This is a genomic window from Marinobacter sediminicola, assembly GCF_031157525.1.
Lineage (GTDB): Bacteria > Pseudomonadota > Gammaproteobacteria > Pseudomonadales > Oleiphilaceae > Marinobacter > Marinobacter sediminicola.
This window is the reverse complement of the sequence record NZ_JAVIXR010000003.1, coordinates 1-57,671: the sequence shown is the minus strand read 5'-3', so window position 1 is coordinate 57,671 and position 57,671 is coordinate 1. Positions and strand designations below refer to the sequence as shown.

46 protein-coding genes and 2 pseudogenes (1 of these 48 running past the window's edge) are annotated in these 57,671 nt (G+C 54.5%); 20 read left to right on the top strand and 28 right to left on the bottom strand.

Annotated features, from left to right (window positions below; all coding sequences use genetic code 11):
- The 4 genes in view from RG807_RS05235 to RG807_RS05220 are tightly spaced (at most 1 nt apart) and all read right to left on the bottom strand, a layout consistent with a single transcriptional unit that may run on beyond the window.
- On the bottom strand, positions 1 to 675 hold the beginning of the coding sequence (locus tag RG807_RS05235; protein WP_309043952.1) for a heavy metal translocating P-type ATPase. Its footprint begins 1,566 nt before the window's first position; 675 of the gene's 2,241 nt are visible here — the first part of the coding sequence; the start codon lies at positions 673 to 675; its stop codon lies off the left edge, out of view.
- A gap of 1 nt (position 676) precedes the next feature.
- Positions 677 to 1,336, bottom strand: a complete 660-nt coding sequence (locus RG807_RS05230; protein WP_309043951.1) for a c-type cytochrome — start codon at positions 1,334 to 1,336, stop codon at positions 677 to 679.
- Positions 1,333 to 1,962, bottom strand: a complete 630-nt coding sequence (locus RG807_RS05225; protein ID WP_309043950.1) for a cbb3-type cytochrome c oxidase subunit II — start codon at positions 1,960 to 1,962, stop codon at positions 1,333 to 1,335. The genes RG807_RS05230 and RG807_RS05225 overlap by 4 nt, the downstream gene beginning before the upstream one ends.
- Positions 1,959 to 3,575: a cbb3-type cytochrome c oxidase subunit I gene (locus RG807_RS05220; protein WP_309043949.1), complete on the bottom strand. Its 1,617-nt coding sequence runs from the start codon at positions 3,573 to 3,575 to the stop codon at positions 1,959 to 1,961. Before RG807_RS05220 ends, RG807_RS05225 begins: the two co-directional genes overlap by 4 nt.
- A gap of 339 nt (positions 3,576 to 3,914) precedes the next feature.
- On the opposite strand from RG807_RS05220, the gene RG807_RS05215 reads away from it, so the two are divergent.
- Positions 3,915 to 6,293 (top strand): DUF6351 family protein, encoded by a 2,379-nt coding sequence (locus tag RG807_RS05215; protein WP_309043948.1) that lies wholly within the window; start codon positions 3,915 to 3,917, stop codon positions 6,291 to 6,293.
- Between the two features lie 16 nt (positions 6,294 to 6,309).
- Here the strand turns inward: RG807_RS05215 and RG807_RS05210 are convergent, their stop codons facing one another.
- From RG807_RS05210 to RG807_RS05200, 3 genes are read right to left on the bottom strand one after another with little or no spacing between them, the layout of a single operon-like run.
- Positions 6,310 to 8,529, bottom strand: a complete 2,220-nt coding sequence (locus RG807_RS05210) for a two-component system response regulator (protein ID WP_309043947.1) — start codon at positions 8,527 to 8,529, stop codon at positions 6,310 to 6,312.
- Positions 8,480 to 9,391 carry a GGDEF domain-containing protein gene (locus RG807_RS05205; RefSeq protein WP_309043946.1) on the bottom strand — a complete coding sequence of 304 codons (912 nt, stop codon included), beginning with the start codon at positions 9,389 to 9,391 and terminating at the stop codon, positions 8,480 to 8,482. The genes RG807_RS05210 and RG807_RS05205 overlap by 50 nt, the downstream gene beginning before the upstream one ends.
- A 4-nt stretch (positions 9,392 to 9,395) precedes the next feature.
- Positions 9,396 to 12,632 (bottom strand): CHASE domain-containing protein, encoded by a 3,237-nt coding sequence (locus tag RG807_RS05200; RefSeq protein WP_309043945.1) that lies wholly within the window; start codon positions 12,630 to 12,632, stop codon positions 9,396 to 9,398.
- Positions 12,633 to 12,763: 131 nt separating this feature from the next.
- On the opposite strand from RG807_RS05200, the gene RG807_RS05195 reads away from it, so the two are divergent.
- Entirely contained in the window at positions 12,764 to 13,000 is a 237-nt protein-coding gene (locus RG807_RS05195; RefSeq protein WP_309043944.1) for a hypothetical protein, read from the top strand.
- Between the two features lie 9 nt (positions 13,001 to 13,009).
- Here RG807_RS05195 and RG807_RS05190 read toward each other — a convergent pair whose 3' ends face one another.
- Positions 13,010 to 14,197 (bottom strand): CynX/NimT family MFS transporter, encoded by a 1,188-nt coding sequence (locus RG807_RS05190; protein WP_309043943.1) that lies wholly within the window; start codon positions 14,195 to 14,197, stop codon positions 13,010 to 13,012.
- Entirely contained in the window at positions 14,190 to 15,251 is a 1,062-nt protein-coding gene (gene cypR / locus RG807_RS05185) for a transcriptional regulator CypR (protein WP_309043942.1), read from the bottom strand. The genes RG807_RS05190 and cypR overlap by 8 nt, the downstream gene beginning before the upstream one ends.
- Before the next feature lie 153 nt (positions 15,252 to 15,404).
- Between cypR and RG807_RS05180 the strand changes: the two genes are divergently transcribed.
- The 3 genes from RG807_RS05180 to RG807_RS05170 are packed head-to-tail and all read left to right on the top strand — an operon-like array spanning position 15,405 to position 18,455.
- Positions 15,405 to 15,725 (top strand): 2Fe-2S iron-sulfur cluster-binding protein, encoded by a 321-nt coding sequence (locus RG807_RS05180; RefSeq protein WP_309043941.1) that lies wholly within the window; start codon positions 15,405 to 15,407, stop codon positions 15,723 to 15,725.
- A gap of 59 nt (positions 15,726 to 15,784) precedes the next feature.
- Entirely contained in the window at positions 15,785 to 17,176 is a 1,392-nt protein-coding gene (locus RG807_RS05175) for a cytochrome P450 (RefSeq protein ID WP_309043940.1), read from the top strand.
- 4 nt (positions 17,177 to 17,180) lie between these two features.
- Positions 17,181 to 18,455, top strand: coding sequence for an NAD(P)/FAD-dependent oxidoreductase (locus tag RG807_RS05170; RefSeq protein ID WP_309043939.1), 1,275 nt, complete (start codon positions 17,181 to 17,183; stop codon positions 18,453 to 18,455).
- 207 nt (positions 18,456 to 18,662) lie between these two features.
- On the opposite strand, the gene RG807_RS05165 is transcribed toward RG807_RS05170, so the two are convergent.
- Entirely contained in the window at positions 18,663 to 19,832 is a 1,170-nt protein-coding gene (locus RG807_RS05165; protein ID WP_309043938.1) for an acyl-CoA dehydrogenase, read from the bottom strand.
- A 137-nt stretch (positions 19,833 to 19,969) separates the two neighbouring features.
- Positions 19,970 to 21,100: a DcaP family trimeric outer membrane transporter gene (locus RG807_RS05160; RefSeq protein ID WP_309043937.1), complete on the bottom strand. Its 1,131-nt coding sequence runs from the start codon at positions 21,098 to 21,100 to the stop codon at positions 19,970 to 19,972.
- Between the two features lie 297 nt (positions 21,101 to 21,397).
- Here RG807_RS05160 and RG807_RS05155 point away from each other — a divergent pair, with 297 nt between their 5' ends.
- Together RG807_RS05155 and RG807_RS05150 are read left to right on the top strand one after the other, a co-directional pair.
- On the top strand, positions 21,398 to 24,295 hold the full coding sequence (locus RG807_RS05155; protein WP_309043936.1) for a ricin-type beta-trefoil lectin domain protein: 2,898 nt from the start codon (positions 21,398 to 21,400) through the stop codon (positions 24,293 to 24,295).
- Between the two features lie 152 nt (positions 24,296 to 24,447).
- Positions 24,448 to 25,527, top strand: coding sequence for an AraC family transcriptional regulator (locus RG807_RS05150; protein ID WP_309043935.1), 1,080 nt, complete (start codon positions 24,448 to 24,450; stop codon positions 25,525 to 25,527).
- A gap of 22 nt (positions 25,528 to 25,549) precedes the next feature.
- Here RG807_RS05150 and RG807_RS05145 read toward each other — a convergent pair whose 3' ends face one another.
- Together RG807_RS05145 and RG807_RS05140 are read right to left on the bottom strand one after the other, a co-directional pair.
- Positions 25,550 to 27,016, bottom strand: coding sequence for a fibronectin type III domain-containing protein (locus RG807_RS05145; protein ID WP_309043934.1), 1,467 nt, complete (start codon positions 27,014 to 27,016; stop codon positions 25,550 to 25,552).
- A gap of 196 nt (positions 27,017 to 27,212) precedes the next feature.
- A complete protein-coding gene (locus RG807_RS05140) occupies positions 27,213 to 27,740 on the bottom strand; it encodes an HPP family protein (RefSeq protein ID WP_309043933.1) in 528 nt (175 codons plus the stop codon).
- A 276-nt stretch (positions 27,741 to 28,016) separates the two neighbouring features.
- On the opposite strand from RG807_RS05140, the gene RG807_RS05135 reads away from it, so the two are divergent.
- The 3 genes from RG807_RS05135 (at position 28,017) to RG807_RS05125 (ending at position 34,071) form a co-directional block, all read left to right on the top strand.
- On the top strand, positions 28,017 to 30,422 hold the full coding sequence (locus tag RG807_RS05135; RefSeq protein ID WP_309043932.1) for a neutral/alkaline non-lysosomal ceramidase N-terminal domain-containing protein: 2,406 nt from the start codon (positions 28,017 to 28,019) through the stop codon (positions 30,420 to 30,422).
- A gap of 100 nt (positions 30,423 to 30,522) precedes the next feature.
- Positions 30,523 to 31,569: a polyamine ABC transporter substrate-binding protein gene (locus tag RG807_RS05130; RefSeq protein WP_309043931.1), complete on the top strand. Its 1,047-nt coding sequence runs from the start codon at positions 30,523 to 30,525 to the stop codon at positions 31,567 to 31,569.
- A gap of 15 nt (positions 31,570 to 31,584) precedes the next feature.
- Entirely contained in the window at positions 31,585 to 34,071 is a 2,487-nt protein-coding gene (locus tag RG807_RS05125; RefSeq protein ID WP_309043930.1) for a bifunctional diguanylate cyclase/phosphodiesterase, read from the top strand.
- A 36-nt stretch (positions 34,072 to 34,107) separates the two neighbouring features.
- On the opposite strand, the gene RG807_RS05120 is transcribed toward RG807_RS05125, so the two are convergent.
- The 4 genes and pseudogenes from RG807_RS05120 to RG807_RS17720 all read right to left on the bottom strand — a co-directional run.
- A complete protein-coding gene (locus RG807_RS05120; RefSeq protein WP_309043929.1) occupies positions 34,108 to 36,933 on the bottom strand; it encodes a M66 family metalloprotease in 2,826 nt (941 codons plus the stop codon).
- A gap of 159 nt (positions 36,934 to 37,092) precedes the next feature.
- Complete coding sequence (gene codA / locus RG807_RS05115; protein ID WP_309043928.1) at positions 37,093 to 38,349, bottom strand: cytosine deaminase; 1,257 nt, start codon at positions 38,347 to 38,349, stop codon at positions 37,093 to 37,095.
- Positions 38,350 to 38,479: 130 nt separating this feature from the next.
- Complete coding sequence (locus RG807_RS05110; protein WP_353962120.1) at positions 38,480 to 38,833, bottom strand: hypothetical protein; 354 nt, start codon at positions 38,831 to 38,833, stop codon at positions 38,480 to 38,482.
- Between the two features lie 24 nt (positions 38,834 to 38,857).
- Positions 38,858 to 38,971: pseudogene (locus RG807_RS17720) on the bottom strand (CarD family transcriptional regulator); the annotation flags it as partial.
- 203 nt (positions 38,972 to 39,174) lie between these two features.
- Between RG807_RS17720 and RG807_RS05105 the strand changes: the two are divergent.
- From RG807_RS05105 to RG807_RS05060, 10 genes are all read left to right on the top strand, one after another.
- Complete coding sequence (locus RG807_RS05105) at positions 39,175 to 39,867, top strand: MotA/TolQ/ExbB proton channel family protein (protein WP_309043927.1); 693 nt, start codon at positions 39,175 to 39,177, stop codon at positions 39,865 to 39,867.
- Positions 39,857 to 40,255, top strand: coding sequence for an ExbD/TolR family protein (locus tag RG807_RS05100; RefSeq protein WP_309043926.1), 399 nt, complete (start codon positions 39,857 to 39,859; stop codon positions 40,253 to 40,255). Before RG807_RS05105 ends, RG807_RS05100 begins: the two co-directional genes overlap by 11 nt.
- Complete coding sequence (locus RG807_RS05095) at positions 40,252 to 40,677, top strand: ExbD/TolR family protein (protein ID WP_309043925.1); 426 nt, start codon at positions 40,252 to 40,254, stop codon at positions 40,675 to 40,677. Before RG807_RS05100 ends, RG807_RS05095 begins: the two co-directional genes overlap by 4 nt.
- Positions 40,674 to 41,465: an energy transducer TonB gene (locus RG807_RS05090; protein ID WP_309043924.1), complete on the top strand. Its 792-nt coding sequence runs from the start codon at positions 40,674 to 40,676 to the stop codon at positions 41,463 to 41,465. Before RG807_RS05095 ends, RG807_RS05090 begins: the two co-directional genes overlap by 4 nt.
- Positions 41,466 to 41,618: 153 nt before the next feature.
- Positions 41,619 to 43,643 (top strand): TonB-dependent receptor plug domain-containing protein, encoded by a 2,025-nt coding sequence (locus RG807_RS05085; protein ID WP_309043923.1) that lies wholly within the window; start codon positions 41,619 to 41,621, stop codon positions 43,641 to 43,643.
- Between the two features lie 25 nt (positions 43,644 to 43,668).
- Entirely contained in the window at positions 43,669 to 44,832 is a 1,164-nt protein-coding gene (locus RG807_RS05080; RefSeq protein ID WP_309043922.1) for an HmuY family protein, read from the top strand.
- Between the two features lie 5 nt (positions 44,833 to 44,837).
- Entirely contained in the window at positions 44,838 to 45,929 is a 1,092-nt protein-coding gene (locus RG807_RS05075) for a hemin-degrading factor (RefSeq protein ID WP_298450725.1), read from the top strand.
- Complete coding sequence (locus RG807_RS05070; RefSeq protein WP_298450722.1) at positions 45,920 to 46,801, top strand: heme/hemin ABC transporter substrate-binding protein; 882 nt, start codon at positions 45,920 to 45,922, stop codon at positions 46,799 to 46,801. The genes RG807_RS05075 and RG807_RS05070 overlap by 10 nt, the downstream gene beginning before the upstream one ends.
- Positions 46,791 to 47,831, top strand: coding sequence for a FecCD family ABC transporter permease (locus tag RG807_RS05065; RefSeq protein WP_298450718.1), 1,041 nt, complete (start codon positions 46,791 to 46,793; stop codon positions 47,829 to 47,831). Before RG807_RS05070 ends, RG807_RS05065 begins: the two co-directional genes overlap by 11 nt.
- 12 nt (positions 47,832 to 47,843) lie before the next feature.
- Entirely contained in the window at positions 47,844 to 48,614 is a 771-nt protein-coding gene (locus tag RG807_RS05060) for a heme ABC transporter ATP-binding protein (protein WP_309043921.1), read from the top strand.
- 43 nt (positions 48,615 to 48,657) lie between these two features.
- Here the strand turns inward: RG807_RS05060 and RG807_RS05055 are convergent, their stop codons facing one another.
- From RG807_RS05055 to RG807_RS05005, 11 genes and pseudogenes are all read right to left on the bottom strand, one after another.
- Positions 48,658 to 49,419, bottom strand: coding sequence for a M15 family metallopeptidase (locus RG807_RS05055; protein ID WP_309043920.1), 762 nt, complete (start codon positions 49,417 to 49,419; stop codon positions 48,658 to 48,660).
- A gap of 4 nt (positions 49,420 to 49,423) precedes the next feature.
- Entirely contained in the window at positions 49,424 to 50,701 is a 1,278-nt protein-coding gene (locus RG807_RS05050; protein WP_309043919.1) for a TRAP transporter large permease, read from the bottom strand.
- On the bottom strand, positions 50,698 to 51,189 hold the full coding sequence (locus tag RG807_RS05045; protein ID WP_309043918.1) for a TRAP transporter small permease: 492 nt from the start codon (positions 51,187 to 51,189) through the stop codon (positions 50,698 to 50,700). The genes RG807_RS05050 and RG807_RS05045 overlap by 4 nt, the downstream gene beginning before the upstream one ends.
- A 74-nt stretch (positions 51,190 to 51,263) precedes the next feature.
- The gene (gene dctP, locus RG807_RS05040) at positions 51,264 to 52,289 is read right to left on the bottom strand and encodes a TRAP transporter substrate-binding protein DctP (protein ID WP_435404655.1); all 1,026 of its coding nucleotides are present in this window, start codon (positions 52,287 to 52,289) and stop codon (positions 51,264 to 51,266) included.
- A 126-nt stretch (positions 52,290 to 52,415) separates the two neighbouring features.
- A complete protein-coding gene (locus RG807_RS05035; RefSeq protein WP_200201323.1) occupies positions 52,416 to 53,342 on the bottom strand; it encodes a LysR family transcriptional regulator in 927 nt (308 codons plus the stop codon).
- A 203-nt stretch (positions 53,343 to 53,545) separates the two neighbouring features.
- Complete coding sequence (locus RG807_RS05030; protein WP_309043917.1) at positions 53,546 to 54,313, bottom strand: iron ABC transporter ATP-binding protein; 768 nt, start codon at positions 54,311 to 54,313, stop codon at positions 53,546 to 53,548.
- A complete protein-coding gene (locus tag RG807_RS05025; RefSeq protein ID WP_309043916.1) occupies positions 54,310 to 55,269 on the bottom strand; it encodes an iron chelate uptake ABC transporter family permease subunit in 960 nt (319 codons plus the stop codon). Before RG807_RS05025 ends, RG807_RS05030 begins: the two co-directional genes overlap by 4 nt.
- On the bottom strand, positions 55,260 to 56,249 hold the full coding sequence (locus RG807_RS05020; RefSeq protein ID WP_309043915.1) for an ABC transporter permease: 990 nt from the start codon (positions 56,247 to 56,249) through the stop codon (positions 55,260 to 55,262). The genes RG807_RS05025 and RG807_RS05020 overlap by 10 nt, the downstream gene beginning before the upstream one ends.
- 11 nt (positions 56,250 to 56,260) lie before the next feature.
- Entirely contained in the window at positions 56,261 to 57,193 is a 933-nt protein-coding gene (locus RG807_RS05015; RefSeq protein ID WP_309043913.1) for a siderophore ABC transporter substrate-binding protein, read from the bottom strand.
- A 138-nt stretch (positions 57,194 to 57,331) separates the two neighbouring features.
- Positions 57,332 to 57,535: a hypothetical protein gene (locus RG807_RS05010; RefSeq protein ID WP_309043912.1), complete on the bottom strand. Its 204-nt coding sequence runs from the start codon at positions 57,533 to 57,535 to the stop codon at positions 57,332 to 57,334.
- Between the two features lies 1 nt (position 57,536).
- Positions 57,537 to 57,671 (bottom strand): annotated as a pseudogene (locus tag RG807_RS05005) (electron transfer flavoprotein subunit alpha/FixB family protein); the annotation flags it as partial.

Below are 57,671 nucleotides of genomic sequence, written 5' to 3'. Positions count from 1 at the left end.
GATCTCCGAGGCGCGCCGGCGCACGCTGGTATCCAGCAATCTTGCGATCAGCTGGAAGGTGATCAGCATAACCGCGGCGTCGAAGTACACATGGTAGCTGCCAGAGATAAGCTGCCATGTGGAGATTATGCAGGCCGCGAAGACTGCGAGAAAAATAAGGCTATCGAGGCCCGGTGCGCCTGCAATCAGCGTGCGCCAGCCCACCCGATAGAAGTGAGAGCCAGAATAGAGCACGACCGGAGCGGCGAACAAACCGCTGGCGACGGCCAGTGGCCATAAGACTTCCGCCTCTACCGCACCAAAGGGTGCCAGATAGATTAACAGGGCCGGCATCATGCTCCACATGCCAAAGACCACGGCAACCGCCAGCCGCCTTTGTAGATGCTTGCGCACCGATTCCGCCTGGAGCTTGCTGCGGTCCGGGTCAACCGAGCTGTGCAATCTGTAACCCAAGCGAGCAACAGCTTGCTGAAGATTCGCCAGTGAGGGCTTTTCTTTGTCCCAGCAAATCATTGCTACGTCTGCCGCGAAATTAACAGCGGCGTCACTCACCCCCGGTTGCTTTTTCAGCAGGGCTTCAACTGCGATTGCACAGCTGCCACAGCGCATCCCTTCAATCATCAGGATGTCCTGATTATGATGTTCCTGTGCGGTGCTCCCGTTGTTGGCGGCCATCTCAGGGTTCCCCGAAAACCTCCTTCAGTTCCTCGGCAGACCAGTCTCCGCGGTCACCAAAACGGTCTGTGTGTTCGCTGACAGCGGAGGGGGCGATCTCGCTGGCGCTATTGCCCCATTCATTGCGGGCATAGCTCAGGACAGCAGCCAGTTCCGCATTGGAGAGAGTGCCACCGAATTTGGGCATGACGCCTTGGTAGCTATTGCCGGCAACCTCAATTTTGCCCTGCAGACCATCGTGAACGATCGCCACCGGAATAGCCGCATCCGCCACCAGCCACTCGCTATCAGCCAGTGGAGGGAAGGCACCCGGCACACCCTGCCCGTTTGCCTGATGGCAGGCGCTGCATTGTGCGCTGTAAATGGCCTTTCCGTCAGGCTTTGCAGCCGCTGTGTTACTGCCAGAATCTGAATTCCCTGACGCTTCAGCGCCTCTGGTAGCTGCAGAATTGTCGGCAGGATTTGGCTCCTGCTGCACCGTTGCCACCGCTGAGCGGCTGTCACCACCCAGCATCGGCTTGCCAATCTGCCAGGCGTAATAGCCCACGCCCCACACAATCAGTATGGCGATCCAGGCCAATACAATCTTTGGCGTGGCGCGTGTGCCTTCTTCCGGTTCGGGCGCTTCACGAAATTGAGCGCGATGGTCATGCTGGTTCATGGCGCACGGTTCTCCTTGGGCTCATCGGAATTTGGCGGTTTCTTCGGCAAAGTCGGTGCCGGGTACGTGTGGTCAAGGGCGAGCATGTACTCCGCCAAGGCCAGCGCATCTTCAGTGGCGACAATTTTCCCGGTTTCCGGGCCGTAGGGCGGTGGTATATTCACCACCTTGTCGCCTTCTGCCGGTTCCTCCACATGGCGGAAAAGGAAGGGGTAGGAAGGCATGATGCTGCCTTTGATAATGGCCCTCGGGTTGTACAGGTGCATCAACTGCCAGTCGATGCTGGGCTGGCGAGCGCCAATGTTGAACAGATCCGGGCCGGTACGCATGGTGCCCAGCAGGTGAGGTTCATCGTAGGCGTAGTCGCCGGGCACCGATGGACGACCCCATCCCCGGTCTTTGTCTCCCGGTGCGAAGCTTGGGTCTCGGGGCTGCTGGCTGTGGCAGTAGACACAGCCGTTTGCGATATAGACCTGCCGCCCACGCTGTTGTTGTTCCGTGTAAGGCTTGAGATCTGGCGGAACCTGTTCTGCAGACATTTGCAGGTAGGGCATAACCACCAGGGTAAGCGTGGCCAGCAATAGAATCAGAGCTGCGCCGACCATGATTGCAAGAGCACGTTTCATTGAGCGTTCTCCTTGGTGGCTGGGCGGAAGAGGGTCGGTTGCTCAGTGGCAGCACCGCGGCGCATCAGCATGGCGATGAAGTGGAAGGCGAACACCAGGTGCCCCAGTGTCATCAGAGCACCACCAACGGTACGGGCCTGAAGTGCGGGCAGTGTCATTTTCACTATGTCCATGAACGGCATGGCGGCATCAAGCAATGCAACGCCTTGCTTCCAACCTGCGATGGTCAGCGACACCACGTAAATCAGAATGCCAATGCTCACCAGCCAGAAGTGCAGGCTGATCAGCTTGCGCCATGGCCATTCCCAGTTCGTCAGGCGAGGCATAATGAAATACACGGCGCCAAACAGGATAAAGCTCAGGAAGGCGTACATGCCCAAATGCGCATGGGCCACGGTGTAGTGGGTGAAGTGCGTTATCACGTTGATGCTGCGAAGAGCTTCCATAGAGCCTTGAAGCGAAGCCACGGTGTACATGAGTGCACCAATCCATACAAAGCGCAGGGTTGGGGAGTCTTTCAGGCGACTGAAGTTGCCCATCATGGTGCCGTGATGGTTGATGGCAACGGTAATCACCGGGATCGACATCATCACGCTGTGAACAATTGAAAGCGTGACCAGCCAGGTCGGAATGGGGCCGCCAATCAGGTGGTGGATACCTACCTGGCTATAGAACAAGGCCAGTGACCAAAAGCCGATGAGCGATAACTGATAGGAGATAATTGGCCGGCCAAGAATTTTAGGAATCATGTAGTAGGCAATGCCGATGCCGATGGGTGTTACCCAGAGCCCAAGCACGTTATGAGCGAACCACCAGTTTACTGTAGCGCCTGAGGCCCCCGGAAAGGCAAAAGGCAGGTTGGCAATGAGGAACAGAAAGGGAAACCACACCAACGCAGCCATCAGGTACCAGCTTGTAACATATAGGTGTTCCACTTTCCGGTTGGCGGCGGTGAGTAGCAAAGGTACGGCACACAGGGCACCGCCCACTACAAACAGAATGTCGATTTGCCAGGGAAACTCCAGCCACTCCTCGCCATCAGAAAGCCCCAGCGTGATGGCGCTCAAGCCCAGAACCAGGCCGATATTCCAGATAAAGCCGCCAATAACGGCGTACTTACCGCCCACTAACGGGGTTTTGAACAATCTTGGAATCAGAAAAAGCGCTACGCCAATGCCCGCCATAGACGCCCAGCCATAAGTAACGGCGTTCAGGTGTACGGGGCGAATTCGGCCAAAGGTAAGAAACTCACTGGCCGTCAAAAATTCCGGGAGGTGCATTTTGATGGAGGATGCCAGGCCAAAAAATGAGCCCAGAAGCAACCAGAAAACCGATGAACTCAGCCAGGTGAGGACCGCTGTTCTTGAGGATTGATCAGCTGTCCAGCGTGCTTCTATGGCTGCGGTCTGCTCACTGGTGTTGCCGGTAAACGTCGGGTCTGAAGGCCGCGCAGGGTCTTCGCTGTGGCCTTCTTCACCTGGGGAGAAGATAGTGCGTGCCGCAGCCTGACCATGGCTGAACTGATTGTTGGCGATAGACCAGATCAGTAGCAGTAAACCAACCGTGGAAAGCACGAAGGTAATGATCAGGAGAATGGCGATGGTGGGCGTCATAGTTTTTCCTGTTGATGCATTACAAATACACCTTAATCAAAGCCGACAACCGAAAGCAAGTAAAGGCGGGCTTTAAAAACAGTATTTGTATTCGTTTGGAAGATAACGAGGGGTCGCACTACATTAACGCGACAGGCCTGATCGGACGATAGTTGTCATTGTTCTAAATCAAGTCTGGGTGGCTGTGTGAAGATTTACGCTATACCGGTGGTGCACTGTACCTTCGGTGAAAGGTGGACTAGTCTTGAAAAGAAAAAAACATAGCTTTTTCGTGTAGTACCAGCTTCCAGCTTCGATAAAACGCTCGGTAACAATAATAACGCCAAGAGGGTATTTTCGATGCTTACTCGCCTGATAGTGCAATCTTTAGCGATTGCCGGAATATCTGTGTTTCTGCTCAGTGGTTGTTTTGGTGGCTCCAGTAATAGTTCCTCAAGCCCGCCAGATCTTGATCTTGTCAGTCTTTCCAGCGCTCCAGACCAGATCAGTGGCGATACGGTACTGATTGGCCTGGAGGGAGACGTAGCAGCCGTTTCCAGAGAAATGAACAGCCTGAAATTCTGGCTTAATGGTGCGATGGTCACTCCGGAAGTAAGGACAGGGCGGAATGGCCCGGAGATTCTGGTAGCGGGCCTCGTTGAAGGTGAAAACCGGCTGGAGTTGCACCATAGCGAATCCGGGCCAGTGAGCGATCTGATTCTGACGGTTTATCCGGTGAGCGGCCCAATCTTTTCTGGTCCACAGCAATATCCGTTTGTATGTACCGTTACAACCGAGCTGGGGAAGCAGCCTTTGGTAGATACCGCGGGCGATGCCGGCTTCCCGGTTATGGATAGCGATGCGAACAAGATAGGTTTGAGCAAGGATTGTTCGATCGATTCCTATGTGGAGTTTGTCTATCGCACAACCGATGGTGATTGGGTGCCGCTTCCAGGTGAAGGCCCCCGGCCGGCGGACATGGCCACCACTGAACTGACCGACGGTCGCACTGTTGATTTCGTTGTTCGGCAGGAGCGAGGTACCATTAATCGGTTCATATACAGCTTTGCCACACTTGCCAATCTCGGGGATGAGCCGGATGACACATCGGCTGCAAACTGGAACGGCCGATTGCTGTTCCACTTTCAGGGCGGCGTTGCCATAGGGCATTCACAGGGCCGTGTTAGCAACAGCCGAGCGTTGCGCCCAGATGCCCTTGCGAAGGGTTATGCCATTATTTATTCCACCGGTACCAAAGCAGACACCCACTACAACCTTCAGGTGGGTGGCGAAACGGCATTGATGGTGAAGGAACACTTCATCAAGCGCTTTGGTGTGCCTGAGTACACCGTGTCCGTCGGCGGATCTGGTGGCGCTATCCAACAGTACGTCTATTCTCAGAATCATCCCGACTTGCTGGATGCAGGTATGCCCCAGTACTCCTATCCCGACATGGTCACCCAGACCATTCACATCGGTGACTGTGAGTTGCTGGAGTACTACATGGACGTAACCGATAAGGGCAATGCCAAGTGGCAGATCACCAAAAACCGCTCCTGGCTGGTGGGGTTAAATGCCACCGACGACTACCCGGATCCATTTGCGGGTGCAAAGCAAACGTTTGGGTTTAGTACGGCGCCCGGAATGACTGAGTGCATCCCGGCTTGGCGTGGGCTTACGCCTTTGGTGATGAACCCTGCGTTTGGGTATGCGGATAATCAGGAACTTATGGAGCCAGCCGGCGTGATGGGTACTGTGGAATGGTCTCATTATGACGACCTGCGAAATATCTACGGCGTTGATGAGAACGGCGACCCACGTACTCTGTACGACAACGTTGGCGTACAGTACGGCCTCGGAGCATTGGTTGATGGCAAAATCACCAAAACCGAGTTTCTCAAGCTGAACGCGCAGGTTGGCGGATGGAAACATCCTTCCGAAATGGTGCAGGAGGGCTTTCCGTTTATTGGTACGGAAGCAGACGTCTTTGCTGATCCAACCAAGTTCGACCCCTGGAGCTCCCGCAACATGAACCTGAGTGCCGATGGTACGGCGCCAGCACCTCGCACTGAGGGTGATTTGTTAGCGATTCAGGCGGCCTATGACGTTGGGATGGTCTTCGACGGCCAGCTCAATATTCCGGTTATAGATTGGAGGCACTACTTGGAGGAAGTGCTGGATATGCACAACAGTCACCAGTCCTTCTCAGTGCGCCAGCGCATCATCAACAAGATGGAAGACTCAGGTAACCAGGTAATCTGGTTTACCGACGGCAGACCAACCGACACTTCGGATGGAAACAGACCGAGGCCGGATAAAAGCTCAGACCCAACGATGGATGCGCTGGGAGTGCTGCACGACTGGCTGATGAATATGCGTGAGAATCCCGAGCTGAGTATCGCCGACAACAAGCCGGCGGCAGCGGTAGATAGCTGCTTTAAAGCGGACGGTACTCTTATCGCCAAGGGAGACAGCGTATGGAACGGCATTCTTGATGACCAGCCTGATGGCGCTTGTACTGCCGAATTCGAAACCTACACTACTTCTCGGATAGTGGCGGGTGGCCCTATCGAGGGTAGTATTTTCAAGTGCGCGCTAAAGTCGGTTGAAACAGCATTGAACGACGACACCTACGGAACCGTTTCATTCACGGAACCCGAGATTACGAGGCTGAATGAAATCTTCCCTGATGGTGTTTGCGACTACAGCCAGCCAGATCAAGGACGCCCCGCAGGCTAAATGAAACCCGGAAGAGTCAGCTCAACGGTGGCTCTTCCGGGTCCATAAACGTTTCAATAGGCTGTGGAACGCCGAAGAAGTAACCCTGTAGGCAAACGTGAGGGTGCAGAGTTGCGAGAAAATCTGCATGAATTTGGGTTTCGACACCCTCCGCAACGACGCGAGCGCCCATGGTGTCGCCAATCCTCACAACCATTGCAACGATGTTGGCGTTCATGGGCTCATTGGGAGCTAAAAGCACGAAGCTGCGATCAATTTTGACCTCGGATATAGGCAGGCGTTGCAAGCGGGATAGCGACGAATAGCCGGTTCCAAAATCATCGAGTGAGAAGGTGCACCCCAGGCTGCGCAATGCCTGCATCTTTTGGATAACGGCTTCCAGATTGTCAGCTGAAACACTTTCTGTAAGTTCCAGGGTAAGTAGCTCAGCCGGAAACCCGGACGCGGCTAACAGGTTTTCCACAGCCGCTACAAAATCATCTTCTGCGAAGTGCTTGATCGATATGTTGATGGCGCAGCGAAGCTCGGGATGAGTTCTGTGAACTTCTACCATTCTTTCCATGGATTTGCGCAGAATCCAGCGCTCGACCTTCACAATTTGCCGGGTGTTTTCCGCAAGAGGAATGAACTCGCCCGGGCCCAGTAGACCGCGTTCGGGGTGATCCCAGCGAACCAGAATCTCAAGCCCGTAAAGAACCCTCTCTGGAGACAGTTGGGGCTGCGCGTACAGCACCAGTTCATCGCGCTCTAGCGCCCGTTTCAGCTCCGATTCGATCTGTAGCTGGTGGCGAATTTGATCGCTCATGGAATCTTCAAAAATCGCGAATGGCCGATTTACCGCTTTGGCACTGCGGTGAGCGGTTTCGGCATGTTGCAGCGCGGAAGAGGGTGAGTTTGAGCTTTTAGTCGGGTATAGGGCGGCACCCACGGTAACTTCAAGGTGGACGGCAGGGTTGTCGTCAGTTTGAATAGGTTCGGTCAGACTGCTCTGGATACGATCGTACAGCCCTAATACAACTCGGTACGCGTCATCAATGGCCCACTGCTTAGGGGCCAGAACAATGCCAAATTCGTCGCCAGACAGCCTGGCTATGGAGTCGTCAGTGAACACAGCGCGGCGCAGGCGTTTGGCGAACTCTCTGATCACCAGGTCACCGCATTTAAAGCCGAAAGTTTCGTTGATATAGCGGAAATTATTGATATCCACCACGAGGACGGCGGTAGACACACTGCCACGAGTGCAGAATTTCAGCACGGTACCGAGCTGGGTCAGGAACAGAGCCCGGTTTGAAAGGCCTGTAACCGGATCGCGCCACTTCAGTTCTTCCAGCCGCTGCTCAGTCTCTTTTACACTGGATATATCATTAAACACGACAACGTAGTGCGTGACATCATTGTTGGTTGAGCGAATGGTGCTGATGGTTCGGAGTTCCGGATAGAGCTCGCCGGATTTGCGCCGGCTGTGAAGCTCGCCAGACCAGTGGTCGTGATCCGTTAGATGCTTGCAGATGCTGTCCAGGCTCAGTTGAGTATCTATATCTTTGCTCAGATTCTCGTAGCTCATATTGAGTACGTCTTTTTCGGAATACCCGGTAATGCGGGAAAAGGCAGAGTTCACTGCGATGATGGTGTTGTTGGCGTCCAAGAGGATAATGCCTTCCGAGGTTGCCATGAAGACTCTTTCGAACAGGTTATTGCCAGGCTGTCCCGAGTTGGCCAGTTTTTCAATCTGTTCTTTGAGTTCTCTATTCAGAGCCGTGATGTGAGCAAGCATTCCCGGGAGGGAAATGTGCGTGCGCACTCGGGCCCTGACGGCAGGCAAGCGGATAGGCTTGTGGATATAGTCAACGGCGCCGGCTATATACCCTTTCTCTTCTGATTTCGAGTCGCTCAGGGCTGTGATAAATATAACCGGTATATGCTGCAAATCGCGTCTGGCTTTCAGGTCGCGACACATCTGGAGCCCATCCGTTCCCGGCATCATGATGTCCAGCAGAATCAGGTGGGGTTTGTCGCCTTGCTCAAGAATGTTCATGGCTTCAGCAGCGCTGGATGCGACCACCAAGTCGTAGTCCTCGTTGAGAGCATCTGTCAGAACACGAATGTTGGTCGGTTCATCGTCAACAACCAGAATCTTTGGGTTGCTGCTTAACCCGAACAGCTCTGATCCATCTTGCGTGATAAATTCAAAGTAAGGGTCTGACACAGTTGCGCCCTCCATCTTCCTTGGCTTCATAAAGACTCCTGTCTGCGGCTTCAACCAACTCGGCGGCATTTGACAAAGATGACGGCTGAATGGCCGAGCAACCGACGGATATGGTGAAAGGCGGGCAGGTTTTCGCATACTCTGGGCGGTTCTGGAATTCGGCCCGAACGGACTGGATGAGGTTGTTTGCCGCCAGCACGGTGTTTTGCAGATCGGCCCCGGGTATAAGCGCGACAAACTCGTCACCTCCGAGGCGTGCAACCACCTCGCCAGCCCGAGCAAAACTGATATTCATGGTATCTGCGAGCTTTTGCAGGCACGCATCGCCCAAGGCATGGCCATGTTGATCATTGATCTGCTTGAAATGATCCAGGTCGACCAGTACCAGACCTACGGAGTTGTTCTGGCGCCAAGCGCGTCGCCACTCCAGATCAAGTTGTTGGTTGAACAGGCGCCTGTTGCCAACCCCGGTTAAGGGGTCAATAAGTGCTGCTTCAGCCAGCATGTCGGTTTTACGTTTAAGGTCAATGAACGTCGATACTTTGGAGCTGAGTATGGCTTTATTGAACGGTTTCAGCACATAGTCTGTTGCGCCATGCCGAAAGGCTTCCTCAATATCCTGAGTGTTATCAGAAGCGGAAATGCAGATAACAGGCACGTAGGCAAACCGTTCAGACGCCCTGAGCTCGTTGAGGAAATCGAGCCCGGAGCCATCGGGCAGGTACAGATCGAGAAGTACTATGTCTATTTCGTCAGACAGTAGCTCTTTTGCTTCTGCCAGGCTCTGGCTGATGATCAGTTCGCAGGCGTCCCCCAGAATGCCAACGAGGCTGGCAATGCCTACGGGTTCATCTTCTACGATCAGCACCGTTGGTGCGCTGTTTATACTCATCAGGTTAACTGCCCCGGCCTTCAGATTTCACCTCCGACAGTAGATCGGTGGCCTCGCTAAATTTGTAGGTTTCAAGTGCCCGGCGCAGCCGTGATGCAAGGGTAGTTTCGCCATTCTCGCACAGAAATGCCAACACCTGATCGATGTCACCGTCACTCGCAATACGGTTGCCGGCCAGTCGCTGCATCATCCGTTCAATGATCTGATTCACGGGTTCGCTTGTCATAATAGCAGCCCGCCCTGTGGATTCTGCGGCGCTGGCCATTTCAGAAAGCTGCTGAATATGCTCCATCAGAGTTGTCAGAAGCATTTCCGGCCCGAGTCCTGAGCTGTCCGATTCCGCGACCTCTTCAACTTTATCCGCGACCTTGGCTAATTCTATGTCAGCGATATTGGCCGCCGCCCCCTTAATTTTGTGAGCAATGGCCTTGGTCGCTGCCGGATCGTTTTGCTCCACGCAGTGCTCCAGAGCAGCGGTCATCTCTGTGGAGCTAGCCAGGAAGCTGCGCAGGCACCGGTTGAACAGGCCGGGGTCGGCTCCGAATAGGGTCTGGTACTCAGATCGGGATATAAAATCAGGCAGTTGGGCATTGGATGTTTGTTCCGGCGGTTTTGCCTCCCGTGCCGGGGAAGAAGATTCGCCGCTAGCGGCATGGTCTTTGAAAAAGGCTTGCAGCAACCTTTGAATGTCTCCGGGAAGAACAGGTTTGGTCAGGTAGTCGTCCATACCCGCGCTGTACGCGCTGCTGCGGTCATGTTCGGATATTGAAGCAGAAAGCGCGGCTATGATCGGTTGGCTGATACCCTCATGGGCTCGAATCTGGCGGGTAATGTCCTGTCCTGTTTCACCGTCCAGATGAAGATCCATCAGAACTAGATTGAATGGGCGGCTTTCCAGGCACTGCATGGCGTCGGCGCCGTTATGGACAGACTCGGATTGCACACCAAACGAGCTAAGATAGCTTGCAACGATTTCGCAATTGAGTTGCACGTCATCCACAATCAGTACCCTCAGATTGTGAAATAAGGGACGAGGAGACGATGAGAGCGTGTGTTCTTCCAACTGCTTTGGCGCGAGATGCTCGAATAGCTTGGAGGGAGTTAGAGGTTCATAGGCTGTGCGGCCGCCGGCATCCTGAAACTCAATCATCCAGTTTTGCTTGAAGCCGGCGGGTACAACCACCAGAAGCCCTTTTATTTGGTATTGCTCTGGTGTCGCCAACAGTTCCTGTACAAATCCTTTGGCGATCTCTGTTTCTAGATCGTCCATATCGACGATCACCATTGACGGCTTGGCACTCCCTTCGCCAGGCCCCGCTGCCAATATGGACTTGATCTCATTCAGGGATGCGGCTTTCGTCAGCTCCAGAGACCAGTGTTCGCGGTAGGCTTCCAGCAGGGAAAGGTTGTGGTTCATGCCATAGTGATAGACTTGAATCGGGCTTGTAACACGGCGGGTGCCGATGCTCTTCTCATTCTCGGCCAGAGCGACCGGGATCATCAGGGTAAACTTGGAACCCTGGTTTTCGGCGCTTTCCAGGCTGAGCGTCGCGCCCATGAGTTTTGCGAGATGGTTGCTGATTGCCAAGCCAAGGCCCGAGCCGCCGAATACGCGGCTGGTGGATTCATCGGCTTGACGAAAGTTCTCGAAAACCCGCTGTTGGTCCTCTTCCCTGATCCCTATGCCGGTATCTTTCACGGTAATTTTGAGAACGCCGTGGGTCTCGTCTGTGCTGCTAAATCCGATGCTCACACTCACGCTACCTTCCTGGGTGAACTTGATAGCGTTCCCCACCAGGTTGGTGCAAATCTGAGAAATTCGCATGAGGTCGCCTGTGACACACCTGGGTGTGGACGGCGCAATGTTTACCCTTAGTTTCAGCCCTTTCTCTTCTGCAGTGATGGCGAACAACTCAACGCTGCGTTGAACCAGCGCTTCGATTTCAAACGGCTGATAATCCAGTTCGATATGGTCTGCTTCAATTCTGGACAGATCCAGAATGTCATTCAAAAGCTGCAACAACACCTCGGAGGCTAAGAATGCTTTGCTTACCAGGCGGCGGGAGTAGTCGTTGAGGCAGGCCTCTTTCAAAAGCACCAGCATGCCGATAATGGCGTTCATTGGCGTACGGATTTCATGGCTCATGTTGGCCAGGAATGCCGTTTTCACCTTAACGGCAGATTCGGCTTCCTGCTTCTGCATGTTCAGCTCAGCCGTCTTCTCAATAACTTCCTGTTCGGCCCGACGCTTGGCGTTGGAAAGCAGGAGGAAGGCTGCCAGTATGAGCCCGTTGATGATCAGACCGCTCACCAGAATGGCTGCGGGCTGCCTGCTTACGTTGTACTTTTCGAAAAGCCGGGTTGTCTGTACCTCAAATTGCCATTCCCGCCCATAGATATCGAGAGAGTAGGAGGTCTGGAACATGGGTGAGGTGTCGTAGTTATTCTCCGCTGTTTCACTGAACTCGCTGTAAAGCAGGTGATCGCCATCACTGATTTGAAAGTGCAACAGTCGGTTCGTGTTTGCCAGGGTGCCCCCCATAAGTCGGGAAACAAGAAAGGGCGCGTACACAAGGCCAAGGAAGTCAGCTTCCCTGTTGTCTTGTTGTTGCACGCCCAGGGTGCGATAGAAGGGATGGAAAAACAGAAAACCTGGCTTCTTCTCATCGTCCTGAACCAGCGCTATGGGTCCGGTAATTTGCGTTTCGCCTGTGCGCATCGCTTTCTGGGCCGCAGTGAAGCGGTTTGATTCGTGAGCCATATCAAGGCCAATGGCGGCTTCGTTCCCGGCGAGAGGTTCAAGGTAGGTGATGGGCCAATAGTCCGAACCTGTGTGAGGCGGGTGAACACGAAAGTCCGGACGTTCTATCCGCTCTTCTGCAAGGTAGGCTTCAAGGTTGCTTTCCGGCACCCTTTTGATAACGCCAATGCCGCGAACCCCCGGCAATCGGTCTTGCACTGCAAGAACCTCTGCAAATTTCCGCCACTGGGTGAGCGAGAGAGCATTGTTGTTTGCGCGGATTACGCCTGCCCCGGAAATCAACGCAAACTCGTATTTTTGCATCCGGTCCATTAACAGTTCATTGAGCTGTTCAACCCGTTGTTCAAACTGGTCTTCAGCCCTGGCATCGGCAATCTGTGAAGAGATCTGCCAGGCTGACACGGTCAGCAGAAAGGAAAGGCAGATGACTATCCAGTGCAGTTTGGTTATTTGGGCTGCGGCGTCCCGGATCTTTCCCATATAATGATCTGTTGAGCGGTGAGTTTGAGTACCAAGAATCAGGTTAGCTGAGGTCTCCGGGAAGTACTAGTAAGACAAACAGTTAGGGGATCTGGATGTGAGCCTGTTTCGGTGTGAAATAGAGGAAGCTTATGGGCCCTGAAGAGTGGCAGCAGGTTTTGGAGGTGATTCCGGATGTGCGAGATGGTCTGACACGCACAGAGAGGCTTATTCTGTACCTGATCCATGAGACCCAGAAAGAGCGGAACGGGCGGAACGTTCCAACCGTTATGCTTTATGGGCGGGTGTTGGAGTATGTCGATATGAGCGAAGCCGAACTGCATGTGTACCTCGACCGTCTCGGCGTGCGAGGTGATGGCACGCAATAGCGCCTCTATCTATTGATCAAGCACGTACCGCTGCCGGCCGGCACCCAGCCCGGCAATAAGAGCACCGAGCGCAATCAGGCCAAGGACGCCGCCGGCAACATTCCAGCTGTCGAATTGTTCGTGCAAAATTCCCATCAGCAAAGGGCCAATTGCAGCCATGGTGTAGCCCAGGCTCTGGGCCATTCCCGACAGGCGGGCAGCGGTTTGGGCGTCTCGTGCTCTGACCGCCAGGAGGGTAAGGGCAATACTGAAGGAGCCGCCTTGGCCCAGTCCCAGCACCGCTACCCATAACCAGGCACTCTCAATGGGCGCGTAGATACTGCCACCAAGCCCCATCGCCGTCGCAAGCATAACCAACATAATCATACAGCGCTGATCGCGCATTTTGCTGGCAATCCATGGCGCGGCAATGGCTGCGGGTACCTGCACCATAATGGAAACCGACAGGGCCAGACCGGCCTGAACCGGCTCTACGCCCCGGTCTTGCAGGATGGTTGGTAGCCAGCCGAATACCGTGTAGGCGAGGGAGGACTGCAGGCCCATGAAAAGCGCTATTTGCCAGGCCAGCTTGTCTTTGAACAGTGATTTTTCGGCAGCGGGTAATTCGGTGGGCACGTACTTGCTGCCGAGTTGGAACCACCAGACAAGTGCCGCAATAACGGCAGGTATGGCCCAGATAGCCAGAGCAGGCTGCCAGTTGCCATCAAAAACCATGCGTAGTGGCTCGGTAGAACCAGCCGCTATGGCGGCACCTGCGCACAACGTGGCAGTGTATATGCCGGTCATCAGGCTGGCGGATTCGGGGAAGTCGCGCTTCACGATCCCCGGCAGCAAAACACTTATAATGCCGATGCAGCCGCCGGCCACTGCCGTGCCCAGAAACAAGCCACTTACCCCCAGATAGGGGCGCGCAACAATGGCCAGGCCCAGAGTAATGAGAACCAGCAACACGGAGCGCTCCATTCCGAGTTTACGCGCTGCACGGGGCGCAATGGGCGCTGCCAGGCCCAGCAGTAATACCGGGAGGGTTGTGAGTACGCCTTGGCCAACAGACGACAGCGGCAGGCTATCGCCAATAGTCTTCAAAATCGGCCCAACGCTGGTCAGCGCTGGCCTCAGGTTGAGGGCGACCAGCATCATGCCTACAAACATCATTATGGCGTTTCGGGCTTGCTGGGGGCGGGGTTTGTTAATCATGAGGTTGGGATCTTGCCTGCTTTCGGTACTGATCCGGCGTTAGCTGAAACCAGCGTTTGAAGGCCCGCCGAAAATTGGAGCTGTCATGGTAGCTGAGGACGGCCGCAATCGCATCCACCGACATAGTGCTGCTGCGCAGATAACTACTGGCCTGCTGCGACAGTATCTCATCGCGAATGCTCCGAAAGCTGCGACCCTCCAGTTCCAGCCTTCGAGCCAGGGTGCGCTTGCTGATGAACATCATGGCTGCCGCTTCTTCTTCGCTGAGCACCCCCGGAGGCTGCGAAAGCATCAGTTTTTGCAGGCGGTGGGTCCAGTTGTTGGTTTTGAGCGGTAGTTTCTGCAGCATTGATTGGCACTGTCGCAGTGCCAGTGAATAGTTTTCATTATTTGCCGCAGCGTTTGGGATATCGCACAGATGTGCTGGGATCTTCAGTACCAACTCCGGAGAAGAAAACTCTACGCCACCAGGCAGGAATTCAGCATAACACTGGCTGTAATCAGGCTCCGCAAAGGAGAAACAGGTGCGCGCGCCTTCAACTGGTTGCCCGATAATGAACTCTGCACACTGAAAAAGAATGGATGCGTAGGCTTCCGAAATAACCCGGTGCACATCCGCATCAAGCGCCATATCAAAGTAGCAATAGCACTCCCAGTAGTACTCGCTGCGCTTCAACTCCAGGTGGGAAAAGTCGGCTCGGGTGGGAAGGTAAGTCTCGAAAGCCTTAAGCGCGATCAACAGATTGGGGCTACTGCTGGCCAGAAAACCCATGGCTCCGTGGGTGGTTGGCGTCAGGCATTGCCCAATGCGCAAGCCGAATAGCTCATCGTCAGTCATCCGCAAGGCGTTTTGCAGTATCTGCATTTGCTGGCTGGATGTGAGCAGGGAGTCGTCCTGCATCAGCTGATTCACTGAGAGGCCCGTCTGCATGAGTAGAGTGGGCAGCTCCCTTGCTTGCAGGCCCAATACCCGGGCGATCAGGCGAGAATAATTCGGGGGAATGCAGGCCGCATTTACACTCGTTCGGCCTGTGGCCTGCACTTCTTTCTTCATGCTTCTGCGCCTTCCTGATCAGTGCCTGACAAGCACAGTGTCTTTAAATGACCCTGCAATGTCAAAAAATGACCTCCTGTAGGGGGCAATGATTGCCTAGTCTGGAGTGACCAACCACAAGATACCTTGTGTGCCGATTTTCAGGAGCGCTATATGGGCAGTATTACATTCATCGAACACGACGGTGCAGAACACGCTGTTGAAATAGAAACGGGTAAATCCCTGATGCAGATTGCCATGGATAACGGCGTGCCTGGCATCGATGCAGACTGCGGCGGTGAGGCGGCCTGTGGCACCTGCCACGTGATCGTAGATGGCAACTGGATTTCAGCCACAGGCAAGGCCGGCGATGAGGAATTGCAGATGTTGGATATGACACCGGATCGAGCGCCCACCTCCCGGTTGGCCTGTCAGATCATCGCAACGGATGCGATGGATGGACTGGTTGCGCGTTTGCCTGAGTTTCAGATGTAACCGGCGCTAGACACTCCCCCACCTCCAAAAAAGACAATAACCGCAAGGATGGACGCATTATGAATTTCGTTAATCTGGTTGCCGAGAAGGGCGCTGCTTTTATACCCGTGCCCATGCAAATCAAAGCCGCCCATTTTGTTTACAAGGCCAAAACCAGGCTGGGCATATACAAAGAATTTCCCGAATTCGTGGAAGCGCCCATTCCGGATGTATCAACGCTGGCGATAGAAGACATAGATGTCAGCAATCCTTTTTTGTATCGGCAAGATCGTTGGGAGTCGTACTTCAAGCGTTTGCGGGATGAATGCCCGGTGCATTACCAGAAGAACAGCGCATTCGGCCCCTTCTGGTCGGTTACACGCTATGACGACATTCTGTTTGTGGACAAAAACCACAAGTTGTTTTCCTCAGAGCCTTTTATCGTGATCGGCCAAGCACCGGACGAGCTCGCGGTGGAAATGTTCATCGCCATGGACCCACCCAAACACGATATTCAGCGGGCGGCGGTGCAAGGTGCTGTCGCGCCTAAGAACCTGAAAGAGATGGAAGGGTTGATTCGTGAACGCACCCGGGACGTTCTGGATAAACTTCCGCTGAACAGGCCCTTCAACTGGGTGGAAGAGGTTTCCATTGAGCTGACCTCAAGAATGCTGGCAACTCTGTTGGACTTTCCTTATGAAAATCGCCGCAAGCTCGTTTACTGGTCTGATCTGGCAGGTGGAGGCACTGAATCCACCGGTGGTTTGAACGATTCGGATGAACTGTTCCGCGGCATGGTGGATATGTCCCGGCATTTTTCACGCCTGTGGTATGACAAAAAAGCGAGAGCGGCAGCCGGGGAAGAAGCTGGCTTTGATTTGATCACCCTGTTGCAAAGCAACGATGAAACCAAAGATTTGATCAACAGGCCGTTGGAGTTTCTGGGCAATCTGGCGTTGTTGATCGTAGGTGGCAACGATACGACCCGTAACTCCATGACCGGTGGTGTGTTTGCACTGAATCGGTTCCCGGATGAGTTCACCAAACTCAAAAATGACCCAAGCCTGATTACGAATATGGTGTCAGAAATCATCCGCTGGCAAACCCCCCTCGCGCACATGCGCCGTGTTGCAACACAAGATGTAGAACTGAACGGCCAGACCATAAAGAAAGGCGACAAGGTAGTGATGTGGTACGCCTCCGGCAACCGCGACGAGCGCGCTATCGATCAGCCAGAAAAGTTCATTATTGATCGCAAAAATGCCCGCAACCACCTGTCTTTCGGCTTTGGTGTGCACCGCTGCATGGGCAACCGTTTGGCCGAGTTGCAGTTGCGTATTTTGTGGGAAGAACTGCTGGCGCGCTTTGACAGGATTGAAGTGATTGGCGATCCGGAATACGTGCAATCCAACTTCGTGCGCGGTTATTCAAAGATGATCGTCAAGCTCACAGCCAAACCCTCGGAGGCGTGAGCTTATGACCCGCACCTGCATCGTCATCGGCGCCAGCCATGCCGCCGCGCAACTGACCACCAGCCTTCGCCAGGAAGGCTGGGAGGGTAACATCCTGGTGATTGGTGATGAGCCCCACTTGCCTTATCACCGGCCCCCGCTGTCCAAGGCGTTTTTGTCTGGTGAGAAAACGGCTGAAAGCCTGCCAATTCGCCCGGCAGCGTTTTATCAAAAGAACGATATACAGTTTCGCCAAGGGCGGGTTACTGCCATCAACCGGGATCAGCAGACGCTGACGTTAGTTGGGGGTGATGGAGAGAAAGATGGAAAGAGCGAACAGCTGAGTTACGACAAGCTGGCGCTGTGTACCGGCGCGCGAGTCCGGAAGGTGGAGCTGCCCGGCAGTGATCTGAACGGAATACATTATTTGCGCAATATGGCCGACGCTGAATCCATTACAGCGAGTGTTGTGGACGGCAGGCATGCCGTGATTGTTGGGGGCGGTTATATTGGCCTCGAAACAGCGGCGTCGCTAAGTCAACTGGGGATGCGTGTAACCCTTTTAGACCGAGGCCCAAGATTACTGGGGCGGGTGACCGCTTCCGAGGTATCCGAATTCTACCACCGGGTACACACGGAAGGTGGCGTGCGCATCCATACCAATATCGCTGTTTCAGGATTCTCCGGTAATGGTCGTGTGCAGAAGGTTATTTGTGCCGATGGCGCCGAGTTCCCTGCCGATCTGGTTGTGGTTGGCGTAGGGGTGTTGCCGAACACGGAACTTGCTGAAGCGGCTGGCCTCAACGTGGACAACGGCATAATGGTGGATGAACATTGCCGCACCAGCGACCAGAACATAGTTGCCGCGGGGGATTGCGCTAATCAGTTTAACAGCGTTTACGGTTGCCGCATTCGCCTGGAATCTGTTCCTAATGCTACGGAACAAGCCAGGGTTGCTGCTGCCTCGATTTGTGCCCAAAACAGAACCTCAGAGTTTCTGCCGTGGTTCTGGTCAGATCAGTACGATTTAAAATTGCAGATCGCGGGCCTGAGCCGGGGTTATGACCAACTGGTTATTCGAGGCGACAGGCGCACCGGCCGAAGCTTTGCTGCGTTCTACTTTAGAGAAGGGAGGCTCATTGCGGCGGACTGTGTAAACCGCCCGCAAGAGTTTGTTTTGAGCAAGCGAATCATCGCGCAAAACCTGGCTGTTCAGCCGGATCGGTTTGCGGATGAATCTGTGCCGATCAGAGAATTGCTGCTGGCGGATAGCCCGGCACTGGCCAGTGCCGGGGGTTGAGCACAGATTTATGGATTAATTGTCTGAGTAATGGCCTTCAAGGCTCTTACGAATCATGTGCTTCTGAAACGGCGGAGTGGCCTGGCAGGCAACGTTCTACTTCCTGAGACGCGACGTTCTCGCCGACGTGTTGTACTTATCGTGAGCTGAATCTAATGCACGCAGCGAGTTGCAGCAAGCGCTTGCTTGGCTTCTGCCCCCCGGGCATCAGCTAAATGCCGCAATACCGGTTTGGCCACGGCCTAAAATCAGGGCGTGAACATCATGGGTGCCTTCGTATGTGTTCACTGCTTCCAGATTCATCACATGGCGGATCACGTGGTACTCGTCTGAGATGCCGTTACCGCCGTGCATGTCGCGGGCGACCCGAGCTATGTCCAGCGCCTTGCCACAGTTGTTGCGTTTGAGCAGGGAAATCGCATCGGGCGTGGCATCACCGGCATCCATCATGCGCCCCAGTTGCAGTGCGGCTTGCAGGCCCAGAGTGATTTCGGTCTGCATGTCTACCAGCTTCTTTTGAATCAGTTGGTTGGCGGCCAGGGGCCGGCCGAACTGTGTACGCTCAAGGGTGTAACTGCGAGCGGCGTGCCAGCAAAACTCGGCAGCGCCCAAGGAACCCCAGCTAATGCCAAAGCGGGCTTTGTTCAGGCAGCTGAAAGGCCCCTTCAAGCCTTCTACGTCCAGCTTGTTTTCCTCCGGTACAAACACCTCGTCCATAAAAATTGAGCCGGTCTCTGAGGCGCGCAGTGAGAACTTCCCTTCAATTTTCGGGGTGTCGAGCCCTTTGGCACCGTCACGCTCGATCACAAAGCCGGTCACCTTGCCGTCCAGCTTGGCCCAGACTACGAAAATATCGGCGATGGGAGAATTGGTGATCCAGGTTTTGGAGCCGCTTAGCAGGTAGCCGCCGTCTGCCTTTTTGGCACGGGTTTCCATGCTGCCCGGGTCAGAGCCGTGGTTGGGTTCGGTCAGGCCGAAGCAGCCAACCAGTTCGCCTGAGGCCAGCTTTGGCAGAATGCGCTTTCTTAGAGCTTCTTGGCCGAACGCATGAATTGGGTGAATGACCAGTGAGGATTGAACGCTCAGTGCAGAGCGATAGGCAGAATCAACTCGTTCAACCTCGCGAGCGATCAGGCCGTAGCTAACGTGGTTCAGGCCAGGGCCGCCGTATTCCTCAGGCAAGGTAGCGCCAAGCATGCCCAGATCGCCCATTTGATTGAAAATATTGCGGTCGAATTTTTCATGACGGTTTGCTGCAAGAATGCCAGGCATAAGGCGTTGGTCACAAAAACCACGAATGCTGTCCCGTACCTGACGCTCTGTTTCATCCAGTTGTTTATCGAGTTGCAGCAGGTCGTTCCAAGGTGCAGAAGCCATTTTTCTTCCTCAAAAAAAGTAGTTGTCAGGTATGCCATTTTCACAGGGTGTGATGAGCTTTGAGGAGACGGACAATCCAAAAACATACACCCCGGAAGAGTCCGGGGTGTATGTTTACTTACTTAACAGCAGGTTTTTTAGAAGTTGTACTGAGCTGCAAACAAAAGCCGGCTCGCATCGCCGTCGTCGCCATTCTGCACTTCGCGCATACCATACTGGTATTCAACGCCCATCATTACGTTCTTGACCGGAGTCCACTGATAGTTTGCCATCACAGCAGAGATTGTCTCCGATGTGGTAGCGGCAATCACTCCGTCGGCAACACCATCATCCAGATCGACCTCTGTCATGCCGTAGCCGATGTTGATACTCCGGCCATTGCCAAGTTTGAAACCAGCGCCAAGGCTGCCGCCGTATCCGGAGATAGTTTCTACATCGCCATTGGGGGCAACATATGCGCTAGCTACACCTGAACGATACAGGTAGTTGCTTGCGCCATCCGTGAAGCTCAGGGTTCCCTGAATCGTAATCATATCTGAAAGCGCGATTTTGCCAGCCACGAAGGTTGCAAAGCCAAAGGCGCTGTCATCGGTTGTGCCTGTATCATAGCCAAGTTGCTGCGCCAGAACCGCGGCAGAGTAGGACAGCCCGCCCGAGCTGTCTTCAAAGCGAGCTGTCAGGGCAGGCATGCCATCTTTGGCTGCAGCGCCAGCACCTTCAACCGAGTTCATTGGTTGTTCTGCAGAAACGGATAAAGCTCCGGTCGTGTAGCGCAGCTGCGGGGTGCGGGCCTGATACCCAGCTAAACCTGGCAGGGAGTCGAAGTCCAACGTTGATGTGTTACCCACGAAACTGGTGAAGTTGGACCAGGTTTGGCCGGCCAAAACACCATTGTATGAACCGTAGGCATGGCGCAAGCGCAAAGTCCCACCACCGCCGCCACGGAAATCCCCTTCAATGTTAAAAGTGACGCCTTCAGGGCTGGTTGTTTTAACGCCAATGCGGCTTTGGAACGCATCGGCACCGAAATAGCCTGTTGCCTCGTTGTTTTCAGCGGCACCCACGTTAATTGCTTCGTAGTTGAAAGACCGGGTGGATGATGCAGCATTTTCATCAATGTCGTAGCTTGCTTTCAAGCTCGCATACCCGTAAATACTGCTGTCCCAACCATTAGCGTCAAAGTTTACTGCACCTGCCTGACTTGCCATACCGGCTACAGTCATAGCGGCAGCCGCACGAAGGGCCATTCCTAATTTGTTGCTTTGCATTATTGTTAACTCCAAACATTAGGTAATTATTTTTGTAAGACCCCGCACGAAAGATAGTTGCCATCCCATGACAACTCAAATAAATCTTTGTGTTTGTTCGACGAATGTCTGTGTTTTTCTTTTCGGTGCCGTTGGCTGGGTGCTTGTCTGGCCCGTCCTGACACGCATTCAAGAAACTGCACAGCTCTTTCAGGTTATGCAAACCTCTTGCTGTGGCACGAGCCAAGTCCTGCTCCTATTGTTTGTGACGGATCCACCCAGTCAATCCGATATAACACACAATAAAAGGACAGGATCATGGCTCGATTCCTCTTGGCGTTCTTCGGAGCCGCCACCTTACTTGGTTCAACAGCCCATGCATCTGACGAAAGTTCAGACGCAGTGTTTGGGCTTGCACAGGGTTGTTATGCAGTTCAGTCAGTGCACAACGATCGGTTTATGCGCCGCTATAAGACTAGCGGCACCATTAATAATGGCTGGAGTTTTGACTTCAGGGCAGAGAATGCCGGGCAAGCGGCAAGCTTTTACTTCAAGCCCAGCGGGTTTGGTACCTTCCTCATGCGCGACCAGGCTGGACGTTTCCTCGATACACGGCTTCCGGCAGAAATTACGGCGGGCACCGATCCTGCTAAGCACGCAAACTGGCGTATCGATCAGCGTGTCGAGGGCGGAGAGCACCAATTCAAGTTAACCAGTTTGTATCTGAACCGCTCACTCAGGCATAACTGGAACAGCCGGGGTATTTATTTCATTGATTTGCTGAACCCCTGGAACAGGAATAGCGAAGACTGGTTCAGGTTTGTGCCTGCTGAAAACTGTGCAGACTTCCCTGAGGCCGAGCTCAATGTTGCGGGCGACCGCGAGCAGCTCAAAGGCGACCTGAATGCCCCGGTTCGCGGCTCGATTGATGCGCACACTCACATCACCTCATACGAATTCATGGGTGGAACCATGATGGGCGGCGCCCCGTTTCATCCCTTTGGTGTAACCAAAGCACTTGCCGACAGTTCCGATGTGCATGGACCCAATGGCTCGCTGGATGTGATTGGCAACCTGATGGGTTTCAACGATATTAACTTCCGCTACAACACCGCCGGCTGGCCGGATTTCCCCTTCTGGCCCAATCACCAGAGCTTGTCCCATACCGGCTACTACTATCGATGGATCGAACGGGCCTTCCTTGGCGGGCAGCGCATGATGGTGACCCATCTGGTAGAAAACGAAGTTCTGTGTAATCTGCAATCCACCCTGTTGCCACAGAGCTGGGGCGGTACCAACAGCTGTAATACGATGGAGAGTATCGATCTTCAGATTCTCCGCTTGCATGAAATGCAGGCCTATGTGGACGCTCAGGCTGGCGGCCCGGGCAAGGGATTCTTCCGGTTGGTAAGCTCCCCCGAACAAGCCAGACAGGTTATCGCTGATGGCAAGATGGCGATTGTTTTGGGCATCGAGGCTTCCGAGCTCTTTAACTGCGGCCTGAAAGATCAAACCTGCTCCCAAGCTTATGTGGATGCCCAATTGCAAAAGTATCACGACCTGGGTGTTCGTGTGGTCTACCCCATTCACCGGTTTGATAACCAGTTTGGTGGCGCCAGAATTGAAGGCGGGTTAATCAATGTGGGCAACAACCTGTCGACCGGCCGGTATTTCTCCACCAGTGCCTGTGCTGGGGAAACCGAAGGCCAGATGATGATTAACGACCTGGGACTGTTCGGACTCGAAGGCTTGCTGGGGGTGAGTGGCTCTACCAACTACGATGAAACCACGGGCCAGTGCAACAATCGCGGGCTAACCGATCTTGGTATTTATCTGGTGAACCGGCTGATGGATATGGGCATGGTCATCGAGGTGGATCATATGTCCCAGCATAGCCACGAAGCCGTGCTCGATATTGCCGAGGCGCGACAGTACTCCGGGCTGATTTCCGGCCACAGCCACATGCATGCCGGTACGAACGGGACTGTGCATCCGAATGCGGTTCGGATTGCTGAACTTGGCGGCATTCTGGCGCCCTATAACAGCGATGCGGACACGATTGGCGACGCGATTTCCGGGTTTCTGGACAAGGTCGAGGCCACGGATTATCTGCCGGGTGTGACCTTCTCTACCGACATGAGCGGAATCGGGAACCAGCCCGGCCCTCGTGCAAGTGTTGCGGTATCACCACTTGTGTATCCATTCACTACCGAGTTCGGGTTTACGGTAGACAAGCAGATTACCGGCAATCGCAGTTTCGATCTCAACTCTGATGGCATGGCGCATTATGGTCTGGTTGCTGATCACATTCAGGATATTCGTGAGCGTGCGCCTAGCCGCGTATATGAGTCTGTTATGAACTCCGCAGAAGCCTATCTGCAGATGTGGGAACGGGCTCGCGGCAACACGAATCGCCAGTTTGTGAATCCGTTGCCGAGCTACGTCACTATCTATAACCGTGGTACCAACACCTGCATGGATATTCCGGGGAACGACGATGGCGTAACCAGTGGTGCCTGGGTAGATCATTACGCCTGCCAGCCTCTGGCCCGGGATCAGCGGTGGTTGTTCGATCTCGCACAGGGAACGATCTCCAACCAGGAAGGCAATGATGCATTCTGTCTGGATAACAATGGTACGCCCTGGAACAACGGTTATCCCAACCTGCAGGCGTGTGACGGCAGTTCACAGCAAAGCTGGCAGTACTCCGGGCAGCGGATAACCAATGCGGACAGCAATAACCACTCTCTGGATGCCTATGGCAGCGGTTGGGTAGGGTTCTGGCAGTCCCACGGTAACGCGAATCAGCAGTGGGAGTTGCGCATGGATTCCGCGAGCGGTCGCTGGGCGGAATACCGAAGTGCCAAGTCGGGCTTGTGCCTGACTGCGAATGGTGTCGGTTCGTCATTGAACCTTACGGATTGCTCGGGCGCCGACGCGCAACTCTGGCAGTGGCAGCCCACGCTTGGTGTGTTGCGCTCCGGGCTTGACCCCAACCTGTGCGTTTCCAGTTCGGCCCAGGCCGCCAACGGCACACCGCTGGTGCTTACTGCCTGCAGTGCCGATGATGCGCAGCTGTTTGAGCAGTATGCCGATAAGTCCTTCCGGCTGAAGCAAAATGGCAATTACGCTATGGATGCAGCAGGCCAGGCTTTGGTGATGTGGCAGCACCATGGTGGTAGCAATCAGCAGTGGGTTGCGACACAGCCTCAATAGTTGATAGCCGCCCGTTCGTCACCAATGACGGGCGGGCGGCTGTTCCATCTGCTGTTGCCGCTTTCAAGGCTGCAAACCAGTCGACGCACAATCCCCTGAATTCCTCCTATACTTGATAAAAAATAATAACATCAATAATCGAGGGGTTCGCTTTGCTCGCGCTCACTGGGTTCGGTTTTGGTTCTCTGGCTGCTCTGTTCCTGATTTCCTGGCGAGACTTCCGGCACTTGCGCGTAGGGAAAGTTTTTATTCTGATCATCCTCGCATCAGTCGCATACCTTATGGATCCGCTCGCTCCGGCTCACTGGCGCTGGCTAACCTCTGATCTTCAAACCGCGCTGCCCGCTTTGTTCTGGGTGCTTTGTCAGCTTGTCTTTGCGTCGCGCCCACGATTATTGAGCGTATGGGGCGCAATGGCCCTATACAGCTTTGCTGCCCCCGCGTTATCCACTCCTTTCATAGAGGCTGGGCACTGGTCTGATTTGGGTGTGTTTTTGGGGCTGAAATTGGGGCAGTGGTTTGAGTATGTGGTTGTGCTGCATGGCGTAATCTATGTGGTTCGCCATTGGCGTAACGATCTGGTTGAAGCGCGCAGAAAACTTCGCTTGGCGCTGTTGCTGATTTTGGGCAGTGCAGTAGGTACTGCAACCATCAGCCTGAATTTTGGTATCTACCCTGAGGCGACCAGAGGCATGATTGTGGGTTTGGCATCCTTGGCGATTCTGTTCTGCATTATTTCGTCCCGTGATGTATTGCTGGAACTGACGCCAAGCGAGCAGTCGGTTGAATGTGAACAACAGCCGGAACCGGAAGCTTGCGCTCTGGTTGATGCGCCACGGCAAGTGGATAGTGATGATGGGTTAAAACTGGAAGAGCTTATGAACGGCGGGTTCTACAAGAGGGAAAAACTGGCGTTAAAACAGTTGGCAGATGCTCTGGGTATTCCGGAGTACCGAGTACGCCGTTTGATTAATCAAAAGCTCGGGTATCGTAACTTCAGTGATTACATCAACCACCTTCGGATCGCGGAGGCTTCGAACCGCCTGATCGATACGCCAGAAGAGCCTGTGCTCAACATATCCCTGGATGTGGGGTACCGAACCCTCAGCTCCTTCAATCGTGCCTTTCGCGAAATCATGAACACTACACCAACGGCTTTTCGGCATGAGAGAAGCCTTGAGCAGCTTCAGGCCGGAGAGGATCCAAGTGTAAAAGACCGGCTCTCCAACTGAGGCTAAGGGTGATTTCCCGGAGTTACCGGGAAATCGTTTTGCTTACAGAAACGGACCAGTCGCTTTCAAGGCCATTGGTATCTACGGTTTTCATTGCGAAATACCAGGTACCCTCGGTAAGGCCGGCGACTTGGTATTCCATCGCTTGACCGTCTTCTACAGTGATTTCATTCGTTCTGTCATCAACACTTTCTTCTGTGCCGTATTTAACGATGTACTTGTCAATTTCACCCATGGCCAGTGCTTCTCCGTTTACGCGGGTCGCAGGCGCATTCCAGCTCATTGTTGCGTTACCCGTTATCGGCTCCGGAGTTGGCTCTGGCTGTGGCTCAGGAGTCGGAGCTGGCTCAGGCTCAGGTGTTGGCTCGGGCCCTGGGGTGGGTTCAGGCGTCGGCTCGGGTTCTGGCGTTGGCTCAGGCTCGGGAGCTGGCTCTGGCATTGGCTCTGGCGCTGGCTCAGGTGTCGGGTCAGGAACGGGTTCCGGCGCTGGCGGAGCTGTCGGCATTGTGGAGCCCAGGGTTTGTTCGAGGCTTGCAAGGGTGTTGTCCATAACCGCATCTTTAACGCCAGCTCCTTTCAGCACGTCCCATAGTAGATCGGCCTGCACAATGGCTGCGACAGTTAGCAGCTCAACGCTCAGGTCCAGATTCTCTCCGGCGCTTAGCGGCAGGTCACCATTGGGTTCAGAAACCTCTTTGGCAGCACCGAGAACATCGCCCAGTGTCTTCCATTCTTGTCCGTCTACCAGGCTAAGAAAGGCAATGTTCAACAAGGCGGTTTTCAGGTCCTGGGCTTGAATGCTGCTCAAATCTGCGGCTGCAAGGTCCATTGGCTTCTTCAGCAAGGCGCCCGCACCAAGGCCAAAGTGCTCTTCCTGATCGCGAAGCAATTCCGTGAACCGGGAAACGCTGTGATCCGATGACTTGAGAAACTTTTCAAATGCCAGAGTTACCAGTGGTGTTAAGACAACACCTTCGTTGGCATTGGACGGCACTACAAGGGATTTCAGCTCCAGGTTGTTACCCGGCCAGAACCATTCGCCAAAGCTGACGCTGACTCCAGAAGGTGTTTTACACGAAGGTTGGGCATCGCAGCGCATGAGGGTTTCAGTATCTGACTGCAGAATCACCTTTAACGGCTCAGCTGAATAGGCCTCAGGTACTGAGATCCGGAATCCACCATTTTCGTTGGTTCTGACGGTGTCACCGATTTTTACCCAGTTGCTATGCATAGTGCTGACCATAGCGTCGGCTTCGTGATGCCAGATCGAGATAAGCCCACCGTTCACAGCTCCTTTAACGGCATAACCTTCTACCCAAAACTTCTGCTCCGGGGTTTCTTCCGGGGTGTTGTTGTCACCGGGCGTGGTCACCGATGAGTTGGGTGTTTGAGGTGATGGGGCTGAAGAATCGCCACCACCACAGGCGGTAAGGAGTGAGCTCAGCGCGATGATAAAGAGGCTTGAGCGTGAGCTTGTAAGGAAGGACATTGTGCATCTCCGGGGTATTTGGATGATGCAATCCTATCGGGCAAGCGTGTTAAATGGTGTAAAATATGGCGCTATTTGGTTACTTTTTGAGCCAAAAAACCGTCGCCATCAAGTTCGATAAGCGGGGGTGTGGACGCGTTAAGCGTGGTGTGCGGTGGCCGTGCTGTGCCCTTACTATGCCCGTGCTATGGCTCTATTACGGCCTTTCGGGGCTTAGGGACAGTGCTGGCCCAGCCGCATCAGATGACCACAGCGGGTAGGGAATGCCCGACAGGCGGTTCATCAAGAACGCATGCACCAGTAACACAAGTACACCTGCCATCAAAATAGGTAACTGGGAAGGGTTGGGCATAAGCCCCAAAGATACGATCAGCGCAGTGGCGCCTGCGGGTGGATGGGCAACTTTCAGTAAAACCATCAAACAGCTGGTCAAGCCCAAAGACACGGCGGCGGCACCCACGCGCGGTAAATCCACAGAGCTGACAAATGCTGAGGGCGCATCCTGTAAGCCAAACAGATACAGCGCTAACAGCCCCATCAAAGCGCCAATTAAATGTCCGCACAGGGTGTTTCTTGGTGAGGCTGGTTGAGCCATGGGCACATAGAAAAGAATAAAAGCAGTCGCGCCCAAAGACGGGAAAATAAAAGCTTCCTGAGTGATCAGCGCGATAAATGACACCAGAGCGATGCTTAACCCACCATTAACGAGGTTGAAGCCAGCCATCACGGTTCTGCGGCTATATCTGCTTGCCAAGCGTTCCAGGTGGAAGGCTCGTAAAACGCCGGAAGCCAGTTGTCAGCGTAATCGTTCGTTCTTGATACCCATGGTGCGTCCGTACACAAAAAAGTGGGCTAGAGTACGTTGTGGCAGTGGTTTTCGCAATTTCCCGTTTGTTATATGGTTATTTTTTTAATGCCTGAGTCAGTGCAGTCAATGCATCGCAGCAATCTGGCGCTATGCTGTGCCGGCTAAGAAATACGGCAGTGATTGGAGCCAGTCGTGATTCGCAACATCAAGGTGAGGTTTTACGCTTTATTTTTGCTGGCCTTCGCCTCGGTTGTGGCACCCTATGCTGCGGGCAGGGAGGCCCCAAAACCCTTCGCGAACCCGGCGTTGGCGCAGTGTGTTATGGAAAGCCCGCTTCGGGAGGTTGGGGCAGGTCTGGATGCCCCATCAACACACCCGGCTGGTCATCGAAAGCCTGCTATCCCGGCAGAGTTCAGAAGAACGCCTTGCCGTGATAATCGAGCGTTCCGCTTTGGCAGTGGCCTGTCGGATATTACGGGTCCTGTGGCGCTGAAAAGTGGTGCCGGCTGGGAAGACACAGGCCAGGTTATGCACGGCCTTCATCAGCGGCACTATGCGCGGGCTTTTGCGGTGGAATCACCCTGCAACGGCAAGCGGCTGATGTTCGTGTCGGCCGACATCGGCCTGATGTGGGGAAGCATTCGGGTGGGAGTGCTCAAAGCGCTGGCTGCGGACCCGGAGCTGGGGGGCGTATATGCCGCAGACAATCTCATGCTTTCTGCCACCCACACCCACAATGGCCCTGCCGGCTACGCCCATCATGAAGCCGGGAATTCGCTGCATCTGGGCTTCGATTCGCTGGTATACAAAACCATAGTAAGCGGGATTGCAGACGCCATATCCCGTGCTCACCGCAACATTGAAGCCAATCCCCAGCCTGCGCCTATTTCCATGGCAGAGGGTGAGCTGCTCAACACCAACATCAACCGCTCGCGGCCTGCTTATGCCATGAATCCGGAACAGGAGCGGCAGCAGTACCTGAACGTGAGGGGCGAAGAGGTTGATGTTAACAAGACCATGGTGCAGCTGAACTTGCGCCGCGGCAATGGCAACGCCGTAGGGGTCATCAACTGGTTTGGCGTGCATCCCACGGTGATGGGGCCTGAGGTGCCGTACGTCAGTTCTGATATTAAGGGCTTCGCCTCCTTGGGTTTTGAAGAAATAATGGGCACTGAATACAGAGATGACCCGGCAACCGACAGTTTTGTAGCCGCCTTTGCCCAGGCCGATGAAGGTGATGTTTCCCCTAATATTTTCATCAACGAATTTCCCCACCCGGACCCCCGCCGTGGTGGCGGTGAAACGCCGATGGATTCCAATGCAATCTCCGGAACGAAGCAGCTGGCCAGAGCACTGGAACTTTGGCAGGCCGGACAGCCGCTTGAGGGTGGTGTGGACTACCGGTTGATGCACGTACAGATGAACGAAGTCACCGTCACAGACGCGCAGGTTCTGGCTAGCCTGCAGCATCCCCCAAAGCTGGATGCGACAGTTAAACAAACCTGCAATGCAGCTCTCGGGTTGTCCTTCCCGGCCGGTGCAGAAGATGGGCCCGGCCCCTTGAGTCGTGAAGGGCTTGCGTGCAGCACTTCGCCATCCTCAGAGTCCAGCGGGACCCTTGATATCGCCAGCGCTGCTTTTCCTTTCAATATTCTCGGGGATTTGTTGATGTGTAAAACGCAGCAACTGCCTGGGTTGGGGTTGGGCTGCCACGCTGAAAAGCCGGTGCTGATGTTCACCAATGCCGGGGAGGTATTCGATGGATTGTCTGGAACGCTGGGCAAGCTGTTCGGATTGACCCTCAATCTCGAACCGGCGGTGCAGCCGTTTCAGGTGTTGCGTATCGGTAATCTCGCCATGGTTGGCCTGCCATGGGAGCTGACCACTACCTCTGCCCGGCGCATACGGGCGATGGTACTGGAAGAGCTGGTGCCGGTGGGTGTGGACACGGTGGTCATCGCCGGTTTGTCGAATGGCTACAACCACTACCTGACCACCCGGGAAGAATACGCCAGCCAGCAATACGAAGGCGCGTCGACAGTATTTGGCCCCTGGAGTCTGGCCGCTGTTACTCAGGAGCTGAGAAAGCTGGCGGTCTCGATGGCGGAAGGAACGGCTTTGCCAGAGGGCCCGGCTTATCCGGATGTCACTCCGATGTTGCGCAGGCCTCCTTACATAGCGGGTGACCGCCCCGGCGCCCAGGGTTTTGGTGCGTTGATCGAGGATGTTCCCGCCCAGGCGGCACCTGGCGATCAGATTGCAGCCCGGTTTCAGGCCAGCCACCCTCGCAACGATTTGATGCTTAACGACAGTTACGCGTTTGCTGAAAAGCTTGATGACGATGGCCGCTGGGCGGTGATTGCCACCGATCGCTATCCGGACCTGCTGTACACATGGCACCCCGAGTATTTGCCGCCCATGCCTTTGGATTTGCCCTTCACCGGAGCCTCGGAAGCCACGGTTAGCTGGAAACTACCCCGCAATTTGGCTCCGGGCAGCTATCGCCTCAGAACCAAAGGTGTCGCCAGCCCTGGTGGAGCCTGGGAAGGCGTGAGTGGAACCGTGAAGGTAGAGGGTGTGCAAGCAAGTTGCCCATAGCAGGGGATGGAAGCCAACGAATCCTGTAGCATTGTCGAAGGTTGGTTCGTGGCACAGGGCGGACAGTATGCGTTGTTGACTGTAGACGGTGGGAAAGAATATGCGCTCAAGAAAACCTCTATGGCTAACGCTTTGTTTGGTCGCCACTGCAGTGTTTGCCCAGGCCGCTGAATCAAGGGAACTGGTGTTCCTCAACTGGCAGGATTACATGGACCCTGCGATTCTCGAGGAATTTGAGCAGCGCACGGGCATCGCAGTAAAGCAAAGCTATTTCGATTCCGATACCTCGAGGGACGAACTGCTGCTTGAAACGGAAGGCAAGGGCTTTGATGTTGTGCTCATCAATGGGGCGTCCATCCGAATTCTGGCCAAGCGCGGCTGGCTCGAACCTCTTGGTGAATCCAGCATTCCCAATCTGGTGCATGTGGACCCGCGTTGGCGCTCCGCGTTTGAAAAAGCCGAAGAGTATGGTGTGCCTTATTTCTGGGGAACACTCGGCATTGTCTACCGTAAAGATCTGGTTCCCTTCGAGGTGACAAGCTGGATGGACCTGTTGCAGCCGGTGGCAGAGCTACAGGGCAAAATCGCCATGATCGGCGACAGCGCGGATATGATTGGCGTAGCGCTCAAGGCGCTGGGCTACTCGCTTAATAGCACTGACAGGCAAGAGCTGAGAGAAGCGGAAGCGCTTCTGCATGCACAGGCACCAGCGGTCGAAACCTATCGCTACATTTCCCTGAATGAGGACTCTGCCCTGCTATCCGGCCAGGTTGTCATGAGCATGATGTACAACGGCGACACTCGTATGTTGCAGGAACACAGTGACGATGTTGTGTTTGTACTCCCTGAGGAAGGTAGCAATATCTGGACTGATTATTTGGGGGTACTCCGAGCCTCCACCAGAAAAGCGGATGCCAAGCGGTTCATCGATTTTCTCAATGAGCCTGAGATTGCCGCGCGGCTGGCCCAGTATGTCTATTATGCAACCCCGAATCAGGCTGCCGAAGCCTTGCTGCCCGGGAGCTTCAGAGATGACGAGGTTATCTATCCAAGAGGGGAAGCACTCGACAACTCGGAAGCCTATAGCCGTCTGCCGCCTCGTGCCAAAAAGAACCGTGCCGTTATCTATTCGCGCCTCGTCAACTGAGACTCAGATACGCCTATGCGTCTTCATGCCAAGGTTCTGTTAGTCGTCGTACCCTTAGCGGTCATTCCGTTAATGATTTTGGGCTGGTTGGCCTATGATCAGCTGCGCTCGACGGCGGTAGAGCGCAGCTCGAGCCAGATGACCACGCTAATGGACCAAATGGCCCGCAACTTCCAGGTGCATCAGGACGTTGCCAAAGCAAATGTGCAACTGTTTGCCGATGCCTCGCTTATGCGAGCCTATGCGCTCACAGAGGATGAGGAAGAACGGTATGCATTAATGCTGCCCTCACTGCTTAAACTGTTTTCCAGTTATCTGCGCGCTTACCCTGATTACACTGAGATTCGATACCTGCTGCCCGATGGCTATGAAGATGCCCGTGTCGCCTTGGCGCCGGCGTCGAATGTTAGCGAAGAGGAAGGGAACACACCGTTCTTCCAGGAGCTTCGCCAGTATGAGGGTGAGACGTTTGTCTGGGTTACCTCTACCCCCGGTAGCATCACGGTATCACTGCAAGTCGCGCGGCCCATGCGGTTAATCGACCCAACCACTCAGGACCCGCTCAACAGCAAGCCGACACTGCGCGGGTATCTGGTCGTCACCATGGGGCTGGATTTTATGGTGGAGCAAATGGCTGCCAGCCGAATTGGTGAAGACGGCCATACGCTTATTATCAATGATGAAGGCAAGATTCTTTTCCATCGGAACCGCTCGCGATTGGGTCAGCGCATACCCGAATCCCTGTTGACCAAGATCTCCGGGGCGGAAAATAGTGAGGAGCTTGTGCCGGCGACCTACCAGCAGGAAGCGAGTCTTTTGGCAACTCGGCGATTACACGAAGGCTTGCTGATGATTGGCGTGCTGCCGGAGCGGGAATTGCTCAAAGAAAGTCAGCAGCTGGGGACAACGGTTGCCTGGATCATACTTGGTACCGTGGTGTTGATGATTGTCGGGCTGTTTATATCCATGAATTTGCTTATGGTTCGCCCATTGCAAACCCTGATGAGAGCCATACGCGAGATAGGCCATGGAAATCTCTCGCCAAAGATTGCGCTGTCCACCAGGGATGAGTTGGGCCAGTTAGTGCAGAGCTTTCAGGAGATGGCTGGCAATCTGGACACCTCGCGCACCAGAATTGAGCGGCTGGCCTATCACGACAGTTTGACGGGTCTACCCAACCGATTCCGAGCCCACGAGACGCTGCGCCGCATGATTTCTCTTGCCCGCAGGGAAGACGGCAAAATGGCCGTGTTGTTTCTGGATCTCGATAACTTCAAACGGGTCAACGACTCCCTGGGCCATCAGGTGGGTGATCTATTGCTCAAGGAAACGGCCGCTCGTCTCACATCGGTACTGAGGATGGAAGATGTGGTGCACCCGGAAGTACCCCAGAACACCTCGGGTATCCTCGCCCGCCTGGGCGGTGACGAGTTCGTTATCCTGCTGCCCAAGGTTGATAGCTCCCAGGATGCAGCAAAAGTTGCCTCACGCATTCTTGATGCACTGAAAGCGCCGTTCCACTTTGGGCATGAAGAGATATATAGCAGTAGCAGTATCGGAATCTCATTGTTTCCGGATGATGGGGCTGAGGTAGACGATCTGATAAAGCGTGCCGATGCCGCGATGTATCAGGCCAAAGAGCAGGGTCGCAACAATTTTCAATTTTATTCCGCAACATACAACCGTGCGGCGCTGGAACATATCTCCCTGGAAGCCGGTTTAAGGCGCGCGTTGAGTAATGACGAGTTGGAACTCTATTATCAGCCACTGGTGCAGGCCAGCACCGGTAAAGTCGTTGGCCTGGAAGCCTTACTACGCTGGAATGACCCGAGAGAAGGCGCTATCGATCCGGATAGATTTGTTCCGGTCGCTGAGGATAGCGGTTTGATCCTGCCTATAGGTGAGTGGGCTCTACGCGAGGCTGGGCGCCAGCTAAGTGTTTGGCAGGCGGCCGGGCTCAGCAATGCCTGTGTGTCCGTCAATGTGTCCGCCATACAGCTTCAGCGGCAGAATATTATAGCGATTGTTGATGAGGTGCTGGAGGTGAACGGGCTGAAACCTTGGCAAGTTGAACTCGAAATCACCGAAACTGCGTTGATGAAGATCCGACCGGAGGTTATTGGCTATCTCGATAAGATGCGCCAAAAAGGTGTGACTATTTCGCTGGATGATTTTGGTACTGGATACTCGTCCTTGAGCCTTCTTCAGGAATTGCCTATCTGCAAGCTCAAGATCGATAAGAGCTTTGTGCGGGATATGCTGGTCGACCCAAAGGACGCAGCCATCGTCTCGGCAATACTTTTTATTGCAAAAAGCCTGGGGCTGACCTCAACCGCCGAGGGCGTGGAAACGCCGGAACAGGCGGCGTATCTTGCCAGTGAAGAGTGCGATCAGCTTCAGGGCTATCTGCTGAGCCGGCCTTTGCCGGCAGCAGAAATGACCCGGTTTTTGAAGAGCAGAAAGGCATTGGATCTGCTCAAATCGACCTTGCAGGTGTCGTGACCCCACAGGATGATAAACCGCATGGGGACACCCTGATCAGTCAGCCAGAATGACCCCGTAGACCTCGGCCAGTAAGTTGCCATCCAACAGTGATAACAGTTTGTTTTCTGAAGTGATGACTCCTGCCCACTGCTGGTTCCAGTTGCCTGAGCAGCCATAGGTGATCAGGGTGCCGTTGTGACGAGCATAGTCGGCACACTTGCCGTTACCTTCATTACGCAACTGTTGTTCATCAGAGCTGTAGATCCAGCGCTGTGCCGCATTGTCATGCTGGCAGAGCGCCAGTCCAAGACGCTCGCCTGAGGGGGTCAGGCATTGCCAGGGCGTCGCGACAGGGTGGATGCGATTTTTGAGATCCATAACCCAGTGGCTGGCTTTGACAATGTCAGCCGGCACAGCGGTCACGGCAACGTATTGGGCATCCACAAGATTTGTGTCGAAATACACATTGCTCCCTTGGATAACGTCGCCAGTCAGCAGTAAATCATCTATCGATTCAATCAATCCGCTAGCGGTCAGTGATTGCATCAGCTGTTTTTTCGTCTCCTTTGGGGACAGGTTCTCAAGCCGGGCCTTGGCCAGGATAACCGCAATCTCAGTGGTCAGCTTCTGGTTGTTTTTGATCTTCTGAAGCAGTCGCCATGCCGGGCCAGACAGCCCATCCTTTAAATCCTGCTCAGTATAGCTGGCTACCTGGACTGCAAGATCACCGCTCAAGGTATTGAAGCGGTCGGGGTCCATAGCTTTGAGCTTATCTTCTATTTCGGCTATTTCCCTCGTGCGTAACTGGTGATGTCCCGCTTCCTGACCAACAATCGCTACGGGTGGGAGCTCAGGTATTTCCCCGCTAAAAGAAGTTTCTGTGAGTTTCTCGTCGGTGCCATCCCGCCGGCAATAAAGGCTGGCACTGGTTGGTTTGAAGTCTGCCCGCAAATTGAAGTGAAGCTGGTTGATGCTGTTCGGACTATGCCGAGAGGAAGCAACGCTGATGTGCTTTTGCTCACCCTGGCTGTTGTTCACCTCTACCCAACACTGATTGGCTGAGGAATTGAGGTCAGGTTCCGACAGGTCGAACAGATTCCCGTAGTTGCCGTGGAATACCGGATAGATGACGGCGTTGGTGCCATCAGGATCATAGCCGCCCAGAATGGTCGCAACCGCCACCCCCACGGCCACAGGCGCAGGATGTGAACTGGCGTGATTCTCATATTGGCCGGTGGCTTTATTCCACTTTTTGTAGCCATCCGGGTAGCTAGCGTCTGGAATGGGGAGCCCGGCCAGATCGTTCTGAATGATTCTGGCGGTATAGCCTGTGTAATGAGTGTATACAGAGAAAGGTTTACCGTCAGAGCCGCCTGACATGGCATCACGCTTGAAGTTGTAGGCGCCCTCATCGTTCAAACCAAACAGGTTGGCGCGCATCCGGTTGCGGTGTGCAATGTATCCCCAGCCACTGTCAGCATGGTGGACAGCCCAGCGCCCATCATCGGTCAGGCCTTGGCCGGGATAGTGACCGAGGCCATAGGCATGACCCCACTCATGGCTGGCTTCGTTGCCCCAGGAGTTGTAAAGCGTTCCGATACCGTTGCCGCCACTGAGGCCATGACCAACGGCACCGTTTGTGTACATGCCCCAGGCGTGGTGATTGGTTATCTGCTTGAATACATGAGGGTGCTGTTGATTCATGTTGTTGCTGGCATAACCGAAGTTTGCCATGTTTATGCCAACGCTGACCTGCGATTTGCCAACGTTCTCGCGCATGTCGCCCTCGTATACGCTACCCGTAACCTGGCTGCTACCATCAATGTCTTTGTCGTATATGGTGCCCGAGCGGATGATTACCCGGTTGAGCACGGCATCTGCGTAGCTGCCCATGACGAGTTTCGAGACAGGTAGGGTCTGGAAATAATCTGTAGCGGCTAGCACAGGGTCCCGAAGCGTGTAGTGCCCATCGCTCTGCCCGGGCTCGGTCAGCATGCCTAAACGAATGCTTTGGAAGACAATTCGGGAGGCTTCGCCGATGTCGATATCGGCAGCAGGTAAGTAGCCGGAAACTCTGCCGTCTGCGCCTTTATCCGCAATAAACTCAAGAGACAAACCGTTTTTTACGGTATCCCAAGGCAGATTGACGGACCATGCCTGCTTGGAGTACTGAATGGGTTGAGCGCCAGTAACGTCTGATTTCGGCAAGTCGTTAGGGTGTGCCATTGGTAGCGTCAGCAAGGGTTGGCCATTCACACTTACTTCGGCATGCATGGTAATCGGCTCAATACCGTTATTGGGGACAAACAGGAGCAGGGTATCCCGCAGTGCCGTTAACCGGGGCATGTATTTGCTTTTGGTCTCATCGGTCGTGTTGCGTTCAAAATTATTGGCGGGCGCAACAGAGTGGGACTGTACAAATTGAACTTCGCCTTCTAGTTCGCCCCCTGAAAGGTCGTTTCTTGGCTCTCGCGGGTTGCCATCAAAATCCTTGGCGTAGAAATCCAGTGCGGGCGGGCTGAGAAAAGCGCCAGCGTGTTCCACCTTGATGGTGTCCATGAGGATCAAGCGATGGGAGTCATTGGATGCTGCGATTGAAAGCTCGACCTGCGCCGATGCATGCTCCGGGCCGGGGGTGCCGGAAATGATTCCGGTTCTTGCATCAACGGACGCCCAGTCCGGGAGGTTGTATCCGCTATATCGTACGTTTCCCGGTAGCGCCTCATGTTTTGGCTGATACTGATAACTGACCATAGAGATAGCATCAGGAAAGCTGACTGAGTGCCGGGATTCGGTGATTGTTTTGCTTGAGGAACTTCCCCCGCAGCCTGAAAGTAAAATGGCGGTTAACCCGAGTGCTGCAGCACCTCTGAAATACATCCTGAATCCCTTATCGCGGTTTTGGTGGTGTACTTTTCTTAATTGCGGGGATTCTGCTTAATTTACCGACTGTTACAAACAGCCAGATTGTTGTAGAAGTGTAAAAATGTGGGGAGCGTCACCTTTGCGCTCCCCTTTGTCAGTGTTGGCCAGTCGGTGTTACCTGGTTTTTCTGAACAGATCCAGTTCAATGTCGTAGCTGGGCTCTGATTTCCGAAACAGGTATTCCCCGTTGCGGATGGATGCCAGTACATCCGCTCGCTGGCGAACGGCTTCAAACGAGCTGGTGGCATCCAGCACCAGAAAGTTCGCCGGTTTGCCCACATCCAGGCCGTACTGGTCTTCAACGTTCAGGGTTTTTGCACCGTTGAAGGTGATCAGGTCCAGACAGGTATCGAGTTGATCCATCGACATGGTTTGGGCCATGTGAATGCCGTTATCCAGAATGTTCATCAGGTTTCCGTTGCCTACCGGATACCAGGGGTCGTTGATGGAATCCTGGCCGAAGCAGACGTTAATGTTGCTCTCCCAGAACTCTTTTACTCGCGTCATGCCTCGGCGTTTCGGGTAGGTGTCTTGCCTGCCTTGCAGGTAGGCATTCTCAGTGGGCAGGGCAATGAAGTTCAGACCTGATTTCTGGAACAGTCTCATCATGCGAAATGCGTAGGCGTTGTCGGCCGAACCGAAGGAGCAGGTATGGCTGGCCGCGGTACGAGTGCCTATGTCTTCGGTCATGGCCAGGGCGTTCAGAAGTTCAACAAAACGACTCATCACATCGTCTGTTTCGTCGCAGTGTACGTCGATAAGCTTGTCGTATTTGATGGCCAGCTCAACGGTGCGGTGAATGGATTTCTCGCCGATTTCACGGGCCCACTCGAAGTGGGGAATGCTGCCTACGCAGTCGGCGCCCATCTTCAACGCTTCTTCCACCAATTCGTCACCGCCTTTGTAGGCATACATCCCTTCCTGGGGAAAGGCGACGATCTGAATGGTGACGTTATCCTTAAGTTGTTCACGAACCTCCAGCATGGCTTTTAGCCCGGTGAGATTCGGGTCGCATACATCGATGTGGGTGCGGATGAACTGCACACCTTTTGAGACTTCTTCCTGGATGCCTTTTAGCGCACGTTCTTTTGCATCTTCGAACGATTGGTTCTTTTTCACATCGTGCCAGCGAGCTATGCCCTCGAACAGCGTGCCAGTGTTGTTTTTGGCCCCCTTGCTGCCGCCGGTGTAGACGTAGTCGAGGTGGAGGTGGGCGTCCACATAAGGTGGCACAACGAGGCGGCCTTTCAGGTCGATTGTTTCCTCAGCCGGGGGGAGGTCGGTTCCAAGTGCTCGAATAACGCCATTTTCCACGAGGATTTCGGTGGCATCGTTGTTGCGGTATATGTTTGCATTAATAAATTTCTTCATATAAACGTCCTCGTGTAATGGGTCGCTGAGAGCTCACCCCCACATTGTAACGAAAAAGGCCCTACGCTCTCGCGTAAGGCCTTAAAAGTACTGAGCACACGTTGGATTATGAGCTCGCGCTGCCTGTGGGTCAGGCTGCGGTTGGCTTTGACCTGGAAGCTTCTTCTATAAGCTGCTGTATCCGCTCTTGCGTTTTGCCCAGTGCACTGGAAAGTTCTTCACACAAAAACTTTATACCGAGGTTCAGGTGCCTGCGGTCTGTCATGCTCAGCGGGTTTTCCTCTTGCATAACGCTTAGGCCCTTAACCATCTCCGCATAACCGTAGGGGTCGCCTTTATCAATAGCGGCCTGGTTAGCGGTTGACCGGGTTTTCCACTGTTCGCTTAACTTTCCTTGCCAGCTCTTCACATGCTTGATGATCTTCTTCGCTTCCTGAGCACTCATGGGGAAGCGAATGTTGCTTGGGAGATCATTGGCGCGCACCAGCCAGGTGAGGTCGTCACGTTCGAAATAAAGTTTTACGAACTTGGTTTTGTCCTCGCCTGAGAAACTCTTTTTAAGAATGGATTCAACGATTCCGATGCCATGACCGGGGTGAAAAATACGATCGCCTTGATTAATAGTGATAATATTCTCCTTGTTTTACTAAGAAAATGTTCCTTTTAAAAAATAACTATAATCAGCATGTTACGCTATTTCTGCACAAAAATCAAACAGCCGGTTTTGTTGCCTGAAAGTCAAAGTTCTCTCGGTGCCCTTGCGAAGGCAAATGATAACAATTAGCATTCACGAATATTGTTGATGTTTACTCGAGGGGGAGCGTTGTGGGCGCTGGTATATCTGTTCCGTTTTTTGCACAGCTACAAGGGCTGTTGGTTACTGGCGGCCCGGTGGTGTGGATTCTGGCGGTGTTTTCTGTAGTTGCCATGACCATAATTCTGGTCAAAATGTGGCAATTCATGCTGGCGCGCGCAGAGAGCACTGCGGATGTGGACGCTGCGCTAAGCCTTTGGAAAAAGGGTGACCGCAGGAAGGCAATGAAGGCCCTGAATGTGCGACGGCCCATCTCATCCGTTGTGGCTATGGCAATGCAAGGGCAGCTGAATACCACAGACGATGGGATCCTGCGTGAAGAAGTAGAGCGAGTGGCTACGGGGTACTTGAACGATCTGCGCAGCTTTTTCCGGCCCCTTGAGGTGATTGGTTCACTTAGCCCGCTGTTGGGTTTGCTCGGTACCGTCATGGGGATGATTGTGGCGTTCCAGCAAATGGAAGCCGCTGGCAATCAGGTAGATCCTTCGGTGCTTTCCGGTGGTATATGGCAAGCGTTGCTGACAACCGCCGTTGGCCTCTCGGTAGCCATACCTGTTGTTGCCGTGCACTCCTGGCTTGAGCGTAAGGTTGAGCGGGTATCTGCAACTATGAGCGATGCGGTCACAAGGGTTTTTACGTGCTCGCCCACGCTGCCGCCGTTTGAGACCGCGGCATCATCGGAGGCGCTGCGGAATGCAGCTTGATGCCTCACCGGTAAGGCGGGCCAAAGGCATCAGCCTGACACCGTTGATTGATGTGGTCTTCATTCTGCTGTTGTTTTTTATGCTGTCATCCACGTTTATTACTTGGCGGCAGCTGGATGTTGCATCGCCTGCCGACAGTATTTCCGAGCCACCGAAAGACATACAGCTGATTCGCCTAACCTCGAATCAGGGGCATTTTGAGCTGGAGGGGCGGGTCTACAGGGACCCCAGTCGCGATGAGCTGGCTGAATTGGTGTCGGCTAAACCCGATGCGGTCTTTGCCATTCAGGCGGATGCCGGTCTCCACACGCAGGCGCTCATCACTTTGCTGGATCGCTTGAAGAATGCTGGCGCCGCCCACGTGTCGCTTGCAGAGGGGCCGAAGTGAGGCTCTCAGCAACCGCGCCGAAAAAGGATCTGGCTTCAGATGATAACCTGGTGCCATTGATCAACATTGTATTTTTGATGCTGATTTTCTTCATGGTCGCCGGGCAAATCACCGCCTCCGATGCGGTGATGGTTCAAGCTCCCGAATCTCTTACGGCAGCTCAAGGAAAAGAGCACTCAGCGACGGTTTTGGTTGCGGCTGATGGTTCTATGTACCTGGATAACGCCGAGGTGTCTCCGGATCGTCTGGTAGAAAAACTGGGAAATCTGTTGGATGAAGCGGAAACGGTTGATGGGGTTTCTGTATTAGTTAAAGCCGATGCCATGTTACCGGTTGAGGTGTTGCAGGAAGTGCTGCACCACATCAAAAAGGCCGGGCTGTTAAAGGTGGCTCTGCTAACCCGCCAAGGTGACGCTGAATGATTGCAAGGCGTCACTGGCTCGGTGCAGCGGTACTGACGCTGGCACTTCATTTGTTGGTGCTTGCGGCGTTTGCGCGCACCGCTACCATTCCGGAAGGGGCTGAGGCTCCTGGGGAGGCGGGTGTTGAAATCGATCTTGGCATGCTGGGTGATCTGGGTGTAGAGGCCGAAACCCAGGAAGCGGCTCCGGCCACTGTCGAGCCACCGAAACCGATCCCGACACCTCCCATACCGGAACCTGTAGTAAGTGAGCCGGAGCAGCCCAGGCAAACAGCAGAGGTGAGCGTAGAAGAGCCTCCAAAGCCTGAGCCTGAACCGGAACCAGAGCCTGAACCAGAGCCTGAACCAGAGCCTGAACCGGAGTCTCCTATAGGAACGACGTCTACCCAAGCGTTACCCGACACCGAAACGGCGAAGGATGTGGCAGCTGCTCCGGCGCGCAAGGCTGGCAGTGGCGAAAGCAGCGCCAGTGCCTCTGGAGGCAATCCCGGTGCGCGAAGTACCTATCTGGCAGTGGTCGCAGCTAAACTCGCCCGTGCTAAACGCTACCCAAGATCATCTCGCCTGCGGCGCCAGGAAGGGGTGGTTGGGCTCAGCTTTACCATAGATCGCCAAGGGCGCATTGTGGAATCCAGTATTACCGATCCTTCGGGCCACCCTGAGTTGGATAAGGCGGTCATACGCATGCTCGAGAATGCGGCACCATTGCCCGCCTTTCCCGATGATCTCACCCAGAACACCCTGAGCGTGTCCATTCCCGTGGCGTTCAAGCTCAGCGATCGCCGATAGCCTCGACAACCCGCTCGCCCCTTCCTTTTTTCTTTCCTGCGTAAAAGTTCCCTGTTTTTTGTTGACAGAAATCAAAATCTAAACAAGAATGCTTCTCGTTACTATTTGGGGTGGCTGTTGTTAGCCTGACCCGCTTGAGAGGAGTTGAAGTGAGTGAGTGCTGCCTGCGGGAAGAATCGTTCGACACTGCCTTTGTTCTCTATCGCTTTGCTTTCTCTGAGTGTTTGCGGGCAGGCGACAGCGGAAACCACTTCGCAATCCTCCTATTACCTCGATGAAATCGTCGTTACCGGTACCCGCTCCAACCGCATGCTGAGTGACACCCCCGTACGGACTGAAGTTGTAACAGCCCGGGAACTGGAAAAGACCCACGCCAGAAACGTTGCGGAGGCGATCGAGAACGTTGCCGGAGTGCAGCTGCGAAACATCCACGGCAAGGCGGGCAAGGAAGTCTGGCTGCAGGGTGTTGGTGCTGACCGGGTGTTGGTGCTGGTAGACGGTCTGCCACTCACGGCCACAACTGGCTCATCGGTGGATGTAAGCCAGCTGGCGCTGCTGAATGTGAAGCGGATTGAAGTGGTGAAGGGCGCGGGCTCTGCACAATACGGCAGTGCGGCCATCGGCGGTGTCGTCAACGTTATTACCCAGGACCTTGAGCCAGGTTTGCGGGGAGAGGTTACGGTTGATGGCGGTAGTTATGGCGAGCAAAATCCCAGCGGCGACCGTGCTGATTTTGGCCGCTACGGTGCGCGAGCCAATATCGACATGGGCACTGAACAACTGCGGGTTCGCCTGAGTGGATCACATCAGAATTCCAGCGGCATTGATTCGGAGCCATCCACCTGGGCGAGGCCAGGGGATGAATACGATCGCAACCAGTTCAATACCCGGCTGGAGTGGTTACCGGAGGACGATCATCGGCTGTTTGCGGAAGTCGGCTATTTTGATGAAGCGTCCGGCTCCCGGTTTTTGAACGAAAAGGCCGGTACGGTTCTCAAGCAAGGAAAGGAAGAGTCCGTCGAGCGCTGGCGCACGGTGCTGGGTGGCGAGCATGGCATGAGCGATGCCCAAACTGTGTTCTGGAATCTGCTGCGGGAAGAGCTCACAGACAACACCTACAAATACTCGGCCTTTGGTGAGTTTGACCACCGAGATGCGAATCAGGTGTTGTCCCAGGCTTCGGCTCACACTGAAGTTGCCGTTGGTAAGAATCACTTGCTGATGGTGGGCGCTGATTTTCGCCATGAAACTCTGGAGCAAACGATTGACGGCCAGATGGAACTGGATGGCGGTAAGCGATCACGCAGCAGCAAGGAAATCTGGTTCCAGGACACCTGGATTCCATCGCACCGCTGGGAATGGGTGGCCGGACTACGCGGCCAGCAGGATTCCGATTTCGGCGACCACTACGCCCCCAAGATCAATACCCGCTATGAGTTGACGCCAGCCAGCCCAGCCAGCCAATACCTCCGTGCAAGCTGGAGTGGCGGCTATCGAGTGCCTAACTTGAAAGAGCGCCATTACCGGTTTGACCACAGCCAGCTTGGTTATGTGGTTGAAGGTAATCCGGACCTGTCACCAGAAACGTCGCAAAACCTCCAGCTCGGCTGGGGCGTCAATTACCTGAACGCCGGATGGCTTGAAATTAACGCCTTTCAGAACCTGATTGAAGATTTGATCCAGACCCAATTCGATGCTGATGCCACCGCCGCCCGTGGTGATGGTGTGGATGTGTATCGGTACGCCAACGTTGATAAAGCACGCACCCGCGGCGTGGAAACCACAGCGGGTTGGCAACTCGCCCGAGGCTTGGAAGTGACCGCAGGGTACACCTACACCCAGGCAGAAGACCGGGCTACCGGTTTTGCTTTACCCAATCGGCCGCATCATCAAACCCGGCTTGGCCTGGATGGGCCTGGCGGCATCCCTGGGCTGAACTGGTCGGTGCGGGTTCGCAACCAGAGTTCGGAATACGTGGATACAGACGAAACCAAAAAGTCCCCGGGTTACACCACGGTGGATCTGAAGCTGAATCAGACCGTTGGCGACAACCTGCAACTGTTTGCCGGCGTCGACAACCTCACCAATAAGCAGCGTGACTTCGACGATGCCGATGACTTCGGCCCGGTGGCAGGAAGGTTTGTGTACATGGGCGTGACGCTTGGATTTGGAAAATAACGATCGATCAACAAGGAGAAAGTGCATGAGTAATAGTTACCGGGGGCTCGGGTTGGCGGCAACAGTAGTATTGCTGGCTGGTTGTGGCGGCAGTGAGAACAGTCTTGGTGGGTCAGATGAGAGCAATGGCAACCCGGAATTTCGGCATCAGGTGATTGATGCGAAATCCTATAACCAGGCCACCTATCTGAACCTGAACACGGGCGCAACCATGCAGATGACGGCGGATGAGGCGCAAGGCCGCACCGACTGGCATCTGTCGTTCAAGCGCGACACGGTGCAGGTTAATGGTGGAGCTTCGGGAATGGGCAGCGTGGCTGGCACCGTGGCTAACGCCCAGGACAAGTTTTATGACGCCGCCGGGGAGCCGAACTTCAACCTTCTGGTCAATGCCACGGCATCATCCGAGGAAGAGGCGTTATTGGCGGAGTATCCAGAGCCGGGCAGCAGGGACTGGATCAGCGACTCAATCACCAATAGCTTTGGGGATGAATGGTACAGCTACAACCCTAACGGCGGAATCATGAACGCCAATCCGGACAATGGCTGGTTGCTGCGGTCAGCGGAAGGCAACAGTTACGCCCGCATGCGTATGACCGGGATGGATTTTCCTACCCGCACGGGCGAGGGCATCAAGAGCTTTACGATGGCCTTTGATGTTCAGGTTCCAGATACCACTACCTTCACCCAATCGGCCACGTTTACCGGGTCCATAGGTTCTGAAGGTGGCGAGCTCTGCTTTGATTTTGACGCTGATTCAACGGTGAGCTGCGAAACCTCCGCACATTGGGATGTGAAGCTGGGTTTCGCTGGCCGAAATATCTATCTGAGAAGTAACAGTGGCACCTCTGGCGAAGGTAATGGCGGGGTGTTCGGGCCGTTCAAGTGGGATGATCTGGCGGTCTATACCAGCGCCACCATTGCGCCAGGATCAGGCGAGGACATAACAGGAAGATACGCGGCCGACACCACCAGTGGCGTGTTCAACGCATCCAGCTGGTACGCATATGATCAGGCGGGTGGGCACTTACTTCGCCCGAACTTCCGGGTATACCTGATCGATACCGATACCAACGATGCTCAAGCCCCTGTTTATGCCGTGCAGATCGTCGGCTATTACGGTGACGACACTGTTTCAGGACAACCCATTGTTCGTTGGACTAACGCATCACTAACCGCAGCAGAGTAAATACTATGAACGCAACGATAGAATTCCCTGAGGTTAAGTTAGAAATTGCGCTAAAAGACCGCTGGCAACAGTTGCTGTCGGAGCAGCCAAACCTGCGCATCCGTAACGCCGCGAACCTGCTTGATGTCAGTGAAATGGAACTGATGCTGTGTCGTGAAGAAGGTGCACTCACACCGCTGTCTAGTGATTTTGGTGCACTGCTCACCGAGTTGGAATCCGTTGGCGAAGTGATGATGCTCGCCCGCAACGATGAAATGGTGCATGAGATTACCGGCCACCTGAAAGGGTTCAAGGTAACCGGCGGTGGCTCCATGGGGCTGTCCGTTGGTGAGATGGACCTGCGGGTATTTTTTCGAAGCTGGACCTTTGGCTTCCATGTAGTTGAAGAGGTGCGTTCCGGCACTCGCCATAGTCTGCAGTTCTTTGATACCAGTGGTCGAGCCATCCAGAAAGTGTACAAAACCAAAGGCACCCAAGCTGAAGCCTGGGATGCACTGGTCGCGAAATACAAAGCCGATCAGCCTGTGGTGCCGGAACTGAAAGCAGCTCCCTCCCCAGAGCCGCGGGTGGACCCGGCTAGTGTTGATGTATCAGCACTACAGCAGGATTGGGCAACACTGAAAGACGTGCACCATTTCCACTCCATGCTCAAACGCAACAAGGTCGACCGGCTAACGGCGGTAGAGCTGGTTGGCCCGGCCTACACCCGAAAACTCAAGCGCAGCACCGACTCCATTGAGTCCCCCTTGGATGAGCTTTTACAGCAAGTAAAAACCAACCAGTGCCCGATTATGGTGTTCGTGGGTAACCCCGGCATTGTGCAAATCTGGACTGGCCAGGTGGACAATATTCGCCGAGTAGGTGAGTGGATGAATGTGCTGGACCCTGGCTTTAACCTGCATGCAAAGACTGGCGATGTGACCGACTGGTGGACGGTAAAACGGCCTTCTGTGGATGGCACCATAACCTCAGTGGAAGGCTATAACGCCAGCGGGGAAATCGTACTGACGGTATTTGGCAAACGTAAGCCGGGCGAGGTGGAAGCTGAAAACTGGCAAGCCGAAGTGCGTGCGCTGGAGGCAAAGCTATGCGATTGACCGGGTTGCTGCTGGCTGCATTACTGGCACTTCCGGCTTATGCCGGAAGTGCCAGTAATGCAGGTGCCAAAGGCTCACGCATTGTCAGTGCCGATGGCGCGGTGACGGAAATATTGTTTGCTCTGGGCGTAGAGGATCGTCTGGTGGGTGTTGATACCACCAGCAAGTACCCGGAAGACGTCAATCAGCTGCCGAAAGTAGGTTATCTGCGGGCCTTGCCATTCGAAGGCGTGTTGTCGCTGGAGCCCGATCACCTGATCACCACCGAAGAAGCGGAGCCGGAACAAACCCTGCAGCGCCTGGAACAGGTGGGAGTCAAAGTCACCCGGTTGCCTGTTGCGCAAAGCCCGGAGCAGACTCTTCAGCGGATTATGGCCATTGGTGAATTGGTCGACCGTGAGGAAGCAGCGGCAAGGCTCGCCGCTGAATTGCAGGTGGTCTTTACCGACATCGATAAAAAGGTGGCTGCAAGGGGTTCGGCGCCCAAGGTGTTGCTGTTGTTGGCCGCGGGTGGCCATGGTGTTTCATTCGGCGGTAGCCACACGGGTGCAGATGCCCTGCTGAAAGCGATCGGGGCGACTAACGCGGTCAGCAATATCCGTGGCTACAAACCTGCCAGTCGCGAAGCGATCATCAGCGCCAACCCCGATGCGATTGTGGTTGCTGAATCTGCGCCGGGGCAGTTCCGGATTGCCGATTGGCCAGAGCTGGCCCAGCTGCCGGCCTGGAAAAACGGCCACCGGTATGTGGGTGACAGCATGATGCTACTCAGCTTTGGCCCAAGATTGGCAGAGGCTCTGGTGATACTTGACGGAATCCTGCCTGAAGCCCCCACCGCAGAGAGCACCCTGGCTAGTCGCCATGGCGACTGATACTGCAAAGCGAGCGCCTGCCAGTCTCATTTTTATGGTTCTGGCTGGGCTGGCTGTTCTGGCGGCTTTGTTCTCGCTGACCAACGGTGCTTATCCTCTGGGCACCAGCGATGTTGTGAATCTGCTGCTGGAACCTGAGGCCGCAAAACCCGCAGCCCACATGGTGTTTTTTGATGTGCGTATGCCCCGGCTGGTTCTGGGATTTCTCACCGGTGCGGTATTGGCTGTTTCCGGCACCTTGCTGCAGGGATTGTTTCGCAACCCTCTCGCCGACCCTGGGTTAATCGGGGTGTCCGGCGGAGCGGCACTGGCGGCAGTATCGGTTATTGTGCTTGGGGGCAGTTGGTTGTCCGATTGGACGATACTCACTGGCAGATGGGCGCTGCCTCTGGCCGCCTTTGTGGGCTCGGTGCTAACCACCCTGGTGGCTTGGCGCGTTGCCAGCCGTTCCGGCAGCATTGCTGTGGCAACCTTGCTGCTGGCGGGTATCGCCATAAATGCAGTCGCCGGAGCCTTAACCGGCCTGCTGACATTCTACGCCGACGATAGTGAACTGCGTTCGTTGACCTTCTGGAGCATGGGCAGTCTTGGCCACGCCAGTTGGGAAGACCTGCAAGTTGCTGGCCCTTGGATGCTGCTGGCGCTGTTACTGGCCCCCGTGTTAGCCAAACCCCTGGATGCGTTTGCCCTTGGTGAATCGGTCGCTGGCCATCTGGGTTTTTCGGTGCAGTGGGTAAAGCGGGCGACGGTTGTGTTGTCTGCGTTGGGCACTGGCGCGGCAGTGGCGGTAACCGGCCTTATCGGGTTCGTTGGGTTGGTGGTGCCGCACCTGTTACGACAAATTGTCGGCGCTGGGCACAGGGTATTGATCCCCGCCAGTGGACTGGCAGGCGGTGTCTTACTGGTGGCGGCAGACAGCTTGGCGCGAGTAGTTGTGGCGCCGGCGGAACTGCCCATTGGTTTGATGATGTCGCTGTTAGGCGGGCCATTCTTTTTGGTACTGCTTATGAGAATGCGCATTGGCGCATAGGGAGCTGGCACCATGACAGTTTTAAAGGCTAAGCAGTTAGGGCTGACCATAGGGCGAAGCCGAATACTGCAAGATGTGTCACTCACCGTCGAACCGGGTGAGCTGGTTGCGTTGCTCGGCCCTAACGGTGCTGGCAAGTCGTCATTGTTGAAAACGCTGGCGGGAGAGTTGGCATTTGGGCAGGGCACCATTGAACTGTTCGGCCGCTCAATTCAGCAATGGAAAGGCTCTGAGCTTGCCCGTCAACGGGCGGTGATGCCCCAACGGGTGGATGTCAGTTTTCCATTCACGGTTCGTGAAATAGTGGCATTGGGATGCTCGGGCCTGGCTGCCGCAGAGCGCAATGAACTGATTGATTACCTGCTGCAGCGATTGGGCATTGGCAATATGGCCTGCCGTTTGGTGCCAACCTTGTCTGGAGGTGAGCAGCAGCGGGTGCAACTCGCCAGAGTGTTGGCGCAAATCTGGCACACAAACGGGCCACGGCTATTGCTGCTGGATGAATGCACCTCGGCACTGGACCCTGCCCAGCAGCAAACCGTATTCAGCCTGCTGCGGGAGCTGGCGAAAGATCAGGGGTATAGCGTCGTAGCGGTGATACATGATCTGAACGTAGCGTCATGCTACGCCGACCGCCTGGTGATGATGGCGGCAGGGCGCATAGTAGAAAATGGCGCAGCAAATACCATTCTGGAGCCGGGGTTGCTGGACAAGGTGTTTGGTTTAAAGGCGCGAGTGCTGGCCTTGCCAGAGGGCTACCCTATGGTGATTCCGCAGGCATAGTACGGCTGATTGGCGCGCCAAGCCTGCATGTTCATATTAGCCGTTACGCCAGCTGTTGGCGCCAGCGGTTTTCAATGGTGTCCAACTCGGCCGGGCCGTAGCAGGCCTGATCATGGGCGCCGTAGTAAGCCCATAGTTGATCGCCAAAATCGTAGTGCCACCATTCACTGGGCAGGTTGGTGAAACCCTGCTGTTTCATGGTGTTGAATAGCAGGCGGCGGTGATCCCGTGCGTTCTTCTGCTGCGGCGTGAGGGTTTCGAGTTGCTCGAAATAATCGCTGTGGGAAGCCGGTAGTGCTTCATCAAACAACGTACCCATATCCAACGGCAAACCATCAGCATCGCAGAGCGTCACATCCACTGCACCGCCGGTAAGGTGGGGGCTTGGGGCTGTCGGTTCGCGGCTTGGGACTGAGACAAACTCCCTTGTTCTCTCAAGTAGTGCTGCTTCGTCCAGGTCGGGTTGCTGATGCTGAATGGCCTCATGCAGGGTGTCGAACAAGTACTGTTGCACCCGCCATGGGCGCCAGCCGTCCAGAACGATGATGCCGATCCCTTCGGGCAGACTGCGCGCCGCAGCGAGTAGTGCCCGGTACACACCTTCACGAACAAAGCATTCCTGTATCGCACCGGGTATGCCCATTCGGGCGTAGGCAGGAAAGACCTTTATGGGTGCAGGAGCCAGGCTCATTGGCACCAGGCTCTCACCGTTATCTTCAATCGACACGGAGCGCAGAGTTTCCCAGCTGGGAGCCGGGTAGCTGGGGATGGGCGTCAAATCACTCAATAACGTAGTTAAAGGCATTGTCTTATCCAAACTGGGTAGGGAGCCACAGCGTCAGCGGTGGGAACAGAATTAATAGAATGAGTACCGCAACAGCCGTCAGCACAAAGGGCCAGATGGTTCTGAACAGCGAGACTATCTCAAGCCGACTGACCGCCGCTGCCACGAAAACGCAGGCGCCTAGCGGTGGTGTTATCAGCGCAATGGTGATGTTCAGCGTGATGATGACACCCAGATGAACCGGGTCTATACCGGCCATCATGGCTACTGGCACAAAGATTGGCGTAAGCAGCATCAGCGCCGACACTTCTTCCATAAACATGCCCGTGAAGAAGGTGATAAGGCTCAGCAGCAATAGAATGATCACACCATTGTCGACATAAGGTGCGAGCAGAGACACAAACTGCGCAGGAACCTGAGCGTAGGAGAGAAGCCAGCTAATGGTGGCAGAGGCTGCCATGATCAGGAAAATCGCAGAGGTCAGGCGTGCTGTATCAACGACCGCTTTCCAGCACTCCTGTACACGTAGCCCGCCAAGCACGAAACCACACAAGGCCACATACAGAGCTGTGAGCGCCCCGGATTCGGTCGGAGTTACAAAGCCAAACACTATGCCTGCAACGATAATGAACGGTGCAATCAGAGCGGGCAGCGCACCAATAAATGCGACTCCAAGTTGGCCGAAGGAAGGTAGCTTTCCGCTTTTGGGCAGCTTCTTGCGCCAGGCATACCAGGCGTTCATGCCCATAAAAGCCACGCCCAGCAGCAAGCCAGGCACAACGCCCGCCAGAAACAGATCACCCACTGAAATGTTTGTCAGTGAGGCATAAAGAATCATGAAGATACTGGGTGGAATGATAGGGCCTATGAGCGAGCTGCCCGCGGTCAAACCGGCGGCAAACGCCCTTGAATAGCCTTCTTTTTCCATGGCGGGGACCAACAGAGAACCCAGTGCCGATGTGTCGGCCACGGCTGAACCGTTGATGCCTGCAAAGAAGATACTCGAAACCACGTTAACGTGGCCCATGCCTCCCCGTAAGTGCCCGACCATCAGGCGAGCCAGCCCCATCAAACGCTCGGTCAAGCCACTCACGTTCATCAGGTTGCCGGCGAAGATGAATAGGGGAATCGCCATCAAGGAAAACACGTTGATCCCGCTAAAGAACTGCTGCGGCATCATCCGCGGAATCATCGAAGGATCGACAAATAGAAAACCAGCAATTGCCGTTGTAATCAGCGCAATGAACAACGGCAGTCCAAGCAGAACGTGGATAAGAAAAACGGCCAACATGGTGAGGATCATAGCTGGTCCTCTATGGTCTTGAGGGGGGCAGGCCCATACAGCAGTACATGCCAGGCCAGCAGTAAAAAGCCGAGGGGTAACGACATCAGAGGGACTGTTCGGCTAATGCCGAGCCCGGATGTGGTGAACATGTTGACCGACAACGCATAGCGATAGCTGGCCCACGCTGCTCCCAGGGCAACAAATAAAGTAAGTAACCATTGATAGACAACCAACACTCGAGCAATTGGCGCGGGCAGCAGTTTTTCCAACAGGCCAACGCGCATGTGCCCACCTTCGGCCCAAACCGCGCCAGCCCCGAGCATAACGGTGCCTATGATCAAAAAGCGGGAGAGCTCATCTGTCCAGATCGGTGCGCCACCCGCGATGTAACGTGCAAAAACGCCAAACAGAATGGCTGCAACATTAAGGGATAGCAAAGCACCCGCCAGAGTCAGGGTAGACGGGCAACTTATAGCCAGCAGGCGATAACGAAGCTTGGTGAGCATTGCAGTGTTCCAGTAAGCACAGAAATAGAGAGGGCTGGCGAAACCAGCCCTCTGTCGTCATAGCGAGGGGTGGTTTAGCGTTTCACGCCCGCATCTTCCAGTGCCATATCAATCCAGCGCTGCTCAATACCACGCTCTTTGAGCCACTTGAGGTAGGCAGGCTGGCCAATGCTCTGGAATTCAGCCAGGTTTTCTTCAGAAGGGCGAATAACCTCCATGCCTTGTTCTTCCAGGAAGGCGATACGCTTTTCAACTTGCGCTTCGTTGAGCTCTCTGGCGTTGCGGTTAGCTTCGGCCACGGCTTCCATGAATGCGTTGCGAGTCTTTTCATCCCAGCTCTCGATCATCTTGCTGTTGCCTACAAGAAACTGGTCGGAATACTGAATGTTCGCAAGGGTCAGGTACTTCTGAACTTCATGAAGGCTGCCCAGGGCGATGTACATGGGCGGGTTCATTTGGCCGTCTGCTACTCGGGTGCGCAGAGCCATATAGGTTTCTGTCCAGGGGATGGGCGTACCGGATGCACCAAATGCTTCATAAAGTGCTACCTGGCTTGGGTCCATGGCGCGGAATCGAAGGCCTTCGAAGTCAGCCGGGCGGGTGATGGGCCTTTTGTTGTTGGTGAAGGCCAGAAAGCCGCCTTCTTCAACAACAGCCAGCATATCGATGCCAGCGCGTTCTTTCAGGGCACCGCTTACTTCCTGCCAATACTTGCCTTCATCAAAGAACGTGCGTGCGGCTGCAAAATCTTCGAACAGGAACGGAATGGCGCTGACAAAAATCTCATCCACCAGAGGCGAGACACCCGCAAAGGATGCGATGTTGAGCGACGGCGTAGTCATGGTTTGCTCCATGCGCTCCTGCTCTTCGCCCAGCATACTGTTGGGGTACAGCGTCAGCTTTAGCTGGTCATTGGTTTTTTCTTCGACCAGCTCTTTCAGGTTCGTGGCAAAAACGTGAACAGCGTTCTTTTCCAGATCTGGTGCGCCGTTGTAGCTCAGGTTAATTGTGGTTGCTGCGAGGGCGTTGCCAGCCATCAAGGCAGAGCCAAGCAGGCAAGCTGAGATCAGGCGCTTGGGTGAAAAGAGTTTAGTCATCATATTTAATTTCCTGTTTTATTGTCATTAGTTGCGGGGCACCAAACACGAACCCACAGGTGCTTCAAGGATGCCAGTTAGTAGGCTATGTGTTGAAGTGTTGACTATGCAATACCTAAAGTGTGGACTTTATTGCAACAGTCTAGGGGCGTCAGCGGAGAAAAAACGCATTCCTTTTTGCAAATGGTCGATACACGCGGCTGCCGCAATCGTTAACTCCTGGCTTCTGAGGCTGACAATCTGGGCGCGAGTATCGTTCATAATCGGGTATTGCATGGGTAGCGGAATGATTTCTCCTCGCATTATTTCATCCATCACAGTGAGCTCTGGCATGAACGTAACGCCGATCCCTGAACGGACAAAATTCTTCAAAACAGAGACGGAATTTGTATGAAGGCGGGCCTCAAGGTGCACATGTTCCTGGTGAGCTGCCATATTCACCATCTGCCGCATACCAAAGGGGTTGTCCATAAGTGCCAGTGGCCACCCTTTCAGATCGTTGAGTGTTACGGGGCGGTTCAGCTCCGTTAGCGGGTGGTCTGGAGGCACAATCAGATCGAGTGGCTGGCGGGTTTCCACATGGCAGAAAAACTGCGGATCTGCCGGTGGCGCATAGAGTAGTGCTATGTCGACCTCACGATCTTTGAGAAGCGACATGGCTTCGTTAACGCCGGCCATGCGGATTTCAACATTGATCCCCGAGAACTCCGACATAAAAGTGCCTAGCGGTGCGGCAATCAAATCTGCGACAAAGCCTTCCCCCACGGCTATTCGAACTTCGCCTTTGGCCAGGTTTTGCAGAGCCATCAGTTGGGAAAGTACAGCCTCTTCGGAAGCTCTCTGGGAATGAAAGTGGTGAACAAGTAGCTGCCCTGCAGCAGTTGCCCGCATACCACGCCCGTGCCGTTCACACAGGCGCGTGTCCAGCTCTTCTTCCAAAGCTTTTATCTGGCGGCTAACAGCGGAGGCGTCGACATTCAGATGGGCGGCTGCGCGCCGCAAGGAGCCGCGGCGAATGACTTCGTTCAGGTAGGCTAGTGCACGTTGGTTAAGCATATAAAACGCCGGTTGGTAGGTGTTGTATAGCTTAATGTAGCGGCTTGGTGTTTCCAGGGCCAAGCCGATCGCTAGAAACCAAGTATCTGAAAGTTAGCAGGGGTGTGCAGGCTATTCGTATTTGATTACGGGGCCCCTCAAATGCCTTCAAGTTAGCTCCGTCTTCATTTCTTTGTGGATGTACTCGCACATCACGTTGAAGATTAGATCAACTCGCGAAAATACATGCAGATCCGCTGGCCATTCAGCTCGTGAACACTGGTAGGGATGTCGTAGAGGTCACTGAGAACATCGCTGCGGATGATTTGCTCCGGTGTACCTTGATAGGCGAGCTGGCCGCCGCGCATGGCAATAATATGGTCGGAGTAACAGGATGCAAAGTTGATGTCGTGCAGCACCACTACTACGGATTTGCCTTTTTCATCTGCAGCGCGACGCAGCAGTTGCATCATGCCCACGGCGTGGCGCATATCGATGTTATTCAGCGGCTCGTCCAGCAGAACATAATCGGTATTCTGGCTCATCACCATGGCCACATACGCCCGCTGCCTCTGGCCCCCAGAGAGTTCATCAAGGTGGCGGTTTTGGTATTCCCCCAATTCCAGGTAGTGGATGGCTTCGTCAATATGCTGCTGATCTTCAGCGGTCAAACGTCCGCGTGAGTGCGGGAACCGGCCAAAGGCGACCAGGTCACGTACCGTCAGGCGCAGAGTGGATTCGTTATGCTGACGCAAAATCGACAGCCGTTTCGCCAGTTCATGCCCGGGCGTGCGGGTGACATCCAGGCCATCTATTTCTACGGTGCCGGCACTCATTGGCGTTAGCCGGCTAATCATCGACAACAACGTGGATTTGCCTGCACCGTTGGGGCCGATAATTGAGGTAAGCCCGCCCTTGCTGATTTTCAGGCTGACATCCTTGAGCACCAAGGTGTCGTGGTATTTCTTGCTCAGCCCACGTGCTTCAATCATTGTTTGACTCCGCGCAACAACAACACAATAAATAACACGCCCCCACACAGCTCGATCACCATGGCCAAAGGTAGGCCAGAACTGAGAAGGTGCTCGAATACAACCTGTCCGCCAACTAAACAGACAATTCCCGCTAATACGCTCGCCGGCAAGGTCCAACGGTGCTGGTGGCTGCCGGTTAGCCAATAAGCAAGATTGGCCATCAGCAAACCAAAAAACAGCAGGGGGCCGACCAAAGCGGTACTAATGGAAATCAACACACTAATGGCCAGCATCAATAGTGTGATGGTTTTGATATAGGGTATGCCCAGGTTGATCGCCACATCGCGGCCCAGGCTGAGTACGTCAAGCTGACGGCGGAAGTGGAACAGCAGCGTGCTGCAGAGACCTACACCGACCAAACCGATCCACAACAGCTTCAGGTTGATGCGGTTGAAGTTGGCCACGCCGCTGCCCTGCTGTATTGAGAACTCGCTGGGGTCAAAAATCCGCAGGGCGAGATCTGCCAGCTCTCGGAACAGTAAACCACCCACCATGCCCAGCAGGATCAGCACATGCAGGCCACGCACCGAGCCGGTGAATAGCAGACGGAACAACAACAGGGCTATTGCCACCATCGCCGCCACTTCCACAATAAAACGCAACTCTATTGGCCAGTTTGTGCTTTGTTCTGCCCCCCACACTAATAGCGCCAGCGAATGCACCAGCACATAAAGCACGTCAAAACCCATCAGCGATGGCGTTAAGATACGGTTGTGAGTGACAGTCTGGAACACGACGGTGGCCAGGCCCATAGTGATTGCAACCAGCAGCATGCCTAACAGGCGGCTACCACGGTATTCCATGATAAAGCCCCAGTCACTCTGCACATTAAGGGTCATAAACCCCACTACGCTCAACAGCGCGAGCAACGCTGTCAGACTCAGCAACAATTTGCCACGCGGGTTTAAGCCCATTGCTTGCGCCCCCGTAATAAAATAATCAAAAACACCAAGCTGCCGGAGATGGCCAGGATATTGGCCGAGGGGATTTCATAGGGGTGGATAAGCACACGGCCAAGCAAATCAGCTGCCAGCATTAACGCTGAACCGGCCAAAGCCACCAGTGGAATGGCGCGGCGGAGATTATCCCCGGTTATCAGGCGAACCAGGTTTGGCACAATCAGACCAATAAAGGGCAAGGCGCCGGCGATGACCACGGTGCTGGCCACAATCATCGAGACCAACAATACCCCAAAGGCGGTCAGCCCTTGATAATTAACGCCCACGTTGGTGGCAAAGTCTTTGCCCATACCGATCACGGTAAAGCGGTCGGCCAAGAATGCGGCAAGTAGCATGATGCCGGCGGCAACCCATAGCAGCTCATAACGACCCCGCAAAACTGCAGAAAAATCACCACTGTTCCAGGACCGTAACGCCTGCGACAACTCAAACTGATGGGCCAATAAGCCACTAACGGCATGAATCACGCCAGCAAGAACCAAACCTACTAACGGCACAATCAACGCTGAGCGTAGCGGAATGCGTTTGAGCACCGTCAAAAACAGTAGCGTTCCTGTAACAGAAAATGCGGTAGCTACCCCGAATTTAAGCCACAGCGCCATGCCCGGAGCCACAATTGCACAAAGCAAAACGCCTAAAGCGGCAGCATCTACCGTGCCCACCATGGACGGTTCAACCAGCCGGTTGCGCGCCATCATCTGCAATATCAGCCCGGCAACGGCCAACGATGCCCCAGCCAGTATCAGCGCCAACGTGCGCGGCCAGCGGCTGACAAACAACAGTTGGGTTATTCGGTCATCTGGTTGAGTGAACAGGTGTAGCAGATTCATGCGACTGGCACCCACGTTCAGGCTGATAACAGACAGAACAAACACGAGCAGCGTTAATGCAATCAGCCATGAAACGGTATGGTGTTTGATAGGCGAAGAATTCATTTCACGCTCGCTTATTCAGAAAACACATCCAGCAAGCGATCAACGTTTTTCTGCATAACTCTTAAGCCGCTGTTGTCCAGCAAGTACCAACTCACCGGCTCCAGATAAACGATTTGCCCTTTGGCGCCCGCTTCGGTTGCTTGCACCAGTTCGTTGTCCATCATGCCCTGTGCGGCGATACCGTCACGGCCAATGGCGGCATCACGATCCATCACGAACAGCCAGTCAGGGTTGGCTTCCAGTAAAAATTCATAAGAAACTGACTGTCCGTGCCGGCCTACCTTCAAATCCGCCACTGCAGGTGTCACGCCGAAGACGTCGTGGATCATGCCAAAACGGGTGCCAATGCCAAACGCACTCATTTTCCCGCCTGAGGTGAGTAGTGTCAGCCCGGTGCCCTGTTCTGCGCTTAGCTTTTGCAGTTGGCTTACTGATGTTTTGAGCTTTTCGGTCAGTTCGGCAGCCTTCTGCTGGCGATCAAAAATCTGCCCAAGGATTTCTGTGTTGCGCACCACACTACCCAGCATGTCTTTGGGGTCTGGCGTCAAATCAAGAGTAGGCCCGTATTTAGACACTTCCTGATATTGCGCTCCAGCACGTCGCCCCAGAATGATTAAGTCCGGCTTAAGGTTTTGCAGTGCTTCGTAATCAGGCTCAAACAGGCTACCGATCCGCACGAATCGGGCATCGGCGTATTGGTCCAGCATCGGCGGTAAAATGTTGGAGCGGGGGATGCCTTGGGCCTCAACACCTAGCGCGGTCATCGTGTCCAAGGTCGACCAGTCGAGCACTGCAACTGTCTTTGGCAGCATGTGCACTTGTGTTTGTCCCTGGGCATGATCAATCGTCAGCAGTTCAGCCGACTGCACGGGCGCGACCAAGCCAATCAGCAAAAGGCTGAGCAATGGAAAAGTGCGGAAGATAGCGGGTAAGTTCAGTCGCATAATCGACTCCTGATAAGTGTCAGTACGATGGATCCGAGCCCACAAGGCACGGCGCGACACATAATATGCGAATGAGTCCTATTTGCAATTGGTTTTTTGTTTGAGATTTTGAGCGGAAAAGCTATTTATGAAGCATGGTCAGGTGCCGCAGCCACATCCGCTGTCGGCACTGATTTTTTGCAGGCGCTCGAATTCCTCAATGGGGCTTACGCCCTCATCAAACGCCTTTCGGTGGTAGTCCGGGTCTGATGAGAGCATCCATGGGCAGCAGGCGTCTGCCGCTATGGTTTGGAGTTCGGAAAGCCATTTATTGAAGGAGATTGGCTGGTCTGCGTTGCACACTTCAGCTAACTCTCTTCAGCTCAGTCTCTAGCTCGGGAACGGCTTCAAACAGATCCGCTACCAGGCCGTAATCGGCAACCTGGAAGATAGGTGCTTCTTCATCCTTGTTGATCGCAACGATCACTTTGGAATCAGA

Bases quoted from the DNA above. Each gene is read 5' to 3' on its own strand.
- RG807_RS05020 (WP_309043915.1), bottom strand. From the start codon at position 56,249: ATGAATTCTTCGCCTATCAAACACCATACCGTTTCATGGCTGATTGCA.
- RG807_RS05215 (WP_309043948.1), top strand. From the start codon at position 3,915: ATGCTTACTCGCCTGATAGTGCAATCTTTAGCGATTGCCGGAATATCT.
- RG807_RS05045 (WP_309043918.1), bottom strand. From the start codon at position 51,189: ATGCTCACCAAGCTTCGTTATCGCCTGCTGGCTATAAGTTGCCCGTCT.
- RG807_RS05230 (WP_309043951.1), bottom strand. From the start codon at position 1,336: ATGAACCAGCATGACCATCGCGCTCAATTTCGTGAAGCGCCCGAACCG.
- RG807_RS05155 (WP_309043936.1), top strand. From the start codon at position 21,398: ATGGCTCGATTCCTCTTGGCGTTCTTCGGAGCCGCCACCTTACTTGGT.
- RG807_RS05090 (WP_309043924.1), top strand. From the start codon at position 40,674: ATGATTGCAAGGCGTCACTGGCTCGGTGCAGCGGTACTGACGCTGGCA.
- RG807_RS05220 (WP_309043949.1), bottom strand. From the start codon at position 3,575: ATGACGCCCACCATCGCCATTCTCCTGATCATTACCTTCGTGCTTTCC.
- RG807_RS05015 (WP_309043913.1), bottom strand. From the start codon at position 57,193: ATGCGACTGAACTTACCCGCTATCTTCCGCACTTTTCCATTGCTCAGC.
- RG807_RS05060 (WP_309043921.1), top strand. From the start codon at position 47,844: ATGACAGTTTTAAAGGCTAAGCAGTTAGGGCTGACCATAGGGCGAAGC.
- RG807_RS05130 (WP_309043931.1), top strand. From the start codon at position 30,523: ATGCGCTCAAGAAAACCTCTATGGCTAACGCTTTGTTTGGTCGCCACT.
- dctP (WP_435404655.1), bottom strand. From the start codon at position 52,289: ATGATGACTAAACTCTTTTCACCCAAGCGCCTGATCTCAGCTTGCCTG.
- RG807_RS05140 (WP_309043933.1), bottom strand. From the start codon at position 27,740: ATGGCTGGCTTCAACCTCGTTAATGGTGGGTTAAGCATCGCTCTGGTG.
- RG807_RS05080 (WP_309043922.1), top strand. From the start codon at position 43,669: ATGAGTAATAGTTACCGGGGGCTCGGGTTGGCGGCAACAGTAGTATTG.
- RG807_RS05170 (WP_309043939.1), top strand. From the start codon at position 17,181: ATGACCCGCACCTGCATCGTCATCGGCGCCAGCCATGCCGCCGCGCAA.
- RG807_RS05075 (WP_298450725.1), top strand. From the start codon at position 44,838: ATGAACGCAACGATAGAATTCCCTGAGGTTAAGTTAGAAATTGCGCTA.
- RG807_RS05225 (WP_309043950.1), bottom strand. From the start codon at position 1,962: ATGAAACGTGCTCTTGCAATCATGGTCGGCGCAGCTCTGATTCTATTG.
- RG807_RS05120 (WP_309043929.1), bottom strand. From the start codon at position 36,933: ATGTATTTCAGAGGTGCTGCAGCACTCGGGTTAACCGCCATTTTACTT.
- RG807_RS05145 (WP_309043934.1), bottom strand. From the start codon at position 27,016: ATGTCCTTCCTTACAAGCTCACGCTCAAGCCTCTTTATCATCGCGCTG.
- RG807_RS05195 (WP_309043944.1), top strand. From the start codon at position 12,764: ATGGGCCCTGAAGAGTGGCAGCAGGTTTTGGAGGTGATTCCGGATGTG.
- RG807_RS05210 (WP_309043947.1), bottom strand. From the start codon at position 8,529: ATGAAGCCAAGGAAGATGGAGGGCGCAACTGTGTCAGACCCTTACTTT.
- RG807_RS05200 (WP_309043945.1), bottom strand. From the start codon at position 12,632: ATGGGAAAGATCCGGGACGCCGCAGCCCAAATAACCAAACTGCACTGG.
- RG807_RS05050 (WP_309043919.1), bottom strand. From the start codon at position 50,701: ATGATCCTCACCATGTTGGCCGTTTTTCTTATCCACGTTCTGCTTGGA.
- RG807_RS05070 (WP_298450722.1), top strand. From the start codon at position 45,920: ATGCGATTGACCGGGTTGCTGCTGGCTGCATTACTGGCACTTCCGGCT.
- RG807_RS05025 (WP_309043916.1), bottom strand. From the start codon at position 55,269: ATGGGCTTAAACCCGCGTGGCAAATTGTTGCTGAGTCTGACAGCGTTG.
- RG807_RS05030 (WP_309043917.1), bottom strand. From the start codon at position 54,313: ATGATTGAAGCACGTGGGCTGAGCAAGAAATACCACGACACCTTGGTG.
- RG807_RS05165 (WP_309043938.1), bottom strand. From the start codon at position 19,832: ATGGCTTCTGCACCTTGGAACGACCTGCTGCAACTCGATAAACAACTG.
- RG807_RS05065 (WP_298450718.1), top strand. From the start codon at position 46,791: ATGGCGACTGATACTGCAAAGCGAGCGCCTGCCAGTCTCATTTTTATG.
- cypR (WP_309043942.1), bottom strand. From the start codon at position 15,251: ATGAAGAAAGAAGTGCAGGCCACAGGCCGAACGAGTGTAAATGCGGCC.
- RG807_RS05175 (WP_309043940.1), top strand. From the start codon at position 15,785: ATGAATTTCGTTAATCTGGTTGCCGAGAAGGGCGCTGCTTTTATACCC.
- RG807_RS05125 (WP_309043930.1), top strand. From the start codon at position 31,585: ATGCGTCTTCATGCCAAGGTTCTGTTAGTCGTCGTACCCTTAGCGGTC.
- RG807_RS05100 (WP_309043926.1), top strand. From the start codon at position 39,857: ATGCAGCTTGATGCCTCACCGGTAAGGCGGGCCAAAGGCATCAGCCTG.
- RG807_RS05055 (WP_309043920.1), bottom strand. From the start codon at position 49,419: ATGCCTTTAACTACGTTATTGAGTGATTTGACGCCCATCCCCAGCTAC.
- RG807_RS05160 (WP_309043937.1), bottom strand. From the start codon at position 21,100: ATGCAAAGCAACAAATTAGGAATGGCCCTTCGTGCGGCTGCCGCTATG.
- RG807_RS05205 (WP_309043946.1), bottom strand. From the start codon at position 9,391: ATGAGTATAAACAGCGCACCAACGGTGCTGATCGTAGAAGATGAACCC.
- RG807_RS05190 (WP_309043943.1), bottom strand. From the start codon at position 14,197: ATGATTAACAAACCCCGCCCCCAGCAAGCCCGAAACGCCATAATGATG.
- RG807_RS05035 (WP_200201323.1), bottom strand. From the start codon at position 53,342: ATGCTTAACCAACGTGCACTAGCCTACCTGAACGAAGTCATTCGCCGC.
- codA (WP_309043928.1), bottom strand. From the start codon at position 38,349: ATGAAGAAATTTATTAATGCAAACATATACCGCAACAACGATGCCACC.
- RG807_RS05180 (WP_309043941.1), top strand. From the start codon at position 15,405: ATGGGCAGTATTACATTCATCGAACACGACGGTGCAGAACACGCTGTT.